Below are 57,671 nucleotides of genomic sequence, written 5' to 3' on the forward strand. Positions count from 1 at the left end.
AACCAGCATGTGGCGGCGCTCAAGGGCACCAACTACGGTTGGCGCGACCAGGTGATGCTCAAGTTCAAGAAACCGGTCTGGGAAAGCCGGGCGCGCATGTCGGGTGAGATCTTCAGCAATACGGGCCTTGGCATGTTGTGGATCGAACCGGCCCTCAAGGGCGGTGCCAACGTGGTGATCAACCTTTCCGGCGACAACGCCCGCTTGCTGCAGGCCTTTGGTGACAAGCAGATGGTCGACCAGGTGCTCATTCGCCTGCATACCTTCTACCCTCAGGCCCGTGGCGCTTTCACCGGTTATGAAGTCAAGCGCTACAGCGCCGATGCCGGCACTGGGGGTGCCTACCTGGCCTATGGACCTGGCCAGATCAGCAAGTACTGGCGCCTTTGGGAGCGCCCGGTACAACGCATCGCCTTTGCCGGTGAGCACACCGATGCCTTGTACCCAGGCACGCTTGAAGGCGCTCTGCGCAGCGGTCAACGGGCTGCCGGCCAAGTGCAGGACCTGCTGGCCGGCAAGTCGTTCGACCCGGTAAAGGCCGTGCCAGCGGCAGCGACCGCCGCTGCAGGCGTGGCAGCGGCCAAGAGCAAGGGCAATTTCTTCACCAACCTGTTCGGCGGCGGCGCGTCCGACAAGGACAAGGCAGTCGACCAAGCGCCGGCCAAGCCTGAGACCCAATCGGCCGATGCGACGGGCCAGAAAAAGCCAGGCTTCTTCGCTCGCCTGTTCGGTGCCAAGGAAACGCCGGCGCCAGCGCCTCAACCGGCGGCCAAGGCAGCTGAAGTAGCCCCTGTGGCGCCACCCGCAGCGCAACCGGCGGCGCAAGCCCCGGCACAGGCACCGGCCAGCCCGGCGCCCGTCGTCGAGGCAGCGCCCACCAAGGCGGCAACCACCAAGGCTGCCCCGGTCAAGCAGGCGCCAGCCCACAAGCCAGCGGCCAAACCGGTGCACAAGCCAGCGCACAAGCCTGCCGACAGCAAGAAAGCTGCTACCAAGCCGGCGCCAGCCAAAAAGCCTGCAACCGATAGCCAGGCCAAGGCGAGCTGATACTGCAGGTCTGTCGGGCACTGCGCGGCAGACCTGTCAGAAGGGCTCAGCCACTTGACTGAGCCCTGCGTCATGCACGTTGATCGAAGCACTCGCTGCCCGTTATCGGCGTTAACGTTTCCTTAATAGCCCGTAGCGAAACTTGCTATCGGATTTGTCGATAATCCAAAGCAATTTTTTCCGCTTTTATTCGATACGTTTGACGCTAGTCTTTGCATAGCTTTCACGGGGAAGAACGCCAACATGCAAGTGCGCAATTCATCTTCACGCTACGGCGCTGTCAGCATCTTCATGCACTGGGGCGTGGCGCTGACCGTCTTCAGCCTTTTCGGCCTCGGGTTGTGGATGGTCGGGCTCGACTACTATGACCCATGGCGCAAGGCCGGCCCGGACCTGCATAAAAGCATCGGTCTGGTGCTGCTGGCGGTGATGTTGTTGCGCGTGCTGTGGCGCTTTGTGAGCCCCCCACCGCCGGCACTGGCCAGTTATGGCCCGCTCACCCGCTTGGGGGCCAAGCTGGGGCATCTGGCGCTGTACCTGGGATTGTTCGCCGTAATGATCGCCGGTTACCTGATATCCACCGCCGACGGCGTAGGTATTCCGGTGTTTGGCCTGTTCGAGGTGCCCGCCCTGGTCAGCAATCTGCCAGACCAGGCGGACCTGGCTGGTGTCATTCACCTGTGGCTGGCGTGGGGTGTGGTGGTTTTTGCGGTGTTGCACGCCCTGGCCGCACTCAAGCACCATTTCATCGACCGTGACGCGACCCTCATGCGCATGCTGGGCCGCAAAGCTTGACGCTCAACCTCAATCGCAAAGGAAGGAAGTAACGATGTTGAAAAAGACTTTTGCCGCTCTGGCGCTCGGTACTGCTCTGTTCTCCGCTGGCCAGGCCATGGCAGCCGAGTACAAGATCGACAAGGAAGGCCAGCACGCTTTCGTGGACTGGAAGATCAGCCACCTGGGCTACAGCTTCATTCACGGTACGTTCAAGGACTTCGACGGTAACTTCACTTGGGACAGTGCCAAGCCTGAAGCCAGCAAGATCAGCGTCGATCTGAAAACCGCCAGCCTGTGGTCGAACCACGCCGAGCGTGACAAGCACATTGCCAGCGCCGACTTCCTGGACGTGAAGAAGTACCCGGATGCCAAGTTCGTATCCACCAGCGTCAAGTCCACGGGTGACAAGACCGCTGACGTGACCGGTGACCTGACCCTGCACGGCGTGACCAAGCCGGTGACGTTCAAGGCTACCTTCAATGGTGAGGGCAAGGACCCGTGGGGCGGTGAGCGCGCTGGCTTCAACGCCACCACCACCTTGAACCTGAACGACTTCGGCATCAAAGGCCCAGGCCCAACCTCGCAGACGCTGGATCTGGACATCAGCGTCGAGGGCGTGAAGCAGAAGTAATAAACGCCAGCCCAATGAAAAACGGGGCCGCTAGCGGCCCCGTTTTCGTTTACGACCCCTTGCGGGTCAGCAGTGCTGGGCGTTCGCCCCGCGGACGGCTTGGCAGATCGTCCAGTTGCTCGGGAGTCGGATAACGGTCCAGCTTGGATTCCTTGCGGATGATCACAGGCTGATGCTGTGGCTGGCGCGTGTTACCCACGGCCGGTTCCTGGCGGGCAGCGGCGTCACGCGGTGGACGACCACCACGTGCGCCGCCGTCACGGCGGGCAGCGCCGCCATTATTGCCGCGAGGCGGGCGTTTTTCGCCACCGCCAGTACGGGGTTGACCGTTGTTGCGGCCTTGACCACCGGCATTGGTACGCGGCGTACCCCCTTGCGGTTGACCGCCATTACCGGCTGGGCGACGGTTGCGGCCCTGGCCCTTGCCATTCTGGTAGGGGCTTACGTAGTCGGCACGGTTACCGAAGTTGTCCACATCGTCATCCAGAAACTCTTCCGGGTCGCGGTTGGGCTGCATGACCGGAGGGGTAGCGTTACTGGCCTGCTGCTGACGAGGCTTTTTGTCACGTGGCTTGCGCGGCTGTTGCTGCCTGTCGCCGGCCTTTTCCTTGTCAGCGGGTTTGTCCGCAGCCTGCTGGCGGGTCTTGCCCTTGTCCTTGCCCTTGTCCTTGCGGCCACCGTTGGCGTCTTTGCCACCCTCGCCACGGGCCTGCTGACCACGACCGCCGCGGCCATTGGTTTGCTGGCGTTCGCGTACTTCGGGCTTCTCGGCCTCGACCTGGCTGGCATCGAAGCCCATCAGGTCGCCGTCCGCGATTTTCTGACGGGTCACGCGCTCGATGCTCTTGAGCAGTTTTTCCTCGTCAGGTGCCACCAGGGAGATGGCCTCGCCCGAGCGACCGGCGCGGCCAGTACGGCCAATGCGGTGCACGTAGTCTTCTTCGACGTTGGGCAGCTCGAAGTTGACGACGTGGGGCAGTTGGTCGATGTCCAGCCCGCGAGCGGCGATGTCGGTGGCGACCAGAACGCGAATGTTGTTGGCCTTGAAATCAGCCAGGGCCTTGGTGCGCGCGTTCTGGCTCTTGTTGCCGTGGATGGCGGCGGCAGTCAGGCCGTGCTTTTCCAGGTACTCAGCCAGGCGGTTGGCGCCGTGCTTGGTGCGGGTGAAGACCAGCACCTGTTCCCACGCACCCAGGGTGATCAGGTGCGCCAGCAGAGCACGCTTGTGGCTGGCCGGCAGGCGGTAGACACGCTGCTCGATGCGCTCGACGGTGGTGTTGGGCGGGGTGACCTCGATGCGCTCCGGGTTGTGCAGGAGCTTGTCGGCAAGGTCGGTGATGTCTTTGGAGAACGTGGCCGAGAACAGCAGGTTCTGGCGTTTGGCCGGCAGGCGGGCCAGCACTTTCTTGACGTCGTGGATGAAGCCCATGTCGAGCATGCGGTCAGCTTCATCCAGGACCAGAATTTCTACATGGGCCAGGTCGACCTTGCCTTGACCGGCCAGATCGAGCAGGCGGCCAGGGCAGGCAACCAGGACGTCGACGCCCTTGGCGATGGCCTGCACCTGCGGGTTCATGCCGACGCCGCCGAAGACGCACGCACTGACCAGCGGCAGGTCGCGGGCGTACAGCTTGAAGCTGTCGTGCACCTGGGCCGCGAGTTCGCGGGTCGGGGTCAGTACCAGGACGCGTGGCTGGCGTGGGCCATGGCGCTGGGATTTGTCAGGATGACCGGCCGGGAACAGACGTTCGAGAATCGGCAGGGCGAAGCCGCCGGTCTTACCGGTACCGGTTTGTGCGGCGACCATCAGGTCGCGGCCTTGCAACACGGCGGGAATTGCCCGCTGTTGCACGGGGGTCGGCTGGGTATAGCCCGCGGCTTCAATGGCGCGGACAAGAGCCTCGGAGAGACCGAGGGAAGCAAAGGACATGGGCAATCCTGTTCTCGTGTGGGCTGGGCCCGTAGGGATGTTCTGCCTGGCGCGACGGGCATCGGCAAGATGCGATCGCGTCCGGTCCAGCTGGGCGTTCACTGCACATCCGGGAAACGGAGGGCTGACGCCTGAGTGCGTCGATGCCGATCGGGATGCCTGTTGCGAGGCCGAGCGTCCGGGCGTGAGCCGGGCGGGAAGGCCCGAGTATAACAGAGCTAGCGCGCTGTGCTGCTTTCCTGCTGCTCAACGGCGTTCGCAACGGTCTCAGGGTCGTGTGTGTAATGGTCCATGATGGCCGCATAGGCCGGTTCCTGCTTGAAGCGTCGCAGTTCCTCGGCAAAGGCCTGGGCCAGTGCCTCGCGCCCGGGCTTGCGGGCCAGGCCCAGGTATTGGGGCTGACGACTGACGACAAGCGGCAAGGCCTCGATCTGATGCTCCAGGCCCATGAGCCGGATGACATGCAGGCCGACCCTGCGGTCGGTGATTGCAAGGTCTATGCGCCCCAGCGCCAGCTTGCCGAAGTTCGCTTCATGGGTCGGCGCCGCTTCGCGCTTGAAGAACTCAGCCTCATTGAAAGCCGCACTGTAGTTGTAGCCTGGCGAGGTGCCGACGGTCAGGCCGGTCAGGTCATCCAGGCCCGACACCTCATGCCGGCGTGCCTTGGTCTGGAACAGGATCAACTCGGCCGTGGACATGGGTTCTGGGACATACAGCAAATAAGGATGGCGGGACTCGACCTGGAAGACATCCATGATGCCGTCGGCCTGCCCTTGCTCGATCATCGCCAGGCAACGTTTGAAGGGCATGAATTGCCATTGGACCTCGTACCCCAGGCGACGCAGCACCTCGGTCGTGACCTCGTAGTCGATACCTCGCGGCTGACCGTTTTGCTCGTAGACATAGGGTGCCCAGTCATCGCTTACCAGGCGCAAGCGCTCGCCCAGCGCGAACGGGCTGAGGCAAAAGAGCAGCAGGATCCAGATCAGACGGGCGGAGATTGGCATGCCCGGAGATTACGCGCTCGGCCAGGTCAAGACCAGTGCCGGATTGGGCGGAGCAGGGCGTCGCAGGCGGGGCCTGCGACACGTGTAAGTGAACCAGGCGCCGGTCGGAAACCAGCACAGGGTCCATCAGGCTTCAACGAGAGGGTTGGAGGTTGTTCCAGATCGCCATGCTCGGTTCTGCCTGGTTCAAGGTGTAGAAGTGCAGGCTCGGTGCGCCGCCTTGCAGCAGCTCCTCGCACATGCGGGTGATGACTTCTTCCCCGAAGGCCTGGATGCTGGCCGTATCGTCCGCATAGGCTTCGAGCTGTTTGCGAATCCAGCGTGGGATTTCGGCGCCGCAGGCGTCGGAAAAACGCGCCAGCTTGCTGTAGTTGGTGATCGGCATGATGCCGGGCACCACTGGAATGTCCACGCCCAGCTTCTGGGCCCGCTCGACGAAGTAGAAGTAGCTGTCGGCGTTGAAGAAGTACTGGGTAATGGCACTGTCGGCACCGGCCTTGACCTTGTGCGCGAAATTGGCCAGGTCGGCTTCGAAGTTGCGTGCCTGCGGGTGCATCTCGGGGTAGGCGGCGACTTCGAGGTGGAAGTGGTCACCCGTTTCCTGACGGATGAACTCGACCAGGTCGCTGGCATAACGCAGCTCGCCACTGGCCATGCCCATGCCCGAAGGCAGGTCACCGCGCAGTGCGACGATGCGCTTGATGCCGACTTGCTTGTACTCGGCCAGCAGCGCGCGCAACTCGGCCTTGGTATCGCCCACGCACGAGAGGTGGGGCGCAGCCGGCACCTGCACCTGGCTCTCCAGCTGCAACACGGTGTTGAGCGTGCGGTCGCGGGTGGAACCCCCGGCGCCATAGGTGCAAGAGAAGAAATCAGGGTTGCAGGCCGCCAACTGGCGCGCCACGCCCATCAGCTTTTCATGACCTGCGTCGGTTTTGGTCGGGAAGAACTCGAAACTGTAGCGGCGTTCCTGTGACATCACTCGTTCCTCTAACAGCAAGCCCAAAGCTGCAAGCTGCAAGTAGAAGCCAGGTCGGTGATGGCCGACCTGGCCTGGCATCGTTCACGTTTTTTTCAGGCGTGTACTTCAAGCGGCAATGCCACGGTCTGACACTGCCTGGCGCTTGAAGTGTGCCAATCAGTAACGGTAAGCGTCTGGCTTGAACGGGCCTTCAACGGTTACGCCGATGTAGTCGGCCTGCTGCTTGGTCAGCTGGGTAACCACGCCGCCAAAACCGCGGACCATTTCCAGGGCCACTTCTTCGTCGAGCTTCTTGGGCAGTACTTCGACCGTCAGGCGCTCGGCTTTCTTCTCGGCCGACAGGTCGGCGTACTTCTGCTCGAACAGGAAGATCTGTGCCAGGACCTGGTTGGCGAAGGAGCCGTCCATGATGCGGCTTGGGTGGCCAGTGGCATTGCCCAGGTTGACCAGGCGGCCTTCGGCCAGCAGGATCAGGTAGTCGTCGTTCTGAGGATCGAAGCTGCCAGCGCCAGTGCGGTGAATCTTGTGCACCTGCGGCTTGACCTCTTCCCATGCCCAGTTCTTGCGCATGAAAGCGGTGTCGATTTCGTTGTCGAAGTGGCCGATGTTGCAGACCACGGCACGTTTTTTCAGGGCCTTGAGCATGTTGGCGTCGCAGACGTTGACGTTACCGGTGGTGGTGACGATCAGGTCGATCTTGCCCAGCAGCGCCTTGTCGACACTGGCCTCGGTGCCATCGTTCAGGCCATCGAGGAAGGGCGATACCACTTCGAAACCGTCCATGCAGGCCTGCATCGCGCAGATGGGGTCGACTTCGGTGACCTTGACGATCATGCCTTCCTGACGCAGCGACTGAGCCGAGCCCTTGCCCACGTCACCGTAGCCGATCACCAGGGCCTGCTTGCCCGACAGCAGGTGGTCGGTACCGCGCTTGATGGCATCGTTCAGGCTGTGACGGCAGCCGTACTTGTTGTCGTTCTTGCTCTTGGTGACCGAGTCGTTGACGTTGATGGCCGGAACCTTCAGCTCGCCCTTGGCCAGCATGTCCAGCAGGCGGTGCACGCCGGTGGTGGTTTCTTCGGTCACGCCGTGGACGCGCTCGAGCACCTGTGGGTACTTCTTGTGCAGCAGCTCGGTCAGGTCGCCACCGTCATCCAGGACCATGTTGGCATCCCAGGGCTGGCCGTCCTTGAGGATGGTCTGTTCCAGGCACCATTCGTATTCCTGCTCGGTTTCACCCTTCCAGGCGAAGACCGGGATACCGGCGGCTGCGATGGAGGCGGCGGCCTGGTCCTGGGTGGAGAAGATGTTGCACGACGACCAGCGCACTTCGGCACCCAGGGCGACCAGGGTTTCGATCAGCACGGCAGTCTGGATGGTCATGTGGATGCAGCCCAGGATCTTGGCACCCTTGAGCGGTTGCTCGGCCTGGTACTTGCGGCGCAGGCCCATCAGCGCAGGCATTTCCGATTCGGCGATGATGGTTTCGCGACGGCCCCAGGCGGCCAGGGAGATGTCGGCAACTTTGAAATCGGTAAAACCAGCAGGCATGTTTGCAGCGCTCATCAGAGCCTCCATTCGTAGTGTGCGAATGGGCGCCGTTGTGCGTTGAGCGTCCGCGGGAGCGGACAACGCCCCATCCGAGCCTGACAGGTCGAGCCTGCTGCAGCGCCCCTCGGACAGGTGGCGGGCATGGCGCCGCTGTGGACGGCCATGTAAAACGGCCACGATTATAGCCGGGTGCGGCACCATCCCCAAGGTTTTCTGTCGATTAATCGAGACGATAGTCGATGTTGGGTGGAGTGACGCTGGCCGCTCTGCCATCATCGTTTTACGCAAGCCAGGATGCTCAGGAGTCCCGATGAACTTCCATACCCGCAAGTGGGTTAAACCCGAAGACCTCAACCCCAACGGCACGCTGTTCGGTGGCAGCCTGCTGCGCTGGATCGACGAGGAAGCGGCCATCTATGCCATCGTGCAGCTGGGCAACCAGCGCGTGGTGACCAAGTACATGTCGGAAATCAACTTCGTCAGTGCCTCGCGCAAAGGCGACATCATCGAGCTGGGCATCACGGCCACCGAGTTCGGCCGCACCTCGATCACGCTGCGCTGCGAAGTGCGCAACAAGATCACGCGCAAGAGCATCCTGACCGTCGAACGCATGGTCTTCGTGAACCTGGGCGAGGACGGCCTGCCTGCACCGCACGGGCGTACCGAGATCAAGTACGTGCAGGACCAGTTCCCCGACTCTGCCGTGGAGTGACGGTCTGGGGCTGCAGGGTGCAGCCCCGCTTCTTTCAGGGTTGTGCGCTGACCCTGCGCACCACCTTGCCGATGCTCAGGCCCTGGACCAGGATCGAGGACAGCACCACGATGTAGGTGATCGACAGCAGCAGGTCACGCTCTTCACCCAATGGCAACGACAGCGCCAGGGCTACCGATACCCCACCCCGCAGGCCACCCCAGGTCAGCACCCGCACCGTGCCCTTGGGCACCGCACGCCAACGCCGCAGCAACACGATGGCCGGCGCCACGGTCAGCAGGCGCGACAGCAGCACGGCCAGCGCCAGTACACTGCCGGCGGCCATGTGCAGCCAGTTGAACGGTAGCAACAGCAGTTCGAGGCCGATCAACGCGAACAGCAGTGCGTTGAGCATGTCGTCGATCAACTCCCAGAAACCGTCCATGTAGCGACGGGTCATGTCGTTCATCGCCAGGTTGCGGCCTAGGTTGCCGATGATCAGGCCCGCCACCACCATCGCGATGGGGGCCGAGACGTGCAGCTCGTAGCACATCGCCGAGCCACCGATCACCAGTGCCAGGGTCAGCATGACCTCGACCTGATACTGCTCCACGCTCTTGATCATGCGGTAGGTGGCGTAGCCGATCACACCGCCGAACAGCACGCCGCCGATGGCTTCGCGAGCGAACAGCAGCGCGGTGTCGGCGATGCTCGGGGTTTCACCGAGCTGGATGATGCCCAGCAGCACGGTGAAGACCACAACGGCAGTACCGTCGTTGAACAGCGACTCGCCGACGATGGTGGTCTTCAGGGGTTTTGGAGCGTTGGCCGTACGCAGGGCGCCCAACACTGCAATCGGGTCGGTCGGCGAGATAAGCGCGCCGAACAGCAGGCAGTAGATCAGCGGCACCTGCCAGCCGAACATCGCGAACACCCAGTGCGACAGGTAGCCGATGACCACGGTGGCGATCAGCACGCCCACGGTGGCCAGCAGGCCGATGGGCCAGCGGTAGCTGCGCAGGTCGGATAAGTTCACGTGCAAGGCACCGGCGAACAGCAGGAACGCCAGCATCCAGTGCATCAGCAGGTCATTGAAGTCGATCTGGTTCATCAGGGCTTCGACGCGGGCTTCCAGGCCCGGAAAGCCAATCAGGCTCAATGCCTGCAGCATGAGCGAAAACAGCAAGGCCGTGACCATCACGCCGATCGCAGGGGGCAGGCCGATGAATCGATAGTTCACATAGGTGAGCAGGGTGGTGAGGCAGATAAACGCGGCAACTAATTCAAGCATCCCGATTCCTGTAACAGTGGCTTCCAAGTCGTCACCCGAATGACTCGGGCAGCTCTTTGATGACCTGACGAGGGGTTCGGGGCACAGGGTTTGACCGAATTTGCCGTAAACGTTCCCGTTCGAGCCCTGCTAAAGGCGGTGGGCGGGCTGCAACACAGGGACGCAAGGCCGCCTTGTGATTGACGCGTTCACCTGGCCAGGGCTTATAGTCTGCGTCCGTTAACCCATTGAGGATCCACCGCGTGTTGGCCACGTCTCTGGTGCTGATCGCTGCCTTGCTTCATGCCACCTGGAACACCTTGATCAAATTCAGCGGCGAGCGCCTGCTGGTCATTGCGAGCATGGACACGGTGGCCCTGGCACTGGTGTTGCCTGCGGTGGCCTTCGTGGACATCCCACCTGCCGGTATCTGGCCCTGGTTGCTGGCTTCGGCGTTTGCCGAGCAGCTGTATCGCTGGCTGCTGATCAAGGCTTACCGCGTGGGTGATTTGGGCCTGGTCTATCCGCTGATGCGTGGGCTGTCGCCCCTGGTCGTGCTGGCGCTAACCCTGGTGTTCGCCGGAGAACCTCTCAGCCAGCAACAAATCATCGGCATTCTGCTGATTCCCTGTGGCATGGCCTGCCTGTTGTGGCAGGGCGGTGGCGGGGACCGGCTGCCCTGGTCGATGTTGCCGGTAGTGGCCCTGATCGGGCTGTGCATCGGGTGCTATACCTGGTTCGACGGTCAGGCCGTGCGCGAATGGGGCAAGCCCTGGGACTACCTGGTGTGGCTGACGTTGCTCAGCGCCTGGCAATTCCCCGCGCTGGCCGCGGTGGCGCGCCGGGCCCCGTTCGTGCTGTTCTGGAAAACCCAGTGGCGGCTGGGCCTGGCCGTTGGGCTGTGCGTGCTGTTCAGTTATGCCCTGGTGCTCTGGGCGATGCACCTGGGGTCGGTGGCCGAGGCAGCGGCGCTGCGCGAGCTGAGCGTGATCCTGGTGGTGTTGCTGGGGATGCGCTATCTCAAAGAACCTTTCGGCGGGCCAAGACTCCTAGCTTGCGGGCTGGTACTGGCAGGTATGCTGGTAATGAAGCTCTGACCGACTGACGAACGAGGAACCCTGTCCATGACCGTTGCCCTGTGGTGCATCTTGATCGCGATGATCCTGCCGCCGCTCTGTGCGCTGATCGCCAAACTGGCGAGCGGCCGGTTCGGCTTGAAGCACAACCATGACCCGCGCGCCTTCCTCGATACCCTGTCCGGTCTGCCGCGCCGCGCGCACTCAGCCCAGCAGAACGGGTACGAAGCCTTTCCGGCGTTCGCCGCCGCCGTGCTGGTGGCAGACATCGTCGGCAATGCCGAACAGGTGACCCAGGATGTGCTGGGGGTGATGTACATCACCAGCCGGCTGCTTTACATCATCTGCTACCTCGCCGACTGGGCGGCACTGCGCTCGTTGGTCTGGTTCGCCGGCCTTGCGATCATCGTGGCGTTCTTCGTGGTCTCGGCCTGACCCCATCGCCCGATGCCAAGGCCCCGGTCACGGGACTTTGGGCACCTCAGGCAGCGGTTGGCCCTTGGGCCACAGCATCCAGATCTGGCCCTGCTGCTTCATGTTCCCGGCCAGGTCTCCGGCTGCCTGGCCGGTCCCCCAGAACAGGTCGGCGCGCACCTCGCCTGCGATGGCGCCTCCGGTGTCCTGGGCCGCGACCGGGCGCACGACGGGGCTGCCGTCCGGGCGTGTGGTCGATAGCCACAGCAGGCTGCCAAGCGGGATGACCTTGCGGTCAATGGCCACACTGTAGCCCGCCGTCAGCGGAACGTTGAGCGAGCCACGCGGCCCCTCATTGCTGTCGGGGCGCGTGCTGAAGAATACGTAGCTGGGGTTGCTGGCCAGCAATTCAGGCACCCGTGAAGGGTTGGCCTGGGCCCACGCATGAATGGCGCCCATGCTCACATCTTCTTTCTTCAGCTGCCCTTGCTCGACCAACCAGCGGCCAATGGGACGATACGGATGACCGTTCTGGTCGGCGTAACCCAGGCGCAGTTGGCGCCCGCCCTCCAGTTGAACACGGCCAGAGCCCTGGATTTGCAGGAACTGCAAGTCCATCGGGTCGGTCAGCCAGGCCAGTACCGGTGCCTTGGCGCCGTTGCGGTTGATCACCTCTGCGGTGTCGTAGGGCTTGAGCACGCGTCCTTCGAGGCGACCGCGCAGGCGCTTGCCCTTGAGTTCCGGGTACACGCTGGCCAGGTCCACCGTGATCATGTCTTCGGGAGGGCCGTAGACCGCCACATGATAGGTGGCAGATGGGGTCAAGCTGCCGGGGTAGACAGGCTCGTAATAGCCGGTGATCAAGCCGTCGGCACTGTTGTCGGCCGAACGCAGGCCGTAGACCTCAAGGTTCTGCTCGAGAAAGGTGCGCACCTGTGCAGCGCTTGCCGGCTGGCTCCCGGCGGCTTCACAGGTGGCGGCCCAGACCGGGTCGCGCGTGAGTTTTTCGCAGCCGCTGCGCCAGGCATAGAAACCGGCGAGCATGTCTTCGTCGCTGACCGTGGGCAGGTCTTTCCAGGCAACAGGCGCGTAGGTCGCGATGGCGTGGGGCTCGGGCTTTGTCGTCTGGTCGTTGTCGCAGCCGGCCAGCAACGCCATTAGCGGGAATGTCCAGGCCAGGTGGCGCAAGGCATGTTTCATCGTTGTATTCCTGTCATGGACGAACACGCGGTTCACCCCTGTTTTTTATGTGGCTATTGGTCTTTCGCCTTTTGCCAGCGATACTGGCCGGCCCTTTTTTCCAGGCATGGGTAGGCGAGATGTTTAAGCGGTTGGGCGTTGTGGTGCTTGCAGCATTGACCTTGGGCATTGGCCTGACGGGGTGCGGGGGCGTCGACCCCGACTCGCCGCTGGGTAAGCGCAAGGCCATCTTCAAGGACATGCTCACGACAAGCGAGGACCTGGGCGGCATGTTGCGTGGTCGACTGCCGTTCGACGCCGGCCGCTTCGCCCAAGGGGCGCAGACACTGGATACGCTGTCTCACCAACCCTGGCAGCACTTTACGCAGGTGCGTGAAGGCGACAGCAGCGCAGCCCGCCCTGAGGTGTGGCAACGGCAGGCGCGCTTTCAGGACCTGGCCCGGCAATTGGAGGCAGCCACTGGCGAGCTCGTACAAGCGACGCGCCAGCCATCGCTGGACGCTGCGCAATTGAAGGCGCCCATGGACAAAGTCGAAAGCGCATGCCGGGCGTGCCATAGCGAATTTCGTAACCATTGAATGACGAGGCGGGCGGCGGCTGGCCCGTGCGCCGCCTCAGGCGCTGGCCTCAGCGGTCAAGGTCGTCTACCGCGTCCTGCAGTTCCTTGCGGGACTCGGCGAGCTTGTCCTTGCGCTTGTTGATCTTTTCGGCATCGCCTTTCTTCTCGGCCTTTTTCAGGTCCTTCTCTCGCTGGGCCACCTCATGGCGCGCATCGAGCACCTTCTGCTCACGCTCCTTGCGCAGGCTGGCGTCAGTGCAGTTGGCCACGCCACGCAAGGCTTCTTCCAGCCCGGCCGCCTGAGCGGCATTGCCATGCTCACGGGCGATTTTGAGCTGGTTCTCGATCGCGCTGCGCTTGGCGTCGCAACCTGTCAGGCCGGCATCGGGCGCGGCTGCTTGTGCAGTGCCTGCGCCCAGGCCCAAGGCCGCGAGCAGAAAAAGGGGGGAAAAGCGTTTCATGAAAAGCCTCCTGGACGGGGCAGGGCAACGAGAAAATTCTGGATGGAAATCCTGCCTTGGTTTTGGCTATTTAGAAACCCTTGATAAAGCTAGGCCGGTAAATCTCCGGCTTTTCCTACAGTTTTTTTGGTAAATAATCATTGCTCAGGCTGTGGCGGCTGCTCCGAGAACCCGTCTAGAGCCTGCCCGGCCAGATGGGTTGCAATGGCTTGCACCTCGGCGCTGGCGAAGAATCGCACAAGTTCGTCCGCCCGTTTCGAGCCGATGCCAGGCTGGGCTTGCCACTGCGCGCGCGTCTGGGCAACCAGTGTCGGCCAGTCACCGGGCAGCAGCACACCTTTGCCAATGGGTGCTCCAATACCGCGAACCCATTGGGAAAATGGGCGCGAGCGGGCCTGCTCGAAGGCGGCTAGCAATTGGGCTGCCCTCAGGGTGCTGATGCCTGGCACCTGTTGCAGGCGCCCCTCATCGAGCTCCAGCCAGTCGGTCATCGTCGACACCAGGCCTGCCTCGACCAGTCGCCGCCAGGTCCCTGGGCCCATCCCAGGCAGGACCAGGCCCTGTTTGCCGGTCAGCCAGCTGAGGCGGGCGATGAACTGCTCATTGCAGCCTTCTCCAGCACGCCAGCAGCTATGGGCATGGTATTGGTCGACTGCAGGTGCGGTGACGGGCTGGCGCTCGACCGAGTAGTGCACGATCTGCTCGAAACGGGGGATGGTCAGCCCCGCCAGGCTAATGGCTATCTGGTCGCCTGGCCGAACGTCCAATGCCTGCCAGCGTGACAGCGAACCCAGGCTGATACGGGTCACGCGTCGGTCATCGAGGGTGACCGGCTCGAGGTGAACGATGGGGGTAACCTTGCCAGTACGGCCGACCTGGAAGCGTACATCGCGCACCTGTGCCAACTTTCGTGCGTAGGGGTATTTCCAGGCTGCGATCCAGTACGGCGCCTTGGCCTGCCAGCGTTGGGCGGGCGGGCGTTTGCCCTGGCGCAGGATCACCCCGTCGCTGGCAAAAGGTAGCGGCGTGCTGAACCAGTGGTCCCGCCACCGCGCAGCTTCTTCGGGGGTATTGATCGCAACGCTGTAATGCTGACTGTCCGCAAAACCTAACTGGACCAGCTGCGACAGGCGCTCGGTTTGCTGCTCAGGCCCGTTGGGCCAATCCCACACGAACAGACCGATGCGCGCGCCTTGTTCTTCGTCAATGTGGTGGCGAGCAAGCAGGCCGGCGACCGTGCCACGGGCATTGATACTCCCTGCGCTGGCCTGTATGTGGTCCTCAAGGCGCAAGTAGAGCTCGCCTTGAAGCGACAGATCGAGCGGGTGGGGCAGTTGCCGGACAATCCGTTCGAGTTGTGGGATGTGGCGGCTCCAATCGTGCCCCTGGACCCCGTCGCCTCGGCTGATCAACTGGGTCAGCTGGCCTTGGCGGTAGATCAGTGAAACGGCCACGCCATCGACCTTTGGCTGTACCCACAGGTCGGTCTTGCCAGCCATCCAGCCGGCAACACGCTGGAAGTCGGCCAGCTTCTGCACGCCGGTGTGCGGCACGGGATGGACGACTGGGCCACCTGCGCTGGCCAGCGGCGAGGCCTGGGTCGCAAGGCCAACGCAGCGTTGCAGCATGGCCAGGTGATCGCGGCTCTGGTCATACAGCTCATCGGCCACCAGTGCCACGCCGTCACGGTGATAACGCTCGTCCCAGTGCGCGAGCGTGGCGCTCAGTTGGGCGATCTCAGCGTGTGAGCGCGACGGTGTCCAATCCGGGCACGGGTTGGCCCAGGTCGGCGGCAGGTGGAACACCACCATGATCAGCAGCAATACGATTGGCATGGCCCGCTTCCTTGCGTGGCTAAGAATGTGCCGAGCCTATGGGTTTTTCACGGTGTTCGCCTCGGGCGGTTTGTCAGGCGATATGTCACAAAAAAGCCCCTGCCGATTGCTCGGCAGGGGCTTTCGCTCAGCGCTGTAGGAAATTACAGGCCGGCAGCGTCACGCAGCGCTTCAGCGCGGTCGGTGCGTTCCCAGGTGAAGGTGGTGAAGGTATCGTCACCCACTGTCTTTTGTTGCGGGGTGCGGCCGAAGTGGCCGTAGGCAGCGGTTTCCTGGTACATCGGGTGCAGCAGGTCGAGCATGGTGGTGATGGCATATGGACGCAGGTCGAAGCACTCGCGCACCAGCTGGATGATCTTCTCGTCCGACACTTTGCCGGTGCCGAAGGTGTTGATCGAGATGGAAGTCGGCTGGGCCACGCCGATGGCGTACGAGACCTGGATCTCGCAGCGCTCGGCCAGGCCGGCGGCGACGATGTTCTTGGCCACGTAGCGGCCGGCATAGGCGGCGGAACGGTCGACCTTGGACGGGTCCTTGCCCGAGAACGCGCCGCCACCGTGGCGGGCCATGCCGCCGTAGGAGTCGACGATGATCTTGCGACCGGTCAGGCCGCAGTCACCGACCGGGCCGCCGATGATGAAGTTGCCGGTCGGGTTGATGTGGTACTGGGTACCCTTGTGCAGCAGCTCGGCAGGCAGCGTGTGCTTGACGATCAGTTCCATGACCGCTTCCTGCAGGTCTTTCTGCGATACCTCAGGGTTATGCTGGGTGGACAGGACCACCGCATCGATGCCCACGACCTTGCCACCTTCGTAGCGGCAGGTGACCTGCGACTTGGCATCCGGGCGCAGCCAGGGCAGCAGGCCAGACTTGCGTGCTTCGGCCTGGCGTTCGACCAGGCGGTGCGAGAAGCAGATCGGCGCAGGCATCAGCACTTCGGTCTCGTTGCTGGCGTAGCCGAACATCAGGCCCTGGTCACCGGCGCCCTGGTCTTCTGGCTTGGAACGGTCGACGCCCTGGGCGATGTCCACCGACTGCTTGCCGATGATGTTCATCACGGCGCAGGTGGCACCGTCGAAGCCTACGTCCGAGCTGTTGTAGCCGATGTCGATGATGACCTTGCGTACCAGGTCCTCGAGGTCGACCCAGGCCGAGGTGCTCACCTCGCCGGCAATGATCGCCACGCCGGTCTTGACCAGCGTTTCACAGGCGACGCGGGCGTACTTGTCCTGGGCGATGATCGCATCCAGCACGGCGTCCGAAATCTGGTCGGCGATTTTATCCGGATGCCCTTCGGACACGGACTCGGAGGTGAAAAGGGAGTATTCGCTCATCTCGAAGGTTCCTGAAATTTACCGATGGTGTATGTCGCCAGCCGTCCGCTGGAAATGGCGGACCTGGATCTGGAAACCGTTACGCAGGCCTACGTACAGGCTATCCCCGTGGGACAGGCCTGCCGCGTTGGCCCAGCGGGCCAAGTCGTCCTGTTCGAAGCCGAGCCACAGGTCGCCGCAGGCTTCCCGCGCCCACCCCTGGTCATGGCTGCACAACTCGGTGATCAGCAGGCTGCCGCCTGCTTTCACCCGTTTGGCCAGCTGGCACAACGCCAGGGCCGGGTCGCTGAAATGGTGCAGGACCATGTTCAGCACAACGCAGTCAGCGACCACATCCGTTGCACCCAGTGCATCGGCCAACTGCAGGTTCACATTGTCCAACTCTTCGCGCTGACAGACCTGGCGGGCGAGTTCGAGCATGGTCGGGCTGTTGTCCAGCGCCGTGACCTGGGCAAAGCGCCGAGCCAGGTCCGGCAGAAACCCGCCATCGCCGGGGCCGACTTCAAGCGCGCTGGCGCTTGGGTCGAAATGCAGTTTGTCGAGCAGCGCCAGCAGGCTCTCGCGGTATTGCGGCAAGCCTGCGATCAGGTCCTGCTGGGCGCGAAAGCGTTCTTCCACACGCAGGAAGAAGTCCTGGCTGGTTGCTGCGCGGCGCTGCTGCACCTGGGCGATGCGGCCCTGCACCTCAGCGGGCAAGGCCAGGTCATCGACCTCGTCGAGCAACGCGGCGTGCAAGCGTCCGCCCAGGCGCAGGCTATCGGGTAGGGCACGGCGATAGAAAATGGCGTTGCCTTCCCGACGGGTGGCGACCAGGTCGGCCTGGGCCAGCACCTTGAGGTGGTGGCTCATGCCCGACTGACCGATGTCGAAGATCTGCGCCAGCTCCAGCACGCCGAACGAATCGTTGGCCAGGGCGCGCAGTACATTCAGGCGCAACTCGTCGCCACTGGCCTTGCACAGGGCGGCCAGTGCCTCGCGTTGTTCCGGAATTGCTTGCGCACGAAGGTTCATGGTGCGGGAGTCTAGACAGGCATCGTTGCCCTAGCAAGTTCTATATCAAAAAGTTTTGATATTGCAGGCCTGCTACCCAGTCGCCCTGGCCCTGGCGTTGCCATTGCGCCCGATGCTCGGACTAATGCACGCCGCCTGCTGCTTAAATGTTTGCCCCAAGCGCCCCAGTGGGCGAAAATGGACGCCTTTTCGTAATACCACCTATTCAAGCCCCCAGGAGATCAGCGATGCCCAGCCGTCGTGAACGTGCCAACGCCATTCGTGCCCTTAGCATGGATGCCGTGCAAAAGGCCAACAGCGGCCACCCCGGTGCCCCCATGGGCATGGCGGATATCGCCGAAGTTCTTTGGCGCGACTACCTCAAGCACAACCCGAGCAACCCGGCATTTCCCGATCGCGACCGCTTCGTGCTGTCCAACGGCCACGGCTCGATGCTCATCTACTCGCTGCTGCACCTGACTGGCTACGACTTGTCGATCGACGACCTCAAGGGCTTCCGTCAACTGCACAGCCGTACCCCTGGCCACCCGGAGCACGGTTACACCCCCGGGGTGGAAACCACCACCGGCCCGCTCGGCCAAGGCATCGCCAACGCCGTGGGCTTCGCCCTGGCCGAAAAGGTCATGGCGGCCCAGTTCAACCGTGACGGCCACACCATCGTCGACCACAACACCTACGTGTTCCTGGGCGATGGCTGCATGATGGAAGGCATCTCCCACGAAGTGGCCTCGCTGGCCGGCACCCTGGGGCTGAACAAGCTGGTCGCCTTCTACGACGACAACGGCATTTCCATCGACGGTGAAGTGCATGGCTGGTTCACCGACAATACCCCGGCGCGCTTCGAAGCCTACAACTGGCAGGTGATCCGCAACGTCAACGGCCACGACGCCGAAGAGATCAAGACGGCCATCGAGACCGCCCGCAAGAGCGACCGTCCGACCCTGATCTGCTGCAAGACCACCATCGGCTTCGGTTCGCCGAACAAGCAGGGCAAGGAAGAGTCCCACGGCGCGCCGCTGGGCAACGACGAAATTGCCCTGACCCGTCAGGCATTGGGCTGGAACCACGGTCCGTTCGAAATCCCTGCCGACATCTATGCCGAGTGGGACGCCAAGCAAGCCGGTGCCAAGGCCGAAGCCGAGTGGAACCAGCGTTTCGAGGCCTACGCCCAGGCTCATCCGGAGCTGGCCGCAGAGTTCAAGCGCCGCATGGCCGGTGACCTGCCTGCCGATTTCAGCGAAAAGGCCCAGGCCTACATCGAGGAAGTGGCGGCCAAGGGCGAAACCATCGCCAGCCGCAAGGCCAGCCAGAATGCCCTGAACGCCTATGGCCCGATGTTGCCTGAATTCCTTGGCGGCTCGGCGGATCTGGCCGGTTCCAACCTGACCCTGTGGAAGGGTTGCAAGGGTGTGGAAGCCGGCGACGCCAGCGGTAACTACGTGTTCTACGGCGTACGTGAGTTCGGCATGACCGCCATCATGAACGGCGTGGCACTGCACGGCGGTCTGGTGCCTTACGGCGCGACTTTCCTGATGTTCATGGAATATGCCCGCAATGCCGTGCGCATGTCGGCGTTGATGAAACAGCGCGTTATCCACGTCTACACCCACGACTCCATTGGCCTGGGCGAAGACGGCCCGACCCACCAGCCGATCGAGCAGCTGACCAGCCTGCGCACCACGCCGAACCTGGACACCTGGCGCCCGGCAGATGCCGTGGAGTCGGCCGTGGCCTGGAAGAACGCCCTGGAGCGCAGGGATGGCCCATCGGCGCTGATCTTCTCGCGCCAGAACCTGCAGCACCAGGCGCGCGATGCGCAGCAGCTCGCTGCCATCAGCCGTGGCGGCTACGTGCTCAAGGATTGCGCGGGCGAGCCTGAGCTGATCCTGATCGCCACCGGCTCGGAAGTGGGCCTGGCCGTTCAGGCCTACGACAAGCTGACCGAGCAGGGCCGCAACGTGCGCGTGGTGTCCATGCCGTCGACCAGCGTGTTCGATGCCCAGGATGCTGCCTACAAGCATTCGGTGCTGCCGTTGGAAGTCAGCGCCCGTATCGCCATCGAAGCGGCCCATGCCGACTTCTGGTACAAGTACGTCGGCCTCGAAGGCCGCGTCATCGGCATGACCACCTACGGTGAGTCGGCGCCGGCTTCGGCACTGTTCGAAGAATTCGGCTTCACCCTGGAGAACATCCTGGGTACCGCCGAAGAGCTGCTGGAAGACTGATGTATCAGGGAGGGCAGGATGCCCTCCTGGTCGTGCGAGGGGAGGGCGTCGCCCTCCATCGCGCCATGAGGCCGCTCCCACAGGTACTACCCTGCCAGCAACGGCGTGGTACCTGTGGAAGCGGCCTTGTGCCGCGATAGGCCGCCATGCGGCCTCGAAGCCATCACGCTTAGCGAGTCAACGAATGTTCCACTTGCGTCCCTATAAAGTTGCACTCAACGGTTACGGCCGTATCGGCCGCTGTGTTCTGCGCGCGCTGTTCGAGCGGGGCAGCAGGGCCGATTTCGAGATCGTCGCGCTCAACGACCTGGCCGACCAGGCCAGCCTGGAATACCTCACCCGCTTCGACTCCACCCACGGGCGCTTTCCCGGCGAGGTCAAGGTCGATGGCGATTGCCTGCATATCAATGGCGATTGCGTGAAGGTGATGCGCAGCGCCACGCCCGAAGGCATCGACTGGGCAGCCCTGGACGTGGACCTGGTCCTGGAGTGTTCCGGGGCCTACAACACCCGTGCCGATGGCCAGCGCTTTCTGGAGGCGGGTGCGCCACGGGTGCTGTTTTCCCAGCCCATGGCCAGCGAGGCCGATGTCGATGCCACGGTGGTGTACGGCATCAACCAAGACTGCCTGACCGGCACTGAGCGCCTGGTCTCCAATGCTTCGTGCACCACCAACTGCGGTGTACCGCTGCTGAGGGTGCTGGATCAGGCATTTGGCATCGACTACGTACAGATCACCACCATTCACTCGGCCATGAACGATCAGCCGGTGATCGACGCCTATCACCATGAAGACCTGCGCCGTACCCGTTCGGCGTTCCAGTCGGTGATTCCGGTGTCCACCGGGCTTGCGCGCGGCATCGAGCGCCTGCTCCCGGAACTTGCCGGGCGAATCCAGGCCAAAGCGGTACGCGTGCCGACGGTCAACGTCTCGTGCCTGGACATCACCTTGCAGACCGCTCGCGACACCACCGCAGCCGAGGTCAACAGGGTGCTGCGCGAGGCCGCGCTGACCGGGCCGCTCAAAGGCCTGCTGGCCTATACCGAGCTGCCCCACGCCAGTTGTGATTTCAACCACGACCCGCATTCGGCCATCGTCGATGCCAGCCAGACCCGTGTATCAGGCCCGCGCCTGGTCAACCTGCTGGCCTGGTTCGACAACGAATGGGGGTTTGCAAACCGTATGCTCGACGTCGCCGGACATTTTCTGCACGTCGTCCACCCAAACCGCAACAAACAGCCCTGAAGGACCGCATTCATGACCGTGTTGAAGATGACCGACCTCGACCTGCAAGGTAAGCGCGTATTGATTCGCGAAGACCTGAACGTGCCTGTCAAGGACGGTGTGGTGACCAGCGATGCGCGCATCCAGGCGGCGCTGCCGACCATCAAGCTGGCCTTGGAAAAGGGCGCGGCGGTGATGGTCTGCTCGCACCTGGGCCGCCCCACCGAAGGTGAATTCTCTGCCGAAAACAGCCTCAAGCCGGTTGCCCAGTACCTGAGCCAGGCGCTGGGCCGCGACGTACCACTGGTGGGTGACTACCTCGATGGCGTCGAGATCAAGGCCGGCGAGCTGGTGCTGTTCGAGAACGTGCGCTTCAACAAGGGCGAGAAGAAGAACGCCGATGAGCTGGCCCAGCAGTACGCGGCATTGTGCGACGTGTTCGTGATGGACGCCTTCGGCACGGCGCACCGCGCCGAGGGTTCTACCCATGGCGTTGCCAAGTTCGCCAAGGTCGCGGCGGCTGGCCCATTGCTGGCAGCTGAGCTGGATGCCCTGGGCAAGGCGCTGAAGGCCCCGGCCAAGCCAATGGCCGCCATCGTTGCCGGTTCCAAGGTTTCCACCAAGCTGGACGTGCTCAACAGCCTGAGCTCGGTATGCGATCAGCTGATCGTCGGTGGCGGTATCGCCAACACCTTCCTGGCGGCTGCCGGGCACCCAGTCGGTAAGTCGCTGTACGAGCCTGATCTGGTCGAAACGGCCAAGGCCATTGCCGCCAAGGTCAGCGTGCCGCTGCCTGTCGATGTGGTGGTTGCCAAGGCCTTTGCCGAAGACGCCGAAGCCACCGTCAAGGCCATTGCCGATGTCGCTGCCGACGACATGATCCTGGACATCGGCCCGCAGACCGCCGCCCAGTTCGCCGACTTGCTCAAGTCCTCCAAGACCATCCTGTGGAATGGCCCGGTCGGCGTATTCGAGTTCGATCAGTTCGGCAATGGCACCCAGGTGCTGGCCAAGGCGATCGCCGACAGCGCCGCGTTCTCCATTGCCGGTGGCGGTGATACCCTGGCGGCCATCGACAAATATGGCGTCAGCCAGGATATCTCCTACATTTCTACCGGTGGCGGCGCCTTCCTCGAGTTCGTCGAAGGCAAAGTCCTGCCAGCGGTGGCCATGCTCGAAGAGCGGGCCAAAGCCTGATGAACACGGCGCCTGGCAAAAGGAGTGGCCTGGTGGCCAAGCAGTTGCCTGTGTTGCTGCTGGCCGGGCTGCTGAGCGCCTGCGCCGGCAGCCCGGATGCCCAGGACGACCCGGCGCAACCGCCCAAGGGCGGGTGCTATCAGTCCGAATGGCAAGCCGAAACCGTGCCGGTGATCAGCAAGCGCGTAGGCCCGGAAGGCCTGGAAAAGTACGACGAAGAGCACCAGCGCAAGGCGCCAGGCTGCCCTTGATCGGGCCGCCGGCAACCTGCAGGCCGGTTTGTGGTCTTGGAGAAGGGCCGTGTGCTGCCCATCGAGGTAATTGAATGAAAGCGCTCTTGGCCGTAATGGCCCTGGCGACACTGGCAGGATGTTCACTGCTGCAACCGGCGCACACCGCGCCGGCGGACAACTGGACCCGCTGGGTCTGCGACACCCAGGCCGAAGTGCTGTGGCGGTTTGCCGACCCGCAGCGGGACCAGGTCGACGTGCGTCTTGGTGGCGGCGACCAGGTGTATCGGCTCAAGGCCGAGCCCGGCGCATCCGGCGCGCTGTACAGCGACGGCATGCTGGCGTTCCACACCCAGGGTGAGGAAGGCCTGGTGTACTGGGTGGCGACCAACGATCTGATAGGGCGGGGCTGCAAGGCACCGTGACTGGCCGGGCCGCTAGGCTCTGTGTGAAAAGCCTAGGTGGCCCACACTACTTGAACAGCAACCGCCCCTGCGGCAGGCTTGCACGAAACAACGACGCTTGTCGGGAGAGAGATACACAATGGCACTCATTAGCATGCGCCAGATGCTGGACCACGCCGCCGAGTTCGGTTACGGCGTACCGGCTTTCAACGTCAACAACCTTGAGCAGATGCGCGCCATCATGGAAGCGGCTGACAAGACCGACTCCCCTGTGATCGTCCAGGCCTCGGCCGGTGCGCGCAAGTATGCGGGTGCGCCGTTCCTGCGCCACCTGATCCTGGCGGCCATCGAAGAATTCCCGCATATCCCGGTGTGCATGCACCAGGATCACGGCACCAGCCCGGATGTCTGCCAGCGTTCCATCCAGCTGGGCTTCAGCTCGGTCATGATGGACGGCTCGCTCGGCGAAGACGGCAAGACCCCGACCGACTACGAATACAACGTGCGCGTCACCCAGCAGACCGTTGCCATGGCCCATGCCTGTGGTGTGTCGGTAGAAGGTGAACTGGGTTGCCTGGGCTCGCTGGAAACCGGCATGGCCGGTGAAGAAGACGGTATCGGTGCCGAAGGCGTGCTCGACCACAGCCAGATGCTGACCGACCCTGAAGAAGCGGCCGACTTCGTCAAGAAGACCCAGGTCGATGCCCTGGCCATCGCCATCGGCACCAGCCACGGCGCGTACAAGTTCACCAAGCCGCCTACCGGTGACGTGCTGGCCATCGACCGCATCAAGGAAATCCACAAGCGCATCCCCGACACCCACCTGGTGATGCACGGCTCTTCCTCGGTACCGCAGGAGTGGCTGGCGATCATCAACCAGTATGGCGGCGACATCAAGGAAACCTACGGTGTGCCGGTCGAGGAAATCGTCGAAGGCATCAAGTACGGCGTGCGCAAGGTCAACATCGACACCGACCTGCGTCTGGCGTCCACCGGTGCCATCCGTCGTCACATGGCCATGAACCCAAGCGAGTTCGACCCGCGCAAGTTCTTCGCTGAAACCGTAAAAGCCATGCGCGACGTGTGCATCGCCCGTTACGAAGCATTCGGCACTGCCGGCCATGCCTCGAAGATCAAGCCGATCTCCCTGGAAGGTATGTTCCAGCGCTATGCCAAAGGCGAGTTGGCTGCAAAGGTCAACTAAGCCATCCGGCCTCCAAAAAACCCGCAGCGATGCGGGTTTTTCGTTTCTGGCAGTGGCTGCGAAACCGATCTGCCGTTGCGTGTCACAGAATGTCAGCGAAACCGCTATCGGTCGGCTACCTTCAGTCAGTGACTGATGGTTTTGGCGTGTGATGCGTGCTATCAGCTCATGCCTGGGGTAAAACTGGATCCAACGGCCAGTTTGTAGTCGGTCATATAACAGAGATGCAGCATGGATGGCGCTCACCTTCAACTCATGCCACAGGATGGCAGCTCGGTGCTTCTGGTAGTCGACGATTACCCGGAGAACCTCATCAGTATGCAAGCCTTGTTGTCGCGCCAGGATTGGCAGGTGCTGACGGCAAGTTCGGGCCGAGAAGCCCTGAGCGCATTGTTGGAAAACGATGTCGACCTGGTTTTACTCGATGTGCATATGCCCGAGATGGACGGCTTCGAAGTCGCTCGTCTGATGCGTGGCAGCCAGCGAACCCGGCTTACGCCCATCATTTTCCTGACAGCCAACGAGCAGTCCCAGGCCGCCGTGTTGAAAGGCTATGCCAACGGCGCCGTGGACTACATGTTCAAGCCGTTCGACCCGCAGATTCTCAAGCCCAAGGTTCAGGCCCTGCTCGACCAGCAGCGCAATCGGCGGCGTTTGCAGGCGCTGACCCGTGAACTCGACGAAGCCCGCGCCTTCAATGCATCCATTCTGGACAATGCGGCCGAGGGTATTGTGGTGGTGGATGCAGGCGGCATCATCCGCTTCGCCAACCCGGCTGTCTGTTCCCTGCTGGCAACGCCTATCGAACTGTTGCAGAACGTCGACCTGCTGGGGCTGTTGCAGCTGAGCACGCCGAGTACGTGGCAGGATTCGGCGTTCTACCAAAGCTACCTGGCCAGGCGCATCTACCGCGTGCACGACGCCCAATTGCGTCGCCCGAGCGGCGAGCTGCTGCCGGTGGCCCTGTCCTGTGCGCCCCTGCCTGCCGAGCAGCAGGCGATGGTGGTGACCGTGCTGGACATGTCGGCGGTGCACAACCTGCACCAACAGCTCGAATACCAGGCCATTACCGACCCACTCACCGGCCTGCTTAACCGCCGTGGGTTCTACCAGGCGGCCGAAGGGGCATTGCTGCGCAATGAGCGCTCGGACCGGGCGCAGGCCTTGATGTACATGGACCTGGATGGCTTCAAGCGTATCAACGATTCCCTTGGCCACGATGCCGGTGACCGGGTTTTGCGCTGGGTGGCCGAGCAGCTCAAGGATTGTCTGGGCAGTGAAGCCCTGCTGGCACGCATGGGCGGAGACGAATTCACCGCGCTGTTCGACGGCTTGCCCTATGCCGAGCAAGCCGGGCGCTACGCCGAGCGGCTGCTCGAGCGCATTGCCATCAGCCATCAGATCGATGGACTGGACGTATGCCTGGGCGTGAGCATCGGCATCGCCACCTACCCCGACTGCGGTGGCAACGTCGAAGGCTTGCTGCGCGCAGCCGACGCGGCCATGTACGCTGCCAAGCAGGCAGGGCGCCAGCAGTATCGCTTCTACGACCAGGAGCTCAATGGCCGCGCCCGTTCCCGCCTGATGCTCGAAGACGGCGTGCGTACGGCCATCGAGCAGCAGGATTTCACCTTGGTGTATCAGCCGCAAGTGGCCTTCGCCGATGGTCGCCTGCGCGGCTTCGAAGCCCTGCTACGCTGGCAGCACCCCAGTGTTGGCGATGTGCCGCCAGGCCTGTTCATTCCCCTGCTTGAGGAAGCGCGGCTGATCAACCGTCTGGCCGGCTGGATCTACGGACAGAGTGCTGCCCAGCGCCAGGCCTGGTACCAACGCTTTGCGACCGACATCGTGTTGGGCATCAGCCTGAGCCGGGCCCAGTTCGTCTCGCCAAGCCTGGTCGAGGAGCTGCAACGGGTCATCCAGCGCTATGGCCTGCAGCCAGCGCACCTGGAAGTGGAAGTGGCTGAAACCTCGCTCATGTACAACATCGATGCGGCGGTCAAGCAGGTCGACCGGTTGCGCGCGCTGGGTGTACGGGTGGCGCTGGACGATTTCGGCGCCGGTGACTGCTCACTGCGTATGCTGCGCGATTTGCCCATCGATACCCTGAAACTCGATCGCCACCTGGTGGCGCGCCTGCCGGACGCGTCGGCCGATGCGGCGCTGGCACGCAGCGTCATCGGGCTGTGTGCCGATTACGGGATCACCGTGATTGCCGAGGGCGTGGAAACCCAGGCCCAGGCTCAATGGCTCAAAGCCGCAGGCTGCCAATACGTTCAGGGCTTCTTGGTAGCGCACCCTATGACAGCTGCCGATGCCGGCAACTTCCCGGCAATTTTCCCCTGGCCTGCCCCGCCAGCGGGTTAGAATTGCCGCTCGTTACGCCGACTGTACTGCCATGACCGTCTTACGCTACCTGCAAGCTTACCCACCGCACCTGCAACAACAGGTGCGGCAGATGATCGACAGCGACCGCCTTGGCGAATACCTGCACAAGCGCTACCCAGAGCGCCACGAGGTACAAAGCGACAAGGCCTTGTACGGCTACGCCCAGGAACTGCGCCAGCGTTTTCTGCGCAGTGCACCGCCACTGGACAAGGTGCTGTTCGACAGCCGGCTGGACCTGACCCACCGGGCGCTGGGCCTGAACACTGCCGTCTCTCGCGTGCAGGGCGGCAAACTCAAGGCCAAGAAGGAAATCCGCATCGCCTCGCTGTTCAAGGAGGCTGCGCCGCAGTTTCTGCGCATGATCGTGGTGCATGAGTTGGCCCACTTGCGCGAGCGTGACCACAACAAGGCGTTCTACCAGCTCTGTCAGCACATGGAGCCGGACTACCATCAACTGGAATTCGACCTGCGCGTCTACCTGATCTATCGGGAGTTGCCGGGTAACGCTTGAGGACCCGCAGCATGGAAGTAAGCAAGACCAAGAGCAGTTTCTACCGCCGTCTTTATGTCGCCTGGCTGATCGACAGCCAGGCCGCTACCAGCGTGCCTGCGCTGATGGAGGCTACGGGCATGCCCCGGCGCACGGCCCAGGACACCCTTGCAGCGCTGGCCGATCTGGACATCGTCTGCACCTTCGAGCAGCAAGAAGGCGCGCGCAATCACGCAGGCCATTACCGCATACAGGACTGGGGAGCCATCGACCGGCAGTGGATCGAGCGTCACCTGAGTCAAATACGCAAGGTACTGGGTTATCCCTGACCTTTACCCCTTAAGGCAACTGCAATAAAAACCGTAGGTTCGGCCAGAATAGAGGCTAGATGACACTATTGGCCGCTGCCCCGACCAGAGCCTTTGTGTAAGCTCACCCGCAGTGTACGTTTCTTCACCGCGCAAGGGCTTGGGCATGCGGCTGATGCTTTGTGTTCTCGGGTTACTGGCCACTGTCATGGCGCCTCCGGCCGCCGCCTCCGGCAAGCTGCGCCTGGTATCGGATCATTGGCCGCCCTTCACCGACGCCAGTATGCCTGGCGGCGGTCTGGCCATCAGCATCGTGACCACGGCGCTGACGCGGGCGGGCTACAGCAGCAGCTTCGAGGAGGCACCCTGGGCTCGGGCCCTGGCAGGCGTCGGGGACGGTCGTTACGACATACTGATCAACGCCTGGCACAACGAATCGCGCGCGCGCATCGGGCTGTTTTCCAGCGCCTACCTGAACAACCGTATCCGCCTGCTGCAGCGTAAGGGTGCGGGCCTGCATTATGAGCACATCTCGGACCTGTATCCCTACAGCATCGCCGTGGTGCGTGATTACGCCTACTCGAGCGCGTTCGACGGCAATACCCGCTTGCACAAGGTAGCGGTGAGTACATTTTCGTCCGCCGTGCGCATGCTGGCGGCAGGGCGTGTGAGCCTGGCCGTGGAGGACGAGTACGTGGCCCGCTATCACCTGCAGCGCGAGCCGGACAATGTGCGTGACAAGGTAGAGCTGGTGGAGCCTGCACTGGGCGAAAACCCGCTGCACATTCTGGTCAGCTTGAAGCACCCGGATCACCAATTGATCGTCGCTCGCTTCGACGCGGCCATCGCCGCCATGAAGGCCGATGGCAGTTATGAACGGTTACTGCATCAGTATGGTTTCTAGGCGAGCAGGGGCGGCGTTACGATGCGCCGGCTTCAGGATTGCAGCTTCGCAGCTCATGGTGCCGGGGGCCGCTCTGCGGCCCATCGCGGCACAAGGGCCGCTCCCACAAAGACCGCGTTTGCCTGCAGGTCCGTGCATCCAAAGGCTATCGATTTCTCGGGTGGGAGCGGCCTTGCCGGGGCGCCGGATCGGCCGCGATGGGCCGCAAAGCGGCCCCGGCAGTATGCGCTGCGAAGCTGAAATATCAGGCTATTGCATAGCCCCTACCAATCCGCTGTCCCTGGAGATTCGCTAGCCTGCGAAGACCAATCAAAGCTATTCATCCTTGCTCCAGACCTAACGCGAAGCGCCACCTGCCGGAGCATCCTTCTTGATCAAATGCGCCGCCAACGTACGCAGCGGAGCCAATTGGCGGCAGATCAATGCCAGTTGCGTCTGTACCAGGCGCTGATGCTCATCCACCTCTTCGGGCATCTGCTCCAAGGCGTTGGCAAGCGCTTCTTCGGCATCGCTGTGAATCGCTACCGGTGAGCGCGCCGCCAGGCCATTGGCTATTTCCTCAAGGCTGTTTGCCAGGCGGCTGCCTGCGTCTTCGATCAAGTGCTCCCGTGCCTCGGCCGGCAGAGCCGTGTCACGGTGGGCGCCCAGTCCCGACAGGTAGCTGAGCAGGGTGTGCGACAGCACCAGGAAGCGGAAGCCCACATCGGCCTCCTTGCGAAAGTGGCCAGGCTCCATGAGCATGTTAGCCAAGGTCGTCGACAGGGCCGCATCGGCATTGTGGGCATTGCGCCGCGCCAGGCGATAGGCCAGGTCGTCGCGCTTGCCGTAGGCATATTGCTGCATGATCTGGCGCAGGTACTCGCTGGCACAGATCAGCGTGTTGGCCAAGGCCTTGTTCAAGCGGCGGCCTTGCCAGTCGGGCAGGAACAGGAACACGGCAAGAATGGCGATCAGGCTCCCGACCAGGGTGTCGAACAGCCGCGGCAGGAACAGCCCGTAGCCGTCGCCGATCTGGTTGAAACAGAACAGCACCATCAGTGTGATCGCAGCCGTGGCCAGGGTGTAGCGCGTGGTTCGGTTGACGAAGAACACCACCCCCGCCACGACCGCGAACAGCGACTGGATGACCGGGTTGGGGAACAGGTCGAACAGCGCCCAGCCGACGGTCAGGCCCACGGCAGTGCCGATGATGCGCTGCACCAGTTTGCGCCGGGTCGCTCCGTAGTTGGGTTGGCACACGAACAGCGTGGTCAGGATGATCCAGTAGCCCTGGGTCGGGTGGATCAGGTGCACCATGCCGTAACCGATGGACAGGGCCAGCGGCAGGCGCAGGGCGTGGCGGAACAACAGCGAGGTGGGCGTCAATTGCGTACGCAGGCGCTTGCCCATGTCCTTGAGCGAGCGCGGCGAGCGGTCCAGCAAGCTGCTGTCGCTGGCATCGGCCAGGCTGTCAGGGTTGCTTGCGGCACCGAGCAGGCGATCGAGCGTGGCCAGGTTGGCCGCCAGTGCACGCAATGAACGCAGCAGCCCGCGCCAGGCCGGGTTGTTCTGGCCGCGCAGGTGTTCGAGCGAAGCGTTGAGGTCTTCGAGTGCCTCGGTAAAGCCGCTGGCCAACACGAAGGGTTGGCGCAACCGAATCGAGCGTGCAAGCTCCTGGCACGAGGCGCCTTGCTTGCGCAGCAGGCGCTGGCACCGGAACATCACATCGCTGTGGAAGAAAGCTTCGGCCAGTGCATTGTAGGGGTAGTGGGAGGCGCTGACCCGCTCATGGATGTCCTGGGCCAGGAAGTAGAGCTTCAGGTAGCGGCTGACCTTGGAGTTGGGCTGGCTGTTGCCCACCCGGTGCAGGATGATTTCCTTCGCCGCGTTGAGGGCCGCCACCACCTTGCCATTTTGCTGGGCGAGTTCGAGCCGACGTGCTTCGACGTCCAGGGTGCGGACAGGCTCGAACAGGCTGGCCTTGAGCTTGAGATAGCTGCCCAGTTCGAAGAACAGCTTCGCCAGGCTCTGCTGCACCGGTTGGTTGGAGAACAACGCCTGCCACAGCACCGAGAGCAGCCCATACCAGGCCGCGCCTGCCACCAGCAGCATGGGTTCGTGCCAGAAGTCCGTCACCTGCCCGCCGCGCTGGTCCACGCCGATCATCGTGTAGACCGCCGTGATGAGTGTTGCCGATGCGATGGCGCCGTAGCGCTCGCCCAGGGCGCCCAGCATGGTCAAGGCAAACGCTGCCAGGGCCAGGGCGCAGACGAAGATCAGGGGGTAGGGGAACAGCAGTTCGACCGCGAGCGCCGCGATGGCAAAACAGACCAGGGTGACCGCCAGGGCGCTGAGGCGGCCTTGCCAGCTGTCGTCGGTTTCAGCCAGGGCACTGGCGATGATGCCCAGAAACAACGGGATCAGCAGGGCCATTTCGTTCTGGTGCCAGCACAGGGCAAGGCTGCCGGTAAGGGCAATGGTTACCCGGATGCTGTAGCTGAACTTGTCCTGGCCCCACAGGCGACGCAGTGAATGACGTAACGAGCTCGATGACATGATGGCCTGCCGGGCAGTGATCGTAGAAATACCGTAGCGATGAGCGGGGCCGCCAGGAGCCCCGCCACCCGCTATTGAGCACGTGCCAGCAAGAAGCGTTCCGTGCTGCGCGGTGGATTCTACCCTAGACGAACTGCGCTGCGGCGTTGGCCGATGCCCAAGCCCACTGGAAGTTGAAGCCGCCCAGGTGCCCCGTGACGTCCAGCACTTCACCGATGAAGTAAAGCCCCGGGCTCTTGAGCGACTCCATGGTCTTGGACGAGACCTCACGGGTGTCCACACCGCCCAGGGTCACCTCGGCAGTGCGGTAACCCTCGGTGCCGGCAGGCACCAGTTGCCAGCGTGCCAGCTTGTCGGCGATCAGGGCCAGTTCAGCCGGTGTGTACTGCTTCATCGGCTTGGATTCGAACCACTGCTCGGCCAGCAAAGTGGCCAGCTTGCGCGTGAACACCTCACCCAGCACGGTCTTGAGTTCAGCATTGCCGCGCTCGGTTTGCTGGGTCTGCAACCAGTCCAGCGCATCGCGGTCAGGCAGCAGGTTGATCTCAAGCGTATCGCCGGCGTCCCAGAACGATGAGACCTGCAGGATCGCCGGGCCGCTCAGGCCCCGGTGGGTGAACAGCAGGTTTTCACGGAAGCTGGTGCCGTTGCAGCTGGCGGTGCAGTCCAGCGAGGTGCCGGACAGCTCGGTGCACATGGCCTTGAGCTGGGGCTCGGTGATGGTGAATGGCACCAGGCCCGCGCGGGTCGGCAGCAAGGTATGGCCGAACTGTCGGGCCACCTGGTAGCCGAAACCGGTCGCACCCAACGTCGGGATGGACAGACCACCCGTCGCGATCACCAGCGACTGGCAGGCGAATGGGCCGGCGCTGGTCTGCAGCAGATAGCCATTGTCGGTCTTGTCGATCTGCTCGATGCTGGTGTGCATGCGGATCTGGGCGCCGGCCTCGTCGCACTCGGCCAGGAGCATGTCGAGGATGTCGCTGGCCTTGTTGTCGCAGAACAGCTGGCCGAGCTTTTTTTCGTGGTAGGGCACGCCGTGCTTGCACACCAGCTCGATGAAGTCCCACTGGGTGTAGCGAGCCAAGGCCGACTTGCAGAAGTGCGCGTTGTGCGACAGAAAGTTGCTCGGCTCGGTGTACAGGTTGGTGAAATTGCAGCGCCCGCCGCCGGACATCAGGATCTTCTTGCCTGGCTTGTTGGCGTGGTCGAGCAGCAGGACCCGGCGGCCTCGGCGGGCACTGAGCTGGGCACACATCAGGCCGGCAGCGCCTGCGCCCAGGATGATCACGTCGGTGGAGTGCACGGTGTTACCTCATCAATAGCCGAGGCCGCGTTGCGGCCCATCACAGGCACGCCAGCGCCTACAGGGACGGCAACTGGCTGGAGGCCTGTGATGATCCTGTAGGGGCTGGCTTGTCTGCGATAGGCTGCAACGCGGCCCGAAAAAATGTCAGACGATGCGGACTTTCAGGGAGCGGCCTTTGATCTTGCCGCTATTCAAGCGTTGCATGGCCTGCTTGGCCAGCGCCCGCTCCACCGCCACAAACGCCTGGAAATCAAAGATCGCAATCTTGCCCACCTGCTTGCCGGGGATACCGGCATCACCGGTCAGCGCACCGAGAATATCGCCCGGGCGCAGCTTGTCCTTGCGCCCGGCTGCGATGCACAGCGTACTCATGACCGGCAGCAGCGGCTCACCGCCTTTGTTCTTGAGGCTGTCCAACAGGTCCCAGCGCAGCGGGCTCTTCTGCAAGGCTTCGATGGCCTGGGCGCGATGGCCTTCGGCAGGTGCGACCAGGCTGACCGCGATACCCTTCTCGCCAGCGCGGCCGGTGCGGCCCACGCGGTGCACGTGGATTTCGGCATCACGCGCCAGCTCTACGTTGATGACCATGTCCAGGCCGTCGATATCCAGGCCACGGGCGGCCACATCGGTGGCCACCAGCACCGAGCTGCTGCGGTTGGCGAACATGGTCAGCACCTGGTCGCGATCACGTTGCTCCAGGTCACCGTGCAGCGCCTGGGCCACGATGCCCTTGGCCGTAAGGTGGGCCACCACGTCTTCGCACTGCTGCTTGGTGAAGCAGAATGCCACGCAGGACTGCGGGCGATAATGGCCCAGCACCCGGGTAACCGCTTCAAGGCGCTGTTCGGGAGCGATTTCGATGAAGCGCTGCTCGATCTGGTTGTCGGTATGCAGGCTTTCGACCCTGACCTGCTGCGGGTCGCGCATGAAATCGGCAGCCAGCTGCTTGATGCCAGAGGGATAGGTGGCGGAGAACAGCAAGGTCTGACGGCGCGCTGGGGTCTTGGCAATGATGCTGGCGATGGCATCGAAGAAGCCCATATCGAGCATGCGGTCGGCTTCGTCGAGGATCAGCGTGTTCAGGCCGCCCAAAACCAGCGTGCCCTTGTCCAGGTGCTGCTGGATGCGGCCCGGGGTGCCGACGATGATGTGCGCGCCGTGCTCCAGGGAGGCGATCTGCGGGCCCAGCGACACGCCGCCACACAGCGTCAGGATCTTGATGTTGTCTTCGGCACGGGCCAGGCGACGCAGTTCCTTGGCCACCTGGTCGGCGAGCTCGCGCGTAGGGCACAGCACCAGCGCCTGGCAGCCGAAGTACCGAGGGTTGATCGGGTTGAGCAAGCCGATACCGAAGGCGGCGGTCTTGCCGCTGCCAGTCTTGGCCTGGGCGATCAGGTCCTGGCCCTTGAGAATGACCGGCAGGCTCTGGGCCTGGATCGGCGTCATCGAGGTGTAGCCGAGGGCGTCCAGATTGGCCAGCATGGCGGCGGACAACGGCAAGGTGGCAAAGGCGGTGGAATCGGTGGTCACGAGGCGGGCCTGCGGTGCGAAGCGAAAAATGCTGCACAGTCTACCAGCCCCGACGCCATTCGCCCTAAGACTCCACGTGCTCTTCCGGACGACGGGCACGCCTTCCGTCCGTCGGCGCCAGTTGCAGGAAGATGGCCGCCGCCAGCATGGCCATGATGCCGATGGTGAAGAACGTCAGCTGGAACGCACCCAGGGTGGTTTCCACGCCTTCGGCGCTGCCTGCTGCCGTGAAGCCGCCCAGCAGCGCGCCAGCACAAGCCACCCCCAGGCTCAGCGACAGTTGGGCGACCACCGACAACAAGCTGTTGCCGCTACTGGCGCTGGCATCGTCCAGGTCGATCAGCGTCACCGTGTTCATGGCGGTGAACTGCAGGGAGTTCACGGCGCCCAGCAGGCCCAGTTGCACCAGCAGCAACCAGTACGGGGTCTGCTCGTCCACCAGGCCCAGGCCAGCGAGCAGCACGCCCAGCAGCACCGTGTTGCCAGTCAGGATGATGCGGTAACCGAGCCGTTCGATCAGCGGCCTGGCGACGGACTTGGCGACCATGGCCGCCGCCGCCAAGGGGATCATGCTCATGCCCGCCTGGGCCGGTGAATACCCAAGCGCTACCTGAAGCAGCAGCGGTACCAGGAACGGCAGTGCACCGCTGCCCAGGCGGGCGAACAGGTTGCCCAGGATACCGATGGCGAAGGTACGTACGCGGAACAGGCTGGGAGAGAACAACGGCTCCGGGTCGCGCCCGGCTCGCAGCCAGTAGGCCGCCAGGCAGGCCATGCCGGCGAACAGCAGCAACATGACGCGCAAGTGCGGCAGGTGCAGCTCGCCCAGGCCTTCCATGGCGATGGTGATCAGCACCATCGCGGCGCCGAACAGCAAAAAGCCCGGCCCGTCGAACGTAGTGCGCTCGGCGCCGCGCAGGTCGGGTATGAACTTCCAGACGGCGTAACAGCCCAGCAGGCCGACCGGCAAGTTGAGCAGGAAGATCCAGTGCCAGCTCAGGATCTCCACCAGCCAGCCACCTACCGTCGGGCCCAGCAATGGCCCGAGCAGACCGGGGATGGTGATGAAGCTCATGATGCGCACCAGTTCGGTGCGAGGGTAGGCGCGCAGCACCACCAGCCGACCGACCGGCAGCATCAGCGCCCCGCCGAGCCCCTGCACGATCCGCGCGAAGATCAGAAAGCCCAGGCTGTTGGCCACTGCGCACAGCAACGAGCCGAAACTAAACAGCAGGATGGCGCTGAAGAAGATGCGCTTGGTGCCGAAGCGGTCGGCGATCCAGCCCGAGGCGGGGATCAGCAAGGCCACGGTGAGCATGTACGAAATGATCACACCCTGCATGCGCAAGGGGTCTTCGGCCAGGGAGCGGGCCATGGCGGGCAGCGCGGTGTTGAGAATGGTACCGTCCAGCGACTGCATGAAGAAGGCGATCGCCACCACCCATGGCAGCCAGCGTGCGGTGATGGGGTCGAGCGGGGTGCGTTCGGGCATGACGTCCTCGTCTGTCTGTACTGGCCTCTCGACGGCAAGCGCCGCGCCTACGGGGCGGGGCAGGCGTGGCTACCGCCGTGAGATGGCCGGCAAAATCCAATCACAATGTCAGCGTCAGCGCTTTGACCAGCGCGCCGGGCAAATGACTCGATCCGGTGCTGCGTTGCCCGTAAGTGCTGGTCGACAGAATCAGCTCCCGCTCGCACGTCAACGCCTCCAGTTGCTCGCCCAGCAGGTTGTACAGGCTGTCATCGAAGCGCATCGTGTTGACCGGCCCCTGGATCTGCCCGTCCTGCACCCAGAACGTGGCGAAGCGGGTCAGGCCGGTCATGCGCGCTGCGGGCAGGTCGGAGTAGTTCAAGTACCACAGGTTGCTGATGTACAGGCCGGTGCCGAGCCGCTCCAGAACCTGTTCACGGGGTAATTGGCCGGGTGCGAGGCTGAGCGCGCAGGGCGACTCGTGGCTGTCGGCCCCGTTGGCCAGCACCCCGAACTCGGCCGCGCTGCGCGCGCAAGCCAGGCGTTGTGCTGGCTTGCCCTGCTCGATCAGCGCTACGTCCAGGCGCGGTGAGCCTTCGTCGGAGAACGCTGGGCTCAAGGAGCCGCTGACCTGCTCGGCGAAACTGATCAGTGGGCTCAGGGTGGCGTCACCGCTGTACAAGCGCTGCAGGGCACTGCTGCCGGTCGCCAGGGCCTGCGCCGAGAAGCCACCCCAGCACAGCATGCCGGCGATTTCGTCCATGGCCGCTGGCGCCAGGTAGGCGCGGTAGCTGCCCGGTTGCAGTACCACCGGCGCACGCCCCAGGTAGCCCAACTGCGCCCGAGCCTGACGCAGGCGGGCGGTGAAGTCGTCGGCACGCCATACCTGCCCGGCATAGTTGGCCTTGACCGCCTGGCCGCTCTCGTGGAACAGGCTCCAGTCGATGTTGAAGCTATTGGCCTGGTGCCAGCCAAAGGCGCCGAACGAGCTGGCGAAACCCCGCCAGATCGGGCCTGCGGCATAAATGCCGACCAGGTCCAGGTCACCGGCTTCCTGTTCCAGCAGGGCCAGCACCTCATTCAGGTCGGGCAGGGCATGCGTCTGTTGGCTATCACTGCGCCAGGCACTTTCATCCAGCCTCAGGTACGGGTCTGCCGCCAGTAGCGGAAGCATCTGGCGCAGTTGCGACAGGGCATCGAGCAGGCGCTGGCGGTCCAGGTGCGCATCACCGCTAAGGGTCACTTGTTGCTCGGCCTGACGACCAGCGTGGATCAAGCGCAGGTGAGCACTGGCCTGGCTCACCTCGCCCGCCTGACGAACCTTGGCATGGTTCAAACGCACGAACTGCGAATGCTCGGCACTCAACCCCAGGGTGTAGTGTTCGCCTGCTTGCAGGGCAGCGCCCAGGGTGTCGATGAGGGATTGGAAGGCCTGTTTCATCATGCATCTCCTCCAAACACGTCGATGGCGCTGAACACGCAAGCTGGCGAGGCGTGCCCAACCCGGATCACCTGGTTGGGCTCGCCCTTGCCACAATTGGGCGTCCCCAGGACCTGGAAGGTGCTGCGGTCGCCGACGGCGGCCAGGTTGCGCCAGAACCGTGCGGAAATGCCGCGGTAGTTGGGGTTCTTCACGATGCCCTTGAGTTCGCCATTCTCGATCAGTTGGCCCCATTCGCAGCCGAACTGGAACTTGTTGCGCGCATCGTCGATGGACCAGGACCGGTTGGTGCGCATCAGGATGCCATGCTCGATACCTGCGATCAGCTGATCCAGGGACTGATCACCCGGCTCTATGTTCAGGTTCGCCATGCGGTCGATCGGCGCCCGGTTCCAGCCGCAGGCGCGGCTATTGGCCACGCCGCCAAGACCAGAGCGGAACTGGGAAAGGGCACCGCCCAGCGGGCGCAGCAGCACGCCGTCCTGAATGAGAAATTGCTTGCTGGCCGGCGTGCCATCGTCGTCGTGGCTGTAGCTGGCCAGCTCTTCGTTCAAGGTCGGGTCGAAGGTTACGTTCAGCAGGGAAGAGCCGTACTGCAACTGGCCAAAGTCACTGGCTTTGACGAAGCTGGTACCGGCGTAGTTGCGCTCATCGCCCAGGATGCGGTCCATCTCCAAGGGGTGGCCTATGGATTCGTGGATCTGCAGCATCATCTGGTCAGGCATCAACAGCAGGTCGCGTACGCCGCTGGGCGTGTTCGGCGCCTGCAGCAATTGCAGGGCCTGGTCGGCAACCTGCCGGGCCGAGCCCCTCAGGCCGCAGCGCTCGATGATTTCGAAGCCGCCCTGCTGACCGAAGTTCTCCCTGCCCAGGCTGCGGCTCTGGCTGTCCTGGCCATCGCTGGCCGTCACGGCCAGACCAGGGAACAGAAAGCGCTGGGCCTGGCGCAGTTCGGCACCGGCCGAGTTCAGGTAAGTCTGCTCGACCAGGCTCATGCCAAGGCTTGCCTGCCAGTCCACCAGGCGCGAGTCCGACGGCACGCTGGCCGATTCTTCGGCGAGCAAGCCGAGGCAGTCGGCAAGGCCCGGCATCGGTTGGTCGAAATGAGGCGAAAGGTAATCGTGGCGCCCGGTCGGCACAGGCTGTTCGCGCAGGTCCAGCAGGCTGTAGCGGGCAATCTGTCGAGCGAGGGTTTCAGCCTGCTCCAATGCGCGCTGCAGGCCACTCTGGGACAGATCGGCCGTGGCGGCGTAGGCCTCCACACCGTTGATGCGCACGGTCAGCATGGCGCCCTCGTCCTGGCTCAAGGCAGGCGGTTCGGCAACGTTGCGGCGCACGGACAATGCCTGGTGCGACTGCCTGACATGGCGCAAGGAAAACAGATCGGCCGTGCTGCGCAGGGCGGCGAAGCGCTGGCGCAGCAGGGTGCTGGAATCGAACATGGACAAGCCTCCGGTTACACGGTGGCTCCCTGGAACCACGCGCTGGGCAATGCCGAGACGGGCCGCGCTGCGGGCTCGGGCAATGCCGGGTCATTATGGCAGCCTACTGATGTGCTGGTCAGGCATTAACGGGCGTTTGCGTTGCGGCGAACTCTGAGTCGGTTTCTTTTTGAATCGCAGCCTTGAGCACTGCGTGCAAATGCACGGCCACAGGGTGCGCGGTGTCTGTCAACAGGTAGATGCCGTGCGCGGGAAGCGTCGGCAGGTCCTGGTCATGCAAAAAGACGAGCGAGTCGTCGGCTTCGAGCTCCTCGACGATGCCAACTGCCAGGCCACTTTTGACACAGGCCAGTACCGCATGCCAGTTGGCACTTTCCAGCAGGATACGGTACGCAATGCCTTCGGCTTTCAATGCCTGTACCGCTGCCTCCCGGTAGGGACAGCCCTTTAGCTGCAATGCCAGAGGTAGCGGGCGGCTGTGATCGCGGATGAAGCCCTTCGCGGCGGCCCAACGGGGTTTTGTGGGGCGCAGCCAGTCACCCTGTTGGATGTGCTCGCTGCTGACCGCCACGGCCAGGTCCAGTTGCTGCCTGGCAAACAGGTCCAGCAACTGCGCGCTGGAGCACGCCACAGCTTCCAGCTCCATCTTCGGATTACTGGCAACGAATACCGGCAGGCATTCACTCATGAGCGTGGCGGCATAGCCATCCGGTACCCCCAGACGGACTTTGCCTGTCAGTTGCCGGGGGGACAGCGTCGCCAGCAGCTTGTCGTGGGCGATCAGAAAGCGTGTCGCCTCGCCCAGTAGATGCCGGCCTGCGGGGGTGAGCTCCACTGCCTGGTTGCTGCGCGCAAACAGCTGTTGGCCAACCTGCTCTTCGAGCTTCTGTATCTGCGTGGTCACCGCTGAAGGGCTGCGATGGACATAGTCTGCCGCTGCGTTGAAACGACCGAGTCGAGCCACGGCCTGGAAAGTTCGCAACACATTGATATCTAGACCTTTGCCCATGAAACCACCTGATTTGGCTGGATCGAATCAGCACTTCGATTTAATCAACTGTACAGGCTTTATACCCCTTCCTAAGGTGAGGTCAACGAATGTCCAACTGCCGAAATGCCTAGGCAGCGGGCACCGGATAACAGCGTGCCTGCGCTCTGCGCCCAGCCAAGAGGCTGAGTTTGTTTAATGAGCGCTTGGCTGATCGGGTAGAGGTGGGTGGCCGTAAATCCATTCCTTGCCATCGCCCGCGTCATTTGGAGGTGTAGAGATGCAACATAACTGGCCCTCCCACATTTTCCTGCAAACAACCTTTGTCCTGTCCTGGAGTTCCGGTTTCATTGGCGCCCGGCTCGGCACGCAGGATGCAGGCGCCGTGAACTTGCTGTTCTGGCGCTTCCTATTGGTCAGTCTTTGTTTATTGCCGTTTGTTTTGCATCGATTACGTAACCTGTCCTGGGCGCAAGTTCGCTACAACGCGGTCATCGGTTTCCTGGCTCAGTTCGCTTACCTGATCAGTGTCTACATTGCCATACGCGGTGGCTTGCCTGCGGGGATAGCCGCCATCATCTGCGCGCTGCAGCCCCTGATCACGGCGGCGATGGGTAGTGCGGATCAGCAGGAGCGAAGCGGCAGGAAGGAGTGGCTTGGGCTGGTACTCGGGTTTGCCGGGGTCAGTGTGGTGATTCTTGGTGAGTACAGCTTGTCTTCCACTCGGCTCGAGCCATGGCTGTATGCGCTGCCGCTGATTGCCGCGATCACGTTATCGATCGCCACCGTTTACCAACGGCGACAGTCGGTAATGGGCACGGATCACAGTAAAGAGGGCTTGTTGATGCCGCTCTTCCTGCAATCGAGCGCGACGCTGGTACTGCTCAGTGTCACAGGAGTGCCGTTGCGCCTGATCGAGCTGCCCAGCAGTGCTCAGGTATGGGTGGCGGTGGCGTGGTTGACCTTGTTTTCGACCTTCATCGCCTACCTGAGCCTGTGGATACTCTTGACCAAACTGTCGGCAACACGGGTGTCCGCGTTGGTTTACCTGGAACCCCCTGTAACGCTCATTTGGGCGGCGTTGATGTTCGGCGATGCCATTCATTGGACGACCTACCTGGGTATCGCGATAGTCGCCACTGGCATTGCCATCACCCGTACCGCTCGACGTGTGCCGTCAGCAGGGGAGTGCCCGCAACGATGAGTGGGCCAAGGCCACTTTCTAGAACCACTCTTGTTGCATGTTCAAGCTGGTGTCATCGCGCGCTTCAAGCAAGGCCAGGTCTGCATGGCAGCCCGGTATTTCGCAGATCAGGAAATACCGGGCTGCCTGCAGCTTGCCGAGGTAGAAGTCGCGGTCAGCCGCGGCGCGCTGAAGCAGACCGAGTTCGGCATGAATCGCCTGTTCCAGCCAGCGCCAGCCAATCACGCAATGGCCGAAGACCTTGAGGTAAAGGGCCGAGTTGGCCAGGGCGCCGGCGACCTTGCCCTGGGCCAGGTCGCCGAGCAGGGCAAGGGTGACACCTTGCAAGCGATTGACCAGCTGTTCCAGTGGCTGGCACAGCGGGTCGAGGTTGGGGTGATGGCTGGCGCGCTCACCAGTGACAGCGATCAGGCGCATCAAGTGCTTGAGCCCGGCCCCCCCGTTCTGGGCCAGCTTGCGGCCCAGCAGATCGAGCGACTGGATGCCCTCGGTCCCTTCGTGGATGGGGTTCAGGCGATTGTCACGGTAATACTGCTCGACCGGGTACTCCCGGGTGTAGCCGTGCCCGCCAAGAATCTGGATGGCCAGTTCGTTCGCTTTCAGGCAATACGCCGAGGGCCAGGATTTGACGATGGGCGTCAACAGGTCGAGCAGCGCCTGGGCGTTTTTGCGAGTGTTTTCATCAGGCGCCGTGTGGGTGTCGTCGAACAGGCGCGCCGCATACAAGCCCAGGTCGAAAGCGCCTTCCACATAGGCCTTTTGCGCAAGCAGCATCCTTTTGACATCGGTATGCTCGATGATCGGGATGGCCGGGGTTTGCGGGTCCTTGTTGTCGGCTGATCGGCCCTGTGGGCGCTGCCGCGCATAGTCCAGCGAGTACAGGTAACCGGCGTAACCGAGCATGACCGCGCCCATGCCGACGCCGATGCGTGCTTCGTTCATCATCTGGAACATGCAGGCCAGGCCTTGGTGTGGCTGGCCGACCAGATAGCCCACGCACTGGCCGTTGTCGCCGAAGTTCAGCGCCGTGGACGTGGTGCCGCGCCAGCCCATCTTGTGAAACAGCCCCGCCAGCACTACGTCATTGCGCGAGCCCCGGCTGCCGTCGGGCCCGACCAGGTACTTGGGCACGATGAACAGCGAGATGCCTTTGACCCCTGGTGGGGCATCCGGCAGTTTGGCCAGAACCATGTGCACGATGTTTTCCGACAGATCATGGTCACCGCCGGAGATGAAAATCTTGTTGCCCCGGAGCCGGTAGCTGCCGTCACCGGCCGGTTCTGCGCGGGTGCGGATGTCAGCCAGCGATGAGCCGGCATGGGGTTCGGTCAGGGCCATGGTGCCGAAGTAGCGGCCCTCGATCATCGGCTGCAGGTACAGGCGCTTTTGTTCTTCGCTGCCGAAGCTCTCGATCAGGTTGGCCGCGCCCATGGTCAGGAACGGGTAGGCGGTGGTGCCGGCGTTCGCAGCCTGAAAATGGGCAAAGCAGGCTTGTGACACCAGGCTGGGCAACTGCATGCCCCCGACCTCGAAGTCGCGGTTGGCGTTGAGGAACCCGGCTTCAAGAAAAGCATCTACGGCAGGCTTGACCTCGGGAATCAGCTCGGCGCGGCCGTCTACGTAGCGCGGTTCGTTTTCGTCAGCTTTGCGGTTGTGGGGGGCGAAATATTTCTCGGCGATGGTGCGCGCGGTGGTCAGCGCAGCGTCGAAGGTTTCACGGCTGTGCTCGGCAAAGCGCGGGCGTTGGGTCAGGGCTTGGGCGTCGAGGACTTCGTAGAGCTCGAAGGCCAGGTTGCGAGGGCTGAGCAGGGTCTCGGGCATGGGACGGTCCTAAAGCGGGCTTGGTGCGAGTCTAGGATTGGCCGAACAGGGCTGGCTACCATGATTGATTCAGATGATGTTCCGTCACAGATTCTCGTATTTGGAACGTCTGATGTTGGTTGACGGGGCGAAGGGGCTGGATTGAGTGAGCGTCAAGAGAAGCAGGTGTTCACAGTAATATTGCAGCACCTGTGAGATCAAAAGGCATGCATCTGTCAGCCTTGGCACCTTTCAAGCTCTGATGTTCCACTGACGGCATGAAGAATTTGAGGCATCAGAGACTTGTTCGGAGAAGACAGCAGGAAGCTAGCTTCCTGCGTGCGTTGCAGAAACTTCCTACGACCTCGAGGGGATGAGGGGCGTCTTTTTCCGACCGAGGGGAAAGACTATGCCAATACCCGTAGGCTTGTAAGTCAGAGGTGGGTACCGTTGGGTGAAAATGAGCGGAGTTTCGTCAGGTTATCGGCTATACGTCAATATGGCGATGTACGACGGATAACGCAGAGCTATGTACAGGCTGACGATGCATGGGCGATCACGGGGCAGTCTTGGCACTGGCGTCCTGTGGTGCCTGACGAGGAGTATGAGTATAGAAGGGGCGCCTATTGATGGTCTCAAATATGAATAAACAACGATCTATATACTTGTTGTGGGCCAGTATGGATGCTTTTTATATTGCTTTGTACATCTTGCGTAGTGTCGCCCGAGGCGCAATACCTTTTTGGTCAGATTTGAACAGTGGTCTTGAAGTAGTGCGGAGTTGGGGTGGTCCAGGGTTTGTGATTTGGGTCGGGCTGTTTTTACAGCTTTCAGTTATTGTTACGTGTGTGAGTTTTTTCAAGTATCAAAAATTCGCGGTGTTTTTGGCGGTGGTGCAGATGCCACTCAGATTGTTCTTCATTGTTCCGTCAATTTCGGTGGTTTTGCTCTTACCTATGGTAGTTGCTGGCATCAATAACTGGATATGGGTTGGGTTGTTAATTGCCTCAGAGGCGATTAAGGGATGGAGTATCTGGCGGCTTTGGCGTACCTCTGGATCGCCCATCTTGGAAAGATAGTGTGGCCGATGCCGCGGGCGGCGTTCGGTCTCCAGCGCTGCAAAGGGTGGAGACTGTCTGCCCATCCCCAGCCTCAAGTCATGCACTCCATAAAAAAGGGAGAGCCGAAGCTCTCCCTTTTTCTTCAACAACCCTCAGCCTCAGCCAATGGTCATCAAGCTGGCGTTACCCCCAGCCGCCGCAGTGTTCACACTCACCGCCCGCTCGATCACCAGGCGCTCCAGTGCAATCTGATGATCGCCGCTGGACAAACCGTGTACCCCGACAATCGCCCCGGCACGCTTGGCCACCTGCTGGCAGACACTGCGCAGCTGGTCCGAATCGCCGTGATGGATCACGGCATCGAACGCCACGTCGTCCTTGCTCCAGTCCGGTACCAGCTTCACCTTGGCCTGCAGTTCGCGTGGCAGGCGGGCGCGCAGGGCCTTGCCGGGTTCGCCGTCGGCCCACACCGCCGAGCTTCCCACCGCCAGCACGGCGGCGAACTGCGCCAGCAGGTCGGTTTCGTTGTCCGCCAGGCACAGCACGTGTTCGCGCGGCAGGATGGTGTAAGTGTTGCGCTCGCCGGTCGGGCCTGGCAGCAGACGGGCGATACCGCTCTGCGACTGGCTGGCGAACTGGCTGCACAGCACGGCGAGGTCGGACAGCTGATTGCTCTCGGCCCAGGCCTTCAGCGCGTGGAGCGGCTTGACAAGCTGCTCGTGCAGCGCGCGGTCTGGCTTGGCTTCGCCGTCCTGGTGCTGGAAGTGGCTGCCGATGGCGTCCGCCGGGCGGGTCGACAGCAAACGGTACAGGTACAGCGGGCCGCCGGCTTTCGGGCCCGTGCCCGACAGGCCTTCGCCACCGAACGGCTGTACGCCCACCACGGCACCGACAATATTGCGGTTGACGTACAGGTTGCCGGCATGGGCCGACTCGACCACCTTGGCAATGGTTTCGTCGATACGCGTGTGCACACCCAAGGTCAGGCCATAGCCCGAATTGTTGATCTGCTCGATCAACTGGTCCAGGTTGCGGCGGTTGTAGCGCACCACGTGCAGTACTGGGCCGAAGATCTCGCGCTTGAGCTCGTCGAAGCTGTCCAGTTCGATCAAAGTTGGCATCACGAAGGTGCCACGCTTGATCTCGGCACTGTCGGCAATCGCCACCTGATAGACCGAGCGGCCTTTCTCGCGCATGCCCTGGATGTGCTTCTCGATGCCAGCCTTGGCTTCAGCGTCGATCACCGGGCCGATGTCCACGGCCAGGCGATCCGGGCAACCGAGCCGGCTTTCGGCCATTGCACCCTTGAGCATCTCGATCACGCGGTCGGCGGAGTCTTCCTGCAGGCACAGTACGCGCAGGGCGGAGCAACGCTGGCCGGCACTGTCGAAGGCTGAGGACACGACATCGATCACCACCTGCTCGGTCAGTGCCGAGGAGTCGACGATCATCGCGTTCTGGCCGCCGGTTTCGGCGATCAGTGGCACTGGGCGGCCCTGGTTGTCCAGGCGGCCGGCCACGTTGCGTTGCAGCAGGCGAGCCACTTCGGTGGAGCCGGTGAACATCACACCCTTGACGCGCTCGTCACCCACCAGGCCAGCACCGACGGTTTCGCCGCGGCCCGGCAGCAGTTGCAGGACACCTTCCGGAATGCCTGCTTCCAGCAGCAGGCGCACGGCCTGGGCGGCGATCAGCGGGGTTTGCTCGGCAGGCTTGGCCAATACTGGGTTGCCGGCGGCCAAGGCTGCTGCCACCTGGCCGGTGAAGATCGCCAGCGGGAAGTTCCATGGGCTGATGCACACCACAGGGCCCAATGGGCGGTGGGCATCGTTGCTCAGGTCGTTGCGCGCCTGGACGGCGTAGTAGCGCAGGAAGTCGACGGCTTCGCGCACTTCGGCAATGGCGTTGGCAAAGGTCTTGCCGGCTTCGCGGATCAACAGACCCATCAGGGGCTGAATCTCGGCTTCCATCAGGTCGGCCGTGCGTTCCAGGATGGCGGCGCGCTCGGCTGGCGGGGTGGCCTGCCAGATGGGCGCTGCGTTGAGTGCGCACTGGATGGCATTGTCGACGTCTGCAACGGTCGCTTCCTGAACGTGGCCGACCACATCGCGGTGATCGGCAGGGTTCAGCACCGGCGTTGCTGCACTGTCACTGGCGGTGCAGGCCAGCAGCGGACCGGCTTTCCAGTCGTTGTTGGCGGTGGCCAGCATGGCGCAGGACAGCGAAGCCAGGCGGTGTTCGTTGGCCATGTCGATGCCTGCGGAGTTGGCCCGCTCGGTGCCGTACAGGTCACGTGGCAGCGGAATGCGGGGGTGTGGCAAGCCGATGCGGCCTTCCTGGGTACCCATGCGCTCGATGCTGGTAACAGGGTCGGCGACCAGTTCCTGGATGGAAATGGACTGGTCGGCGATGCGGTTGACGAACGAGGTGTTCGCGCCGTTTTCCAGCAGGCGGCGAACCAGGTAGGCCAGCAGGGTTTCGTGGGTGCCGACCGGCGCATACACGCGGCAAGGGCGGTTCAGCTTGCCGTCGGCGATCTTGCCTACCACCTGTTCGTACAGCGGCTCACCCATGCCGTGCAGGCACTGGAACTCGTACTGGCCGGGGTAGTAGTTCTGCCCGGCGATCTGGTAGATGGCCGACAGGGTGTGGGCGTTGTGCGTGGCGAACTGCGGGTAGATGGCCTCGGGCACAGCCAGCAGCTTGCGCGCGCAGGCCACGTACGACACGTCGGTGTAGACCTTGCGGGTGTAGACCGGGTAGCCCTCCAGGCCTTCGACCTGGGCGCGCTTGATCTCGCTGTCCCAGTAGGCACCTTTTACCAGGCGGATCATCAGGCGGTGGCGGCTACGCTTGGCCAGGTCGATCACGTAGTCGATCACATACGGGCAGCGCTTCTGGTACGCCTGGATGACGAAGCCGATACCGTTCCAGCCGGCCAGCGCGGGCTCGAAGCACAGGCGCTCGAGCAGGTCCAGGGACAGCTCAAGGCGATCGGCTTCCTCGGCATCGATGTTCAGGCCGATGTCGTATTGCTTGGCCAGCAGGGTCAGGGACAGCAGGCGCGGGTACAACTCTTCCATCACCCGCTCGTACTGGGCACGGCTGTAGCGTGGGTGCAGGGCCGAGAGCTTGATGGAGATGCCCGGGCCTTCATAGATGCCACGGCCGTTGGAAGCCTTGCCGATCGAGTGGATGGCTTGCTCATAGGATGCCAGGTACTTCTGGGCATCGTGCTCGGTGAGTGCTGCTTCACCGAGCATGTCATAGGAATAACGGAAGCCCTTGGACTCGAAGCGCGTGGCATTGGCCAGTGCTTCGGCGATGGTTTCGCCGGTGACGAACTGCTCGCCCATCAAGCGCATGGCCATGTCCACGCCCTTGCGGATCATCGGCTCGCCGCTCTTGCCGATGATACGGGTCAGCGAGGAGGTCAGGCCGGATTCGTTGTGGGTGCTTACCAGCCTGCCCGTCAGCAACAGGCCCCAGGTGGCGGCGTTGACGAACAGCGACGGGCTGTTGCCCAGGTGCGGCTGCCAGTTACCGGTGCTGATCTTGTCGCGGATCAGGGCGTCGCGGGTGCCTTTGTCGGGGATGCGCAGCAGCGCTTCGGCCAGGCACATCAGCGCCACACCTTCCTGCGAAGACAACGAGAATTCCTGCAGCAGGCCTTGAACGATGCCGGCCCGGCCACCGGTGCTCTTCTGGTTGCGCAGCTTCTCGGCGATGCCGGCAGCCATCTTGTTGGCCGCGTCGGCAAGCGGAGCGCTCAGGCGCGCCTGCTCCAGCAGCATCGGCACCATTTCCTGCTCGGGCCGACGGTAGGCTGCGGTAATGGCCGAGCGCAGGACCGACTGCGGCAGGATGCTTTCGGCGAATTCCATGAAGCTCTGGTGACCTTGCTCGGGCTGTACATCGCCGGCTTCATCGCTCAGGCCCAGGGTCTGGCCACTGATTTCGGTCAGGGTCGCGCCACCCTCGAGCTTCTCCAGGTAGCTGAAGATCGCTTGCTTGATCAACCAATGCGGCGTGCGGTCTACGGACAGCGCTGCGGCCTTGAGTCGTTCACGGGTAGGGTCGTCGAGTTTGACCCCAAGGGTGGTCGTCGCCATTTCTTATCCTCATTATTGCCACGAGTGCGGCTTAAGCTGGCGACAAGATTATCTGTAGGAAAACGCGGGTGCAACCAGGTGCAACCCTAAAATGTCGCGAATAAGGTGCAACTCGTCAGGCTGTCGTTTTTAGTGAGGGTCAAAGCGTCAAGTCGACAAGATTTTGTTCTATAAAAGGGCAACGCCTGCCTCATTAGGGAGCAAAAACGGGGCTTTGTCTGAAAAAGCATACTTGGGTGCAACTTCACAGTGAAAAATGGTTGCACCGGATTTATGTTGTTGAATAGCATCTGCCGCCTGGGTGCAACCACCAACGATGTGGGTGCGCATGAGATAACAACAAACGCCAGGGCCAACACATGGGTAATCCGTTAACGATCACATTCGTGATCTACATCGCAGCAATGGTGCTGATCGGCTTCGCTGCCTACCGCGCCACCAAGAACCTTTCCGACTACATCCTTGGCGGTCGCAGCCTTGGCAGCGTGGTCACCGCGTTGTCGGCCGGTGCGTCTGACATGAGTGGTTGGCTGCTGATGGGCCTGCCCGGCGCCATCTATTTCGCGGGGCTGTCGGAAGTCTGGATCGCCATCGGCCTTACCGTCGGCGCCTACCTGAACTGGCTGTTCGTTGCCGGTCGCCTGCGCGTGCAGACCGAGCACAACGGCGATGCGCTCACCCTGCCGGACTATTTCTCCAGCCGTTTCGAAGACAAGAGCGGCCTGCTGCGAATCATCTCGGCCATCGTCATTCTGGTGTTCTTCACCATCTATTGCGCCTCCGGCATCGTGGCCGGTGCCCGCCTGTTCGAAAGCACCTTCGGCATGTCTTACGGAACAGCGCTGTGGGCGGGGGCTGCGGCCACCATCATCTACACCTTCGTCGGTGGCTTCCTGGCCGTGAGCTGGACCGACACGGTCCAGGCCTCGCTGATGATCTTCGCGCTGATCCTGACGCCCGTGATCGTGCTGATCTCCACCGGTGGCTTCGACCAGACCTTCGCCGCCATCGAAGCCGTCAACCCGGCGCACTTCGACATGCTCAAGGGTGCGAGCTTCATCGGGATCATCTCGCTGATGGGTTGGGGCCTGGGCTACTTCGGTCAGCCCCATATTCTGGCGCGCTTCATGGCTGCCGACTCGGTGAAGTCCATCGCCAACGCACGCCGCATCTCCATGACCTGGATGATCCTGTGCCTGGCCGGTACCTGCGCCGTCGGTTTCTTCGGCATCGCCTATTTCTCGGCCCACCCTGAGGTGGCCGGGCCAGTGAATGAAAACCACGAGCGCGTGTTCATCGAACTGGCGAAGATCCTGTTCAACCCGTGGGTCGCCGGCGTCCTGCTGTCGGCCATCCTGGCGGCGGTGATGAGTACCTTGAGTTGCCAGCTGCTGGTGTGCTCGAGTGCGCTGACCGAAGACTTCTACAAAGCCTTCCTGCGCAAGAACGCCTCCCAGCGAGAACTGGTGTGGGTCGGTCGTCTGATGGTACTGGCCGTGGCCTTGATCGCCATTGCCATGGCTGCCAATCCTGAAAACCGCGTGCTCGGCCTGGTGGCCTACGCCTGGGCTGGCTTCGGTGCTGCATTCGGCCCTGTCGTGCTGATCTCGGTGCTGTGGAAGGGCATGACGCGCAATGGCGCGCTGGCCGGTATCGTGGTGGGTGCGCTGACCGTGATCCTGTGGAAAAGCTTCGACACCATGGGCCTGTACGAAATCATCCCTGGCTTCCTGTTCGCCAGCATCGCCATCGTCCTGGTGAGCAAGCTGGGCCGCCCATCGCAGGCGATGGTCAGCCGCTTCGAAACGGCTGATGCGGCTTATCACGCTGACAAGTGACATCATGACCGCAGCGCCGGTGGTTGCTGGTTGTAGATAATTTACCTGCCGTCATGACGCAAAACGGCCCGAGCAAGTTGTTTGCTCGGGCCGTTTTGCGTTTACAGCGCTTGAGGATTACAACTTGAATTTCACGCGGGTCGATTCGAACGCGCCAGCCTCCCTTGGGCGTATGCGGGCGTCGTAGTCGCCAGGGGTGTGCAAGTTAAGGGTCATGGACCACGTCGTATTGCCCGAGCTTGGTACTACCAGGTTGTCGATGGTCCCGTCTGGTTTGGTGATTTCGAGTACGGCGGTGTAGGGCGCGTTGATGATGCCGAGGTCACCATGCAGCAGAGGTGTAACGGTGTTGTCGAATTTGATGGATGCTTTCATGGGGCGTGCTCCTTGGTAATTGGAAGCACGATTGTTGATGTTCGAGCGGGGCTGAAGAACTCGGAACGGTTACCGGTAGTTCGGCAAGCGGTAGCGAAAATGACTGACGCACCTGACCACGCCCGCTTGGCGAGGTAAACTTGCGCCTCTTGCAGGAGTCGCCATGAACTATCGTCACGCCTTCCACGCCGGCAACCATGCCGACGTTCTCAAACATATCGTGCTGACCCGCCTCATCGCCCTGATGTCGCGCAAGGAGCAACCGTTCGCCTACCTCGACACCCATGCCGGGCTGGGGCTGTACGACCTCAAGGGCGATCAGGCGAGCCGAACCGGTGAGTACCTCGAGGGGGTCGCGCGGCTGTGGAACCGTGATGACCTGCCGGCCATGACCGCCGATTACCTGCGCGTCATCAAGCGCCTGAATGCCGATGGCGAGCTGCGCTACTACCCAGGCTCCCCTGAATTGGCGCGTCGCCTGATGCGCCAGCAGGACCGCGCCTTGCTCAACGAGAAGCACCCCGAGGACGGGCCGCTGCTCAAGGAAAACATGAAGAAGGATCCGCGCGTGTTCGTGCACCTGGGCGAGGGCTGGCACGTGCCGCGAGCCTTGTTGCCCGTGCAGGAAAAGCGCGCGGTCATGCTCATCGACCCGCCGTTCGAGCAGGCTGATGAGCTGAAGCGTTGCACGGCTGCGATGAAGGAAGCCATTGGTCGGATGCGCCAGACGGTGGTGGCCATCTGGTACCCGATCAAGGACCAGCGCTCGCTGACCCGTTTCTATCAGGACCTCACCAGCACTGGCGCGCCCAAGCTGTTGCGTGTCGAGCTGTATGTGCATCACCAGGACAGCCCGCAGGGCCTCAATGGATCCGGGCTGGCCATCGCCAACCCGCCTTGGGGGCTGGAAGATGAGCTCAAGGAACTGCTGCCTTGGCTCGCCCGGGAATTGGCGCAGACCGAGGGCAGCTACCGCATGGATTGGCTGATCGCCGAATGAGGCCTGGCGGTCGCTGACGGGCCCATTGCGGCCGCCCCGGCTAGGCCGCGCCAGTGACCGCGTGATGGGTGAGCTGCGGGATTGCCGTGTTTGTAGAGTTTGTGCCCTGGTCAAAGGCGTAGCCTTTGCAGAGGCATGCGTACGCTGCGCTTTGCGTTATAATCCCGCCTTTTAGCCGCCACCCGCCCACCAGGCCGCTGGCGCATCTTTACCGAATGAAGAGGCCTATCCCTTGGCATTGACGATTCTTGGCCTGTCCGGCGCCCTCAGCCATGACCCTTCCGCGGCCCTGTACATCGACGGCAAGCTAATTGCCGCCGCCGAAGAAGAGCGTTTCGTGCGCGACAAGCATGCGAAAAACCGCATGCCCTACGAATCGGCGAAGTTCTGCCTGGAACAAGCCGGTATCAAGCCCTCCGACGTCGATGTCATCGCCATCCCGTTCGCGCCCATCAGCCTGTTCGGCAAGGCGCGCTGGCACTACGCCAAACGCTACTGGTACGCACCGGACCGCGCCCTCGACGCGATTCTGATGGGCAACCGCCGCTACAAGCGCTACCGCAAGAAGATCGTCTGGTGCCTGGAACAGCTGGGCTTCGACCCGAAAAAGGTCAAGATCGAGCCCGTGGAACATCACCTGGCTCATGCCTCCAGCGCCTACCACTGCTCGGGCTTCAAGGAAAAGACCGCGATCCTGGGCATTGACGGTAAAGGCGAGTACGCCACCACCTTCTTCGGCTACGGCGAGAACGGCAAGATCCACAAGATCAAGGAGTTCTTCGATCCGGATTCGCTGGGTGGCCTGTACGGCGCTATCACCGAATTCCTCGGGTTCGAAATGCTCGACGGCGAATTCAAGGTCATGGGCATGGCGCCCTATGGCGATGCCAGCAAATATGACTTCTCGCGCCTGGCCAGTTTCGAAAACGGCGAGTTGGTGATCAATACCGACTACGCCAACGTCATTGGCTTGCGCCGCTACAAAGAGAAAGGCAAGGGCTTCTACTTCTCGCCCAAGTTGATCGAATGGCTGGGGCCCAAGCGCGAAGGCGACATCGCTGACGAGCCATACATCCATTACGCAGCCAGCATGCAGGCGCTGTTCGAGAAGATCGCCCTGCAGATGATCGACCACTACCTGGGCGACACCCTGCGCGAAACCGGCAAGCTGGCCTTCGCCGGCGGTTGTGCGCTTAACGTGAAGCTCAACCAGAAGATCATCGCCCGTCCCGACGTGAAGGAACTGTTCGTGCAGCCAGCCTCCGGCGATGCCGGCACGGCAGTGGGGGCGGCCGCCTACGTGTCCCACGCCCGCGGCGTGCCGGTCGAGAAGATGGAGCACGTCTACCTCGGCCCGTCCTACTCCAACGAAGATGTGATCGCTGCCTGCGCCCGTCACCCCAACGCGCCGAAATGGCGCAAGCTCGACGACATGCCGCAGCGCATCGCCAAGATCATGGTCGATGGCAACCCGGTGGCCTGGTTCCAGGGTCGCATGGAGTTCGGCCCGCGTGCCCTGGGTGGCCGCTCGATCATCGGTTGCCCGAGCGTGCCCGGCGTGGCCAACCGCATCAACGAGCAGATCAAGTTCCGCGAACGCTGGAGACCCTTCTGCCCGTCGATGCTCGATACGGTCGCCCCGCAGATGATCAAGGTCGACCACCCGGCGCCCTTCATGACCTTCACCTTCGAAGTGGCCGAGGAGTGGAAAAGCCGCGTGCCGGAGGTGGTCCATGAAGACGGCACGTCCCGTGCCCAGGTGCTCAAGCGCGAGTACAACCCGCGCTACTACGACATGATGAAGGCGCTGGAGACGTTGACTGGCAACGGTGTCTCGCTGAACACCTCGCTCAACCGCCGGGGTGAGCCGATGATCTGCTCGCCGACCGATGCCCTGAACATGTTCTTCGGCTCTGATCTGCAGTACCTGATCATGGAAGATATTCTTGTCGTCAAGGACGGCGCTGCCGCCTATGAACAGCCGCTCTGAACCGCGCATCCTGCAGTTCTGCCATGGCTATGACGGGCCTTTCCTCGATTGTGCCCGTCAATACGCCAGCCTGTTCGAGGGCAGCGGCTACAAGGTCACGACCGTGTTCCTGACCGGTGCAGCCGACCCGCAGGTTGCGGCCGGCTGTGGGTCGGATGAAGTGCTGTTTCTGGAGTTCAGTTCCAAGGCGGTCCGTGGCCTGAAGCTCGGCGCGATCCGGGCGTTGCGCAAGATCGCGGTCCAGCGCGACTTCGCGTTCTGCATCGCTCACCGCTTCAAGCCGATCTACGTCGCCTTGCTCGCGACCCGGTTACCGGTGATAGGCGTGCACCACGCCTTTGGCGACTATGAGCGCAAAGGCCGGCGCCTGTTTGCCAACCTGTTCAGCAAGCGCTTGAGCCTGTTGGGTGTATCCGACGCGGTGCGCGACGACATGCGCCGCTGCCTGGCGCAGTGGCCCGCCGACCGCATCCAGACGCTGTACAACCGCATCGACATCGCCGCCCTTCAGGCCGCCCTGGTACCGCGTGCAGAGGCACGCGAAGCCTTGGGGCTGGATGCGCAGGCCTGGGTGGTGGGCAATGTCGGTCGGTTGCACCCGGACAAGGACCAGGCCACCTTGCTGCGCGGCTTTGCCCAGGCGTTGCCGGCATTGCCGGTTGGTGCGCGCCTGGCCATCCTGGGCAAGGGCCGCCTGGAATCCAAGCTAAAGGCCCTGGCCCGCGAGCTGGGCATTGCCGATCAGGTCGACTTCCTGGGGCAGGTGCCCGATGCGCGTCGCTATTTCCAGGCCTTCGACGTGTTCGCCTTGAGTTCCGATCATGAGCCCTTCGGCATGGTCCTGCTCGAAGCTATGGTCGCTGGTGTCCCAGTGTTGGCCACGGCCTGTGGCGGTGCGCGGGAAGTGGTCGAGGGTGTCGGCATGCTGTTCCCCCTGGGCGATGCCAGCCAACTGGCGCAAGGCCTCGAACGCATGGCCGCGCTGGACGACTCGCAACGCCAGGTGTGCGCCGAGCATATGCTCGAACGCCTGCGCGAGCGTTTCTCGGACCAGGCGGTGCGCGACACCTTCTGGCAACTGCCCCAGGTTCGCGCGTTGGTGGGGGCCTGATGTTCAATCCTGTAAAAGCCCTGCGCGAGCGTGGCTGGCAAGTCATCGATGCGCAGACCTATGCCCAGGCCTGGGCGCGTTTCGGCGGTAGTGTCGCCACCCATCCCCTGGTGGTCTCGCAGTTGGCGGACCTGGCGCAGATCCCCGTGCGTTACCTGGCCTGGCACCAGGCCGGCGAGCTCAAGGCGGCCATCCCCACCTGGGGTCGTCACCTGGCGCTGTCCAAGGACGTGCTCAAGCGCAGCGGCAAGAAGGCATTGTTCGATCTGGGCAATGCCGAAATCATCCTGCCTGCGGCAGCTGACGCCGCCGCGCCGCTGCGCCATGGCGCACGCTACCTGTCCGAACTGAACCAGGGCCGCTTTGTCGGCCTCAAGGCGCAGAAAGAACAGCTGGCGATGGCCCGTGCGCCAGAAGACCTGTCGAAGAAATTCCGTTACAACCAGCGCCGTGAACTGCGGTTGCTGGAAGAAGCCGGTGGCGTGGTGCGGCCGATCAGCGACTTCGATGCCGCTACTGTCGCCGCCATGTATTGCGACCTTTTTCAGCGTCGCTGGGGGTTCGCAGCCACTGGCGCCGAGCGCATGGGCGAAGTGATCGAGCGCCTGCGGGACCTGCTGATCGGCTCGGTCTTGCTGCTCGATGACAAGCCTATCGCCATCCAGCTGGTGTACCGCGTCGAGGCGCCTGAATGGATCAGCGTCGAATACGTCAATGGCGGCGTCGACCCTGAGACGAAGGCGTTCAGTCCCGGCAGCGTGTTGAGCTTCCTCAACACCCAGGCCGCCTGGGAGGACGCCCGCGCGCGCAGCAAGCCATTGCGGTTCTCGTTCGGCCGGGCCGACCGCGAGTACAAGGACCGCTGGTGCCACTCCGTGCCGGTGTACCAGGCGTGAGCCGCAAGCAGCAGTTGCTAAAGCGCCATCGGCGCAACAAGCGCTTCGGGCTGCTGATGGCCCTGGTGGCGTTGATTGCGCTGGGTGCGTTCATCTGGTGGCTGCCGTTGTTGCTCCTGCCGCTGCTGTGGGTAGCCCACGAGGCGTGGCTGGCCGATCACCTGTTCTACACCCCGGCCGACGACTACACCTATGCCTTCGATGGGGCCGATGAAGTGATGGGCGTAAGCCTGCAGGGCGGCCGTTTGCAATTACCCGCTGCGCCCGTCGCTGAAGGTGCAACCTGGGTGCTGCAGGTTGAACTGCGTTGCGCCCTGCTGGGCAGGTTTTTCGACCCCGGGGTGTACATCGAAGGCGCAGGCGGCAAAGACCTGCAGGTATTCGAGCGCGGTGTTCGCGGCAAGCGCTACCTCAACCTGACTGGGCTCGACACGGCGCTGCGTCAAGGCCAGATCACCTTGCGCGGGCGCTTCTGCCGGCTGGTGGGCCAGCCGCGCCTGTGGATGTTCCAGCAGCCAGACCTGCGTCGCAAGCGGGTGATGGTCATCGCGCCCCATGCCGATGATGCCGAACTCGCCGCCTACGGCCTGTACAGCCAGGCAGACGAAGCCTGGATCGTGACCCTGACCGCTGGCGAAATCGAGGCCGAGCACTACCAGGCCATGGGCCTGTCATCTGCCGAGGCTGCGCGCCTCAAAGGGCGCTTGCGGGCCTGGGACAGTATCGCGGTGCCTCGCTGGGCGGGCGTTGCGCAAGAGCGCTGCGTGCAGTTGGGCTACTTCTGCCTGCAATTGCCCGCCATGCGGCAGGCACCGACTACCCCCTTCGGCTCGCGCGAGGCGGACATGACCGACACGCGCCCCTTCCGTACCCTCAACGCGCTGCCTTTGCCGGGCGACGACGGCGTTCCGACCTGGCAGAACCTGCTGGCCGACGTGCGCGCGTTGGTACTACAGGCGCGCCCGGAAGTGATCGTGATGCCGCACCCGGTGCTCGATCCGCATCCTGACCACGTGGCTGCCCAGCAAGCGCTGCACGAAGCGTTGCAGGGCCTGCAGTGGCAACCCGAAATCCTGCTGGGCTATGCCAATCACCTGCACGACAACGACCGCTGGCCCATGGGCGACAGCGGTGCAGGCGTGGCCTTGCCGCCGGTCACCAGTGAGCTGTCGGTCGGGCGCCCTTGCACCCTGGTGCTGGACCGCTCACTGCAACATGACAAGGCCATGGCACTGGGCATGATGCATGACCTGCAGCCCCGCCCACCCTTCAAGCGCCGAGTACGACGGGTGATCCAGCGCTGGCTGGCAGGCCGGCGCAGTTCGCCTTACGGCGAGAACGAATTTTTCCGCAAGGCCGTGCGTCGCCACGAGCTGTTCTGGGTTCTGACGGACCGCCACCAGGGTGTACATCGGGAAAACGTATGAAGCGTTTCAAAGTCCTGCAACTGCAACCGGACTACAACATCAAGCAGCACGATTTTGCCGACCTGGCCGAACAGATCTTCAAGGCGCTGCCAGCGGATCGGTTCGAAACGACCATGGCCTTTCTCAAGGGCCGGCCTGCGCCTGGCCAACCGGTCAGTCGCGCCGACCATTCGGTGTACTTCGACTTCAGCGACGGTGCGCTCAAGGGCATGCGCCTCAAGGCGCTGTGGCAGCTCTACCGGTTTTGCCGGCGCGAACGCTTCGACGTGGTGATCTGCAACCGCTTCAAGCCTGTGAACATGCTGTTGCAACTCAACCGTTGGTTGAAGATCCCGTTGTGCATCGGCATTTCCCATGGCTTTGGCGAGTACGACCGCACCTATCGCCGTCGTCAGACCCAGCGCCTGATCGACGGGCATTGGCAGTTCGTGGGTGTGTCGCCGGCAGTCAAGCAATACCTGCTGGACTGCAAGTGCGGTTTCACCGATGCCAACACCCATGCCATCACCAATGCCATCGACACGGATCAGGCCCAGGCGTTGCAGTTGAACAAGGCCGAGGCCCGCACACAACTTGGCCTGGCCCAGAACGTTCGCATGGTCGGGGCGCTGGGCCGCCTGGTGCCGGTCAAGGGCCATACCTACCTGATCCAGGCGTTTGCCGCCTTGAAGGACAAGTACCCCACCGCGCAACTGGCGATCATCGGTGCGGGTCGTGAGCAGGCGCGCCTGCAGGCCGAGATCGATCGCCTGGGGCTGACGGGCAGGGCGCACTTGCTGGGCTTTCGTGACAACGCCCTGCGCTATGTCCGGGCGTTCGACATCTGGGCCATGCCATCGCTGGCCGAAGGTCTGGGCCTTGCCCTGCTCGAAGGTATGAGCGGGCGTTTGCCGGTCATCGCCAGCGACGTGCCGGCCATGTTGCCGCTGATCACCGGCGCGGGCGGCGAGGTGGTCAAGCCTGCGGACGTTGCCAGCCTGACCACAGCACTGGACCGCTACCTGGCGCTGGATGACGCGGCGTTGCACGCCAAGGGCGAGCAGGCCTATCACTACCTCAATCAACACCACGACATCGACGTGTTCCGTCAGCAATACCTGGCGCTGATCGAGTCGGGCTTGGCTGCGAAGGAGCCGAAATGAGTGCGGACCCAACCCTGGTCACGGTGATCATCGCATCGTACAACCATGGCCCATACATCGAGCAGAGCATTCTCAGCGTGCTGAACCAGACCTACCCGCACATCGAGCTGCTGGTGGTGGACGACGGCTCTACCGATGACAGCGTCGAGCGTATCGAGCGCCTGCAGGCGCAGCACGGTTTCGATTTTCGCGTGCAGCGCAACAAAGGCCTGACCCACACGCTCAACGAGGCCATTGCGCGGGCCAAGGGCTCGCTGATTGCGCCGTTTGGTTCCGACGACATCATGATGCCGGACCGCATCGCGATCCAGGTCCAGTACATGGCCGACAAGCCCGAAGTGGGTATCTGCGCTGGCAACATCGAGCTCATCGATTCCCAGGGTGAGCTGTTCCCCGAAGCGCGGCAGCGCCGCGAAGTCCCGTTCAGGCGCCTGGACTTCGAGGACATGTTCCTTGAGCGCAAACCGTACCCACCTGCGCCCACGCTGCTGATCCGCCGCGAGGCACTGGAGAAGGTGGGCGGCTTCGACCCGGATATCCGCCTGGAAGACCTGTTGATCGAACTGAAGGTGACCCATGCCGGGTACTTCATCGATGGCCTGAGCGTGGTCATGGCGCGCTACCGCAAGCATGCCAGCAACTCGTACA

47 protein-coding genes and 1 riboswitch (2 of these 48 only partly in view) are annotated in these 57,671 nt (G+C 62.9%); of the genes, 26 read left to right on the top strand and 21 right to left on the bottom strand.

What is annotated here, in order from left to right:
- The 3 genes from CWR53_RS01735 to CWR53_RS01745 all read left to right on the top strand — a co-directional run.
- On the top strand, positions 1–1,047 hold the 3' portion of the coding sequence (locus tag CWR53_RS01735; RefSeq protein WP_058604052.1) for a flavin monoamine oxidase family protein. 858 nt of this gene lie to the left of the window's left edge; only the last 1,047 of its 1,905 coding nucleotides appear in the window; its start codon lies off the left edge, out of view; its stop codon occupies positions 1,045–1,047.
- Between the two features lie 243 nt (positions 1,048–1,290).
- Complete coding sequence (locus CWR53_RS01740) at positions 1,291–1,842, top strand: cytochrome b (RefSeq protein ID WP_100850653.1); 552 nt, start codon at positions 1,291–1,293, stop codon at positions 1,840–1,842.
- Positions 1,843–1,876: 34 nt separating this feature from the next.
- The gene (locus CWR53_RS01745; protein ID WP_058604050.1) at positions 1,877–2,455 is read left to right on the top strand and encodes a YceI family protein; all 579 of its coding nucleotides are present in this window, start codon (positions 1,877–1,879) and stop codon (positions 2,453–2,455) included.
- A gap of 49 nt (positions 2,456–2,504) precedes the next feature.
- Here CWR53_RS01745 and CWR53_RS01750 read toward each other — a convergent pair whose 3' ends face one another.
- From CWR53_RS01750 to ahcY, 4 genes are all read right to left on the bottom strand, one after another.
- Complete coding sequence (locus tag CWR53_RS01750) at positions 2,505–4,385, bottom strand: DEAD/DEAH box helicase (RefSeq protein WP_100850654.1); 1,881 nt, start codon at positions 4,383–4,385, stop codon at positions 2,505–2,507.
- Positions 4,386–4,603: 218 nt separating this feature from the next.
- Positions 4,604–5,392, bottom strand: a complete 789-nt coding sequence (locus CWR53_RS01755; RefSeq protein WP_100850655.1) for an ABC transporter substrate-binding protein — start codon at positions 5,390–5,392, stop codon at positions 4,604–4,606.
- A gap of 133 nt (positions 5,393–5,525) precedes the next feature.
- On the bottom strand, positions 5,526–6,371 hold the full coding sequence (gene metF, locus CWR53_RS01760) for a methylenetetrahydrofolate reductase [NAD(P)H] (RefSeq protein ID WP_027914023.1): 846 nt from the start codon (positions 6,369–6,371) through the stop codon (positions 5,526–5,528).
- 159 nt (positions 6,372–6,530) lie between these two features.
- Positions 6,531–7,940: an adenosylhomocysteinase gene (ahcY, locus tag CWR53_RS01765; protein WP_027914022.1), complete on the bottom strand. Its 1,410-nt coding sequence runs from the start codon at positions 7,938–7,940 to the stop codon at positions 6,531–6,533.
- Positions 7,941–7,960: 20 nt separating this feature from the next.
- A riboswitch (S-adenosyl-L-homocysteine riboswitch) is annotated at positions 7,961–8,057 on the bottom strand.
- 178 nt (positions 8,058–8,235) lie between these two features.
- On the opposite strand from ahcY, the gene CWR53_RS01770 reads away from it, so the two are divergent.
- Positions 8,236–8,637: an acyl-CoA thioesterase gene (locus CWR53_RS01770; RefSeq protein WP_023533000.1), complete on the top strand. Its 402-nt coding sequence runs from the start codon at positions 8,236–8,238 to the stop codon at positions 8,635–8,637.
- 34 nt (positions 8,638–8,671) lie between these two features.
- Here the strand turns inward: CWR53_RS01770 and CWR53_RS01775 are convergent, their stop codons facing one another.
- Entirely contained in the window at positions 8,672–9,907 is a 1,236-nt protein-coding gene (locus CWR53_RS01775; protein ID WP_058604046.1) for a sodium:proton antiporter, read from the bottom strand.
- Between the two features lie 242 nt (positions 9,908–10,149).
- Here CWR53_RS01775 and CWR53_RS01780 point away from each other — a divergent pair, with 242 nt between their 5' ends.
- Both CWR53_RS01780 and CWR53_RS01785 read left to right on the top strand, forming a co-directional pair.
- Positions 10,150–10,983, top strand: a complete 834-nt coding sequence (locus tag CWR53_RS01780) for a DMT family transporter (protein ID WP_100850656.1) — start codon at positions 10,150–10,152, stop codon at positions 10,981–10,983.
- A gap of 27 nt (positions 10,984–11,010) precedes the next feature.
- Positions 11,011–11,397, top strand: a complete 387-nt coding sequence (locus CWR53_RS01785; RefSeq protein ID WP_100850657.1) for an MAPEG family protein — start codon at positions 11,011–11,013, stop codon at positions 11,395–11,397.
- Positions 11,398–11,424: 27 nt separating this feature from the next.
- Here CWR53_RS01785 and CWR53_RS01790 read toward each other — a convergent pair whose 3' ends face one another.
- A complete protein-coding gene (locus tag CWR53_RS01790; RefSeq protein WP_100850658.1) occupies positions 11,425–12,576 on the bottom strand; it encodes a murein transglycosylase A in 1,152 nt (383 codons plus the stop codon).
- 119 nt (positions 12,577–12,695) lie between these two features.
- On the opposite strand from CWR53_RS01790, the gene CWR53_RS01795 reads away from it, so the two are divergent.
- A complete protein-coding gene (locus CWR53_RS01795) occupies positions 12,696–13,154 on the top strand; it encodes a cytochrome c (protein WP_100852572.1) in 459 nt (152 codons plus the stop codon).
- 49 nt (positions 13,155–13,203) lie between these two features.
- On the opposite strand, the gene CWR53_RS01800 is transcribed toward CWR53_RS01795, so the two are convergent.
- From CWR53_RS01800 to CWR53_RS01815, 4 genes are all read right to left on the bottom strand, one after another.
- Positions 13,204–13,596, bottom strand: a complete 393-nt coding sequence (locus tag CWR53_RS01800) for a DUF1090 domain-containing protein (protein WP_100850659.1) — start codon at positions 13,594–13,596, stop codon at positions 13,204–13,206.
- A 137-nt stretch (positions 13,597–13,733) separates the two neighbouring features.
- Entirely contained in the window at positions 13,734–15,431 is a 1,698-nt protein-coding gene (gene ligB, locus CWR53_RS01805; protein WP_100850660.1) for an NAD-dependent DNA ligase LigB, read from the bottom strand.
- 143 nt (positions 15,432–15,574) lie between these two features.
- Positions 15,575–16,765, bottom strand: a complete 1,191-nt coding sequence (gene metK / locus CWR53_RS01810) for a methionine adenosyltransferase (protein ID WP_023532964.1) — start codon at positions 16,763–16,765, stop codon at positions 15,575–15,577.
- Positions 16,766–16,783: 18 nt separating this feature from the next.
- Positions 16,784–17,776, bottom strand: a complete 993-nt coding sequence (locus tag CWR53_RS01815; RefSeq protein ID WP_100850661.1) for a metalloregulator ArsR/SmtB family transcription factor — start codon at positions 17,774–17,776, stop codon at positions 16,784–16,786.
- Positions 17,777–18,003: 227 nt separating this feature from the next.
- Here CWR53_RS01815 and tkt point away from each other — a divergent pair, with 227 nt between their 5' ends.
- The 10 genes from tkt (at position 18,004) to CWR53_RS01865 (ending at position 28,351) form a co-directional block, all read left to right on the top strand.
- Positions 18,004–20,001: a transketolase gene (gene tkt / locus CWR53_RS01820; protein ID WP_100850662.1), complete on the top strand. Its 1,998-nt coding sequence runs from the start codon at positions 18,004–18,006 to the stop codon at positions 19,999–20,001.
- Between the two features lie 184 nt (positions 20,002–20,185).
- The gene (gene epd, locus CWR53_RS01825; RefSeq protein ID WP_100850663.1) at positions 20,186–21,247 is read left to right on the top strand and encodes an erythrose-4-phosphate dehydrogenase; all 1,062 of its coding nucleotides are present in this window, start codon (positions 20,186–20,188) and stop codon (positions 21,245–21,247) included.
- Positions 21,248–21,259: 12 nt separating this feature from the next.
- Positions 21,260–22,423 carry a phosphoglycerate kinase gene (locus tag CWR53_RS01830; protein ID WP_058604037.1) on the top strand — a complete coding sequence of 388 codons (1,164 nt, stop codon included), beginning with the start codon at positions 21,260–21,262 and terminating at the stop codon, positions 22,421–22,423.
- Positions 22,423–22,674 carry a hypothetical protein gene (locus CWR53_RS01835; protein WP_058604036.1) on the top strand — a complete coding sequence of 84 codons (252 nt, stop codon included), beginning with the start codon at positions 22,423–22,425 and terminating at the stop codon, positions 22,672–22,674. Before CWR53_RS01830 ends, CWR53_RS01835 begins: the two co-directional genes overlap by 1 nt.
- A gap of 74 nt (positions 22,675–22,748) precedes the next feature.
- On the top strand, positions 22,749–23,078 hold the full coding sequence (locus tag CWR53_RS01840; protein ID WP_078477880.1) for an MliC family protein: 330 nt from the start codon (positions 22,749–22,751) through the stop codon (positions 23,076–23,078).
- 118 nt (positions 23,079–23,196) lie between these two features.
- Positions 23,197–24,261, top strand: a complete 1,065-nt coding sequence (gene fba / locus CWR53_RS01845; RefSeq protein WP_023533056.1) for a class II fructose-bisphosphate aldolase — start codon at positions 23,197–23,199, stop codon at positions 24,259–24,261.
- Between the two features lie 231 nt (positions 24,262–24,492).
- Positions 24,493–26,628, top strand: a complete 2,136-nt coding sequence (locus CWR53_RS01850; protein WP_058604034.1) for a bifunctional diguanylate cyclase/phosphodiesterase — start codon at positions 24,493–24,495, stop codon at positions 26,626–26,628.
- A 31-nt stretch (positions 26,629–26,659) separates the two neighbouring features.
- Entirely contained in the window at positions 26,660–27,160 is a 501-nt protein-coding gene (locus CWR53_RS01855; protein WP_100850664.1) for a M48 family metallopeptidase, read from the top strand.
- An 11-nt stretch (positions 27,161–27,171) separates the two neighbouring features.
- The gene (locus tag CWR53_RS01860) at positions 27,172–27,468 is read left to right on the top strand and encodes a helix-turn-helix domain-containing protein (protein WP_058604032.1); all 297 of its coding nucleotides are present in this window, start codon (positions 27,172–27,174) and stop codon (positions 27,466–27,468) included.
- A gap of 145 nt (positions 27,469–27,613) precedes the next feature.
- Positions 27,614–28,351, top strand: coding sequence for an ABC transporter substrate-binding protein (locus CWR53_RS01865; RefSeq protein ID WP_078477884.1), 738 nt, complete (start codon positions 27,614–27,616; stop codon positions 28,349–28,351).
- A gap of 336 nt (positions 28,352–28,687) precedes the next feature.
- On the opposite strand, the gene yccS is transcribed toward CWR53_RS01865, so the two are convergent.
- From yccS to CWR53_RS01900, 7 genes are all read right to left on the bottom strand, one after another.
- Positions 28,688–30,886 carry a YccS family putative transporter gene (gene yccS, locus CWR53_RS01870; RefSeq protein WP_100850665.1) on the bottom strand — a complete coding sequence of 733 codons (2,199 nt, stop codon included), beginning with the start codon at positions 30,884–30,886 and terminating at the stop codon, positions 28,688–28,690.
- 124 nt (positions 30,887–31,010) lie between these two features.
- Positions 31,011–32,192 (bottom strand): NAD(P)/FAD-dependent oxidoreductase, encoded by a 1,182-nt coding sequence (locus CWR53_RS01875; protein ID WP_100850666.1) that lies wholly within the window; start codon positions 32,190–32,192, stop codon positions 31,011–31,013.
- A gap of 147 nt (positions 32,193–32,339) precedes the next feature.
- Positions 32,340–33,677 (bottom strand): ATP-dependent RNA helicase DbpA, encoded by a 1,338-nt coding sequence (gene dbpA, locus CWR53_RS01880; protein ID WP_230375157.1) that lies wholly within the window; start codon positions 33,675–33,677, stop codon positions 32,340–32,342.
- A 112-nt stretch (positions 33,678–33,789) separates the two neighbouring features.
- Positions 33,790–35,217 (bottom strand): multidrug transporter subunit MdtD, encoded by a 1,428-nt coding sequence (mdtD, locus tag CWR53_RS01885; RefSeq protein WP_023533030.1) that lies wholly within the window; start codon positions 35,215–35,217, stop codon positions 33,790–33,792.
- Positions 35,218–35,317: 100 nt separating this feature from the next.
- Positions 35,318–36,637, bottom strand: a complete 1,320-nt coding sequence (locus CWR53_RS01890; protein WP_100850667.1) for a TldD/PmbA family protein — start codon at positions 36,635–36,637, stop codon at positions 35,318–35,320.
- Positions 36,637–38,079, bottom strand: a complete 1,443-nt coding sequence (locus CWR53_RS01895) for a TldD/PmbA family protein (RefSeq protein ID WP_058638896.1) — start codon at positions 38,077–38,079, stop codon at positions 36,637–36,639. The genes CWR53_RS01890 and CWR53_RS01895 overlap by 1 nt, the downstream gene beginning before the upstream one ends.
- Positions 38,080–38,197: 118 nt before the next feature.
- A complete protein-coding gene (locus tag CWR53_RS01900) occupies positions 38,198–39,088 on the bottom strand; it encodes a LysR family transcriptional regulator (RefSeq protein WP_100850668.1) in 891 nt (296 codons plus the stop codon).
- A 259-nt stretch (positions 39,089–39,347) separates the two neighbouring features.
- On the opposite strand from CWR53_RS01900, the gene CWR53_RS01905 reads away from it, so the two are divergent.
- Positions 39,348–40,271 carry a DMT family transporter gene (locus tag CWR53_RS01905; RefSeq protein ID WP_100850669.1) on the top strand — a complete coding sequence of 308 codons (924 nt, stop codon included), beginning with the start codon at positions 39,348–39,350 and terminating at the stop codon, positions 40,269–40,271.
- Positions 40,272–40,289: 18 nt separating this feature from the next.
- On the opposite strand, the gene CWR53_RS01910 is transcribed toward CWR53_RS01905, so the two are convergent.
- The 3 genes from CWR53_RS01910 to putA all read right to left on the bottom strand — a co-directional run bounded on the left by CWR53_RS01910 (position 40,290) and on the right by putA (position 47,244).
- Positions 40,290–42,092: an acyl-CoA dehydrogenase gene (locus tag CWR53_RS01910; RefSeq protein ID WP_100850670.1), complete on the bottom strand. Its 1,803-nt coding sequence runs from the start codon at positions 42,090–42,092 to the stop codon at positions 40,290–40,292.
- Positions 42,093–42,936: 844 nt separating this feature from the next.
- Positions 42,937–43,281: a hypothetical protein gene (locus tag CWR53_RS22870; RefSeq protein ID WP_181405453.1), complete on the bottom strand. Its 345-nt coding sequence runs from the start codon at positions 43,279–43,281 to the stop codon at positions 42,937–42,939.
- Positions 43,282–43,290: 9 nt separating this feature from the next.
- The gene (gene putA, locus CWR53_RS01920) at positions 43,291–47,244 is read right to left on the bottom strand and encodes a trifunctional transcriptional regulator/proline dehydrogenase/L-glutamate gamma-semialdehyde dehydrogenase (RefSeq protein ID WP_100850672.1); all 3,954 of its coding nucleotides are present in this window, start codon (positions 47,242–47,244) and stop codon (positions 43,291–43,293) included.
- 359 nt (positions 47,245–47,603) lie between these two features.
- On the opposite strand from putA, the gene putP reads away from it, so the two are divergent.
- Positions 47,604–49,082, top strand: a complete 1,479-nt coding sequence (gene putP, locus CWR53_RS01925; RefSeq protein ID WP_058604020.1) for a sodium/proline symporter PutP — start codon at positions 47,604–47,606, stop codon at positions 49,080–49,082.
- A gap of 117 nt (positions 49,083–49,199) precedes the next feature.
- Here the strand turns inward: putP and CWR53_RS01930 are convergent, their stop codons facing one another.
- Entirely contained in the window at positions 49,200–49,457 is a 258-nt protein-coding gene (locus CWR53_RS01930) for a hypothetical protein (protein ID WP_100850673.1), read from the bottom strand.
- A 163-nt stretch (positions 49,458–49,620) separates the two neighbouring features.
- On the opposite strand from CWR53_RS01930, the gene CWR53_RS01935 reads away from it, so the two are divergent.
- The 7 genes from CWR53_RS01935 to CWR53_RS01965 form a co-directional block, all read left to right on the top strand.
- Positions 49,621–50,457 carry a 23S rRNA (adenine(2030)-N(6))-methyltransferase RlmJ gene (locus CWR53_RS01935; RefSeq protein ID WP_023532963.1) on the top strand — a complete coding sequence of 279 codons (837 nt, stop codon included), beginning with the start codon at positions 49,621–49,623 and terminating at the stop codon, positions 50,455–50,457.
- Between the two features lie 232 nt (positions 50,458–50,689).
- The gene (locus CWR53_RS01940) at positions 50,690–52,447 is read left to right on the top strand and encodes a carbamoyltransferase (RefSeq protein ID WP_058604017.1); all 1,758 of its coding nucleotides are present in this window, start codon (positions 50,690–50,692) and stop codon (positions 52,445–52,447) included.
- On the top strand, positions 52,431–53,558 hold the full coding sequence (locus CWR53_RS01945; RefSeq protein ID WP_100850674.1) for a glycosyltransferase: 1,128 nt from the start codon (positions 52,431–52,433) through the stop codon (positions 53,556–53,558). Before CWR53_RS01940 ends, CWR53_RS01945 begins: the two co-directional genes overlap by 17 nt.
- Positions 53,558–54,454 (top strand): antimicrobial resistance protein Mig-14, encoded by an 897-nt coding sequence (locus CWR53_RS01950; RefSeq protein ID WP_100850675.1) that lies wholly within the window; start codon positions 53,558–53,560, stop codon positions 54,452–54,454. Before CWR53_RS01945 ends, CWR53_RS01950 begins: the two co-directional genes overlap by 1 nt.
- The gene (locus CWR53_RS01955; RefSeq protein WP_100852573.1) at positions 54,451–55,881 is read left to right on the top strand and encodes a PIG-L deacetylase family protein; all 1,431 of its coding nucleotides are present in this window, start codon (positions 54,451–54,453) and stop codon (positions 55,879–55,881) included. Before CWR53_RS01950 ends, CWR53_RS01955 begins: the two co-directional genes overlap by 4 nt.
- A complete protein-coding gene (locus CWR53_RS01960) occupies positions 55,878–57,023 on the top strand; it encodes a glycosyltransferase (RefSeq protein WP_058604014.1) in 1,146 nt (381 codons plus the stop codon). Before CWR53_RS01955 ends, CWR53_RS01960 begins: the two co-directional genes overlap by 4 nt.
- A protein-coding gene (locus CWR53_RS01965; RefSeq protein ID WP_058604013.1) for a glycosyltransferase crosses the window boundary here: on the top strand, positions 57,020–57,671 show its 5' portion. 233 nt of this gene lie beyond the right edge of the window; only the first 652 of its 885 coding nucleotides appear in the window; its start codon is at positions 57,020–57,022; its stop codon lies off the right edge, out of view. The genes CWR53_RS01960 and CWR53_RS01965 overlap by 4 nt, the downstream gene beginning before the upstream one ends.

Source organism: Pseudomonas sp. SGAir0191 (assembly GCF_002812565.2).
Taxonomy (GTDB): domain Bacteria; phylum Pseudomonadota; class Gammaproteobacteria; order Pseudomonadales; family Pseudomonadaceae; genus Aquipseudomonas; species Aquipseudomonas parafulva_B.

Excerpts from the sequence above, each read along its gene's own strand:
- CWR53_RS01740 (WP_100850653.1), top strand. The coding sequence starts at position 1,291 with ATGCAAGTGCGCAATTCATCTTCACGCTACGGCGCTGTCAGCATCTTC.
- CWR53_RS01745 (WP_058604050.1), top strand. The coding sequence starts at position 1,877 with ATGTTGAAAAAGACTTTTGCCGCTCTGGCGCTCGGTACTGCTCTGTTC.
- CWR53_RS01750 (WP_100850654.1), bottom strand. The coding sequence starts at position 4,385 with ATGTCCTTTGCTTCCCTCGGTCTCTCCGAGGCTCTTGTCCGCGCCATT.
- CWR53_RS01755 (WP_100850655.1), bottom strand. The coding sequence starts at position 5,392 with ATGCCAATCTCCGCCCGTCTGATCTGGATCCTGCTGCTCTTTTGCCTC.
- metF (WP_027914023.1), bottom strand. The coding sequence starts at position 6,371 with ATGTCACAGGAACGCCGCTACAGTTTCGAGTTCTTCCCGACCAAAACC.
- ahcY (WP_027914022.1), bottom strand. The coding sequence starts at position 7,940 with ATGAGCGCTGCAAACATGCCTGCTGGTTTTACCGATTTCAAAGTTGCC.
- CWR53_RS01770 (WP_023533000.1), top strand. The coding sequence starts at position 8,236 with ATGAACTTCCATACCCGCAAGTGGGTTAAACCCGAAGACCTCAACCCC.
- CWR53_RS01775 (WP_058604046.1), bottom strand. The coding sequence starts at position 9,907 with ATGCTTGAATTAGTTGCCGCGTTTATCTGCCTCACCACCCTGCTCACC.
- CWR53_RS01785 (WP_100850657.1), top strand. The coding sequence starts at position 11,011 with ATGACCGTTGCCCTGTGGTGCATCTTGATCGCGATGATCCTGCCGCCG.
- CWR53_RS01790 (WP_100850658.1), bottom strand. The coding sequence starts at position 12,576 with ATGAAACATGCCTTGCGCCACCTGGCCTGGACATTCCCGCTAATGGCG.
- CWR53_RS01795 (WP_100852572.1), top strand. The coding sequence starts at position 12,696 with ATGTTTAAGCGGTTGGGCGTTGTGGTGCTTGCAGCATTGACCTTGGGC.
- CWR53_RS01800 (WP_100850659.1), bottom strand. The coding sequence starts at position 13,596 with ATGAAACGCTTTTCCCCCCTTTTTCTGCTCGCGGCCTTGGGCCTGGGC.
- ligB (WP_100850660.1), bottom strand. The coding sequence starts at position 15,431 with ATGCCAATCGTATTGCTGCTGATCATGGTGGTGTTCCACCTGCCGCCG.
- metK (WP_023532964.1), bottom strand. The coding sequence starts at position 16,765 with ATGAGCGAATACTCCCTTTTCACCTCCGAGTCCGTGTCCGAAGGGCAT.
- CWR53_RS01815 (WP_100850661.1), bottom strand. The coding sequence starts at position 17,776 with ATGAACCTTCGTGCGCAAGCAATTCCGGAACAACGCGAGGCACTGGCC.
- tkt (WP_100850662.1), top strand. The coding sequence starts at position 18,004 with ATGCCCAGCCGTCGTGAACGTGCCAACGCCATTCGTGCCCTTAGCATG.
- epd (WP_100850663.1), top strand. The coding sequence starts at position 20,186 with ATGTTCCACTTGCGTCCCTATAAAGTTGCACTCAACGGTTACGGCCGT.
- CWR53_RS01830 (WP_058604037.1), top strand. The coding sequence starts at position 21,260 with ATGACCGTGTTGAAGATGACCGACCTCGACCTGCAAGGTAAGCGCGTA.
- CWR53_RS01835 (WP_058604036.1), top strand. The coding sequence starts at position 22,423 with ATGAACACGGCGCCTGGCAAAAGGAGTGGCCTGGTGGCCAAGCAGTTG.
- CWR53_RS01840 (WP_078477880.1), top strand. The coding sequence starts at position 22,749 with ATGAAAGCGCTCTTGGCCGTAATGGCCCTGGCGACACTGGCAGGATGT.
- fba (WP_023533056.1), top strand. The coding sequence starts at position 23,197 with ATGGCACTCATTAGCATGCGCCAGATGCTGGACCACGCCGCCGAGTTC.
- CWR53_RS01850 (WP_058604034.1), top strand. The coding sequence starts at position 24,493 with ATGGATGGCGCTCACCTTCAACTCATGCCACAGGATGGCAGCTCGGTG.
- CWR53_RS01855 (WP_100850664.1), top strand. The coding sequence starts at position 26,660 with ATGACCGTCTTACGCTACCTGCAAGCTTACCCACCGCACCTGCAACAA.
- CWR53_RS01860 (WP_058604032.1), top strand. The coding sequence starts at position 27,172 with ATGGAAGTAAGCAAGACCAAGAGCAGTTTCTACCGCCGTCTTTATGTC.
- CWR53_RS01865 (WP_078477884.1), top strand. The coding sequence starts at position 27,614 with ATGCGGCTGATGCTTTGTGTTCTCGGGTTACTGGCCACTGTCATGGCG.
- yccS (WP_100850665.1), bottom strand. The coding sequence starts at position 30,886 with ATGTCATCGAGCTCGTTACGTCATTCACTGCGTCGCCTGTGGGGCCAG.
- dbpA (WP_230375157.1), bottom strand. The coding sequence starts at position 33,677 with ATGCTGGCCAATCTGGACGCCCTCGGCTACACCTCGATGACGCCGATC.
- mdtD (WP_023533030.1), bottom strand. The coding sequence starts at position 35,217 with ATGCCCGAACGCACCCCGCTCGACCCCATCACCGCACGCTGGCTGCCA.
- CWR53_RS01890 (WP_100850667.1), bottom strand. The coding sequence starts at position 36,637 with ATGAAACAGGCCTTCCAATCCCTCATCGACACCCTGGGCGCTGCCCTG.
- CWR53_RS01895 (WP_058638896.1), bottom strand. The coding sequence starts at position 38,079 with ATGTTCGATTCCAGCACCCTGCTGCGCCAGCGCTTCGCCGCCCTGCGC.
- CWR53_RS01900 (WP_100850668.1), bottom strand. The coding sequence starts at position 39,088 with ATGGGCAAAGGTCTAGATATCAATGTGTTGCGAACTTTCCAGGCCGTG.
- CWR53_RS01905 (WP_100850669.1), top strand. The coding sequence starts at position 39,348 with ATGCAACATAACTGGCCCTCCCACATTTTCCTGCAAACAACCTTTGTC.
- CWR53_RS01910 (WP_100850670.1), bottom strand. The coding sequence starts at position 42,092 with ATGCCCGAGACCCTGCTCAGCCCTCGCAACCTGGCCTTCGAGCTCTAC.
- putA (WP_100850672.1), bottom strand. The coding sequence starts at position 47,244 with ATGGCGACGACCACCCTTGGGGTCAAACTCGACGACCCTACCCGTGAA.
- putP (WP_058604020.1), top strand. The coding sequence starts at position 47,604 with ATGGGTAATCCGTTAACGATCACATTCGTGATCTACATCGCAGCAATG.
- CWR53_RS01930 (WP_100850673.1), bottom strand. The coding sequence starts at position 49,457 with ATGAAAGCATCCATCAAATTCGACAACACCGTTACACCTCTGCTGCAT.
- CWR53_RS01935 (WP_023532963.1), top strand. The coding sequence starts at position 49,621 with ATGAACTATCGTCACGCCTTCCACGCCGGCAACCATGCCGACGTTCTC.
- CWR53_RS01945 (WP_100850674.1), top strand. The coding sequence starts at position 52,431 with ATGAACAGCCGCTCTGAACCGCGCATCCTGCAGTTCTGCCATGGCTAT.
- CWR53_RS01950 (WP_100850675.1), top strand. The coding sequence starts at position 53,558 with ATGTTCAATCCTGTAAAAGCCCTGCGCGAGCGTGGCTGGCAAGTCATC.
- CWR53_RS01960 (WP_058604014.1), top strand. The coding sequence starts at position 55,878 with ATGAAGCGTTTCAAAGTCCTGCAACTGCAACCGGACTACAACATCAAG.